We start from the raw sequence: 55,967 nt of genomic DNA on the forward strand, positions 1-55,967 counted from the left end.
CGGGACGGGTGGTTGATGCACCTCGAGATGGCCATCCGAATCGACCGGGAGACCCAACTCGTCCCCGATCGTCTCGTGGCCACCTCCGCAGCAGGGATCGTCCCGGAGCGGGAGTGGTTCTGGCCGATCGAGGTCGCACTGGCGGTGGAAATCGAATCGCCCGATTCGATGCGCCGGGATCGGGTGGTCAAACACGACAGATACGCCCGCGCCGGTATCCCGAACTACTGGCGAATCGAGGACGACGGCGGCGTGCCGACCGTTCACGTGCACGAGCTCGACACCGGGCAGGGGAGCTATGTCGAAACGGCCGTCGAGCGTCGGAGGTTGACGCTCAAACGGCCGTTCCCGATGAAGATCGACGTCGACGAGCTCTACTACTAAAGGGGAGTCACGTAGGCGCCGCTGATGCCGCCGTCCACCAGGAACTCGCTCGCGGTGATGAACGACGAATCGTCCGACGCCAGGAACGCCACCGCGGCCGCGATCTCGGTCGCATCGGCGAAGCGTCCCATCGGGATGTGAACCATCCGCCGCGCCGCCCGTTCGGGATCCGACGCGAACAACTCGCGCAGCAGCGGGGTGTCGACCGGCCCGGGCGAGACCGAGTTCACCCGGATGCCCTCGCGCGCGAACTGCACACCGAGTTCACGCGTCATCGCCAGCACCCCGCCCTTGGAGGCGGTGTACGAGATCTGCGAGGTCGCGGCACCCATCTTCGCCACGAACGACGCGGTGTTGATGATCGAGCCCTTGCCCTGCCGCTGCATCACCGGGATCTGCGCCTTGCAGCACAGGTACACCGACGTCAGGTTCACTTCCTGCACCCGGCGCCAGGCGTCCAGGCCGGTGGTGAGGATCGAGTCGTCGTCCGGCGGGGAGATGCCCGCGTTGTTGAACGCGATGTCCAGCCGCCCGTACGTGTCCACCGCCGCCGCGACCATCGCCGCCACGTCGGCCTCGGACGTCACGTCGGTCTGCACGAACGTGCCCCCGACCTCCTCGGCCGCGGCCTTGCCCGCGGCCGGGTCCACGTCCGCCACCACGACACGCGCCCCCTCGGACGCGAACCGCCGCACGGTCGCCAGCCCGATGCCGCTTCCCCCTCCGGTGACGATCGCCACGCGGTCAAGCAGTCGTTCCATTCAGTCCTCCGTCGCGATGAACACGTTCTTGACCTCGGTGAACGCGGTGAGCGCGTCCGGCCCGAGCTCGCGCCCGAGCCCGGAGCGCTTGAAGCCGCCGAACGGCGTCGAGTAGCGCACCGAGGAGTTGGAGTTGACACTCAGGTTGCCCGCCTCGACGCCACGGGCGACACGCAGAGCCCGGCCGACGTCCCGGGTCCAGATCGAGCCGGACAGGCCGTAGAGCGTGTCGTTCGCGATGCGCACGGCGTCGGCCTCGTCGTCGAACGGGAGCACGGCCACGACCGGGCCGAACACCTCCTCGGTCACGATCCGGTCGTTCGGAGAAGCCGGCAGGACCACCGTCGGCGGGAACCAGAAGCCCGGCCCGGAGGGTGCGTCACCGGCGAACGCCACCGAGGCCTCGGCCACGTACCCCGAGACCCGGGCGAGCTGCGCCGCGCTGACCAGCGGCCCCATGTCGGTGTCCGGCGCGAGCGGGTCGCCGACCCGGAACGCCCGCACCGCGGGCTCGAGCAGCGAGAGGAACGTGTCGAACACCGAGCGCTGCACCAGGATCCGCGACCGCGCGCAGCAGTCCTGCCCGGCGTTGTCGAACACCCCGCCCGGCGCCGCGGCCGCGGCCCGCTCCAGGTCCGCATCGGCGAACACGATGTTCGCGGACTTCCCGCCGAGCTCGAGCGTCACCCGCTTCACCGACGCCGCGCACGTGGCCATCACGTGCTGCCCCACCGCGGTGGAGCCGGTGAACACGATCTTTGCGACGTCGGGGTGCGTCAGCAGCCGCTCCCCCACCACCCGACCCGCGCCGGGCAGCACCGTGAACACCCCCTCGGGGAGCCCGGCCTCCAGGGCCAGTTCGCCGAGGCGGATCGCGGTCAGCGGCGTCAGCTCCGCGGGTTTGAGCACCACGGTGTTCCCGGCCGCCAGCGCGGGCGCGAACCCCCAGCCCGCGATCGGCATCGGGAAGTTCCACGGCACGATGATGCCCACCACACCGAGCGGCTCGGCGAACGTAACGTTCACGCCGCCGGCCACCGGGATCTGCTTGCCGAAGTTCCGTTCCGGCGCGCCGGAGTAGTACTCGAGAACGTCGCGGACGTTCCCGGCCTCCCAGCGCGCCGACCCGATCGGATGGCCCGCGTTCCGCACCTCGAGCGCAGCCAGTTCCTCGAGGTGCGTGTCCACGACCGCGGCGAACCGGCGCAGCAACCGGGCCCGGTCGGCCGGGGTCACGTCCCGCCAGGCCGGCCAGGCCGCGCGGGCCCGGGCGACCGCGGCGTCGGTGTCCGCGACCGACGCCAGCGCGACGGTCGTGACGATCTCCTCCGTGGCCGGATTGACGACCTCGTGCGCGCCGACGGAGTCCAACGTGTTCGTGCTCAAGCAACGCTCCTAGAGACGCTCGAAGCCGCGGCGCAGCTCCCAGTCGGTGACCGCGGCGTCGAACGCGGCCAGCTCGACGTCCGCGGCGTTCAGGTAGTGATCGACGACGTCGTCGCCGAACGCGTTCCGGGCCAACGCCGACGCGGCGAACAGCTCGCGTGCCTCACGCAGCGTCTTCGGCACCCGGGGCGCGTCGGAGGTGTACGCGTTGCCGACGAGTTCGGGCTCGAGTTCCAGCTCCTCCTCGACGCCGGCCAGCCCGGCGGCGACGATCGCGGCCGACGCCAGGTACGGGTTCACGTCCGCGCCCGGCACCCGGTTCTCGAACCGCAGCCCGTGCCCGTGCCCGACCACCCGCAGCGAACACGTACGGTTGTCGTGCCCCCAGGCCACGGCCGTCGGCGCGAACGACCCGTCCGCGTACCGCTTGTACGAGTTGACGTTCGGCGCGAACATCAGCGTCAGCTCACGCATGTACTTCAGCTGCCCGGCGAGGAAGCGCTGGAACAGCACGTCGTCGTCGGCGAAGACCGGCGAGCCGTCGAGGCCGCGCAGCGACAGGTGGATGTGGCACGAGTTGCCCTCGCGCTCGTTCACCTTCGCCATGAACGTCAGGCTGACGTTCTCCTGCGCCGCGATCTCCTTCGCACCGTTCTTGTAGATCACGTGGTGGTCGCACGCGGCGGTGACCTCGTCGTACTTGAACGCGATCTCGTGCTGACCGGGGTTGCACTCGCCCTTCGCCGACTCGACGGTCAGCCCGGCGCCGGTCATCGCGAGCCGGATCCGGCGCAGTAACGGCTCGATGCGCGCCGTACCGAGCAGCGAGTAGTCGACGTTGTACTGGTTGGCCGGGGTGAGGTTCCGGTAGCCGGCGTTCCAGGCCTGCTCGTAGGAGTCCTTGAACACGATGAACTCGAGCTCGGTGCCGGCGTAGGCCTTCCAGCCGCGCTCGGCCAGGCGCGCGGTCTGGCGCCCCAGGATCTGCCGGGGCGAGGCCACGACCGGTTTCCCGTCGAGCCACTCCAGGTCGGCGAGGAGGCCGACGCTGCCCGGGTGCCAGGGGATGCGGTGCAGCGTCGACAGGTCGGGCTGCAGGACGAAGTCGCCGTAGCCGGACGACCACGAGCTCATCGCGTACCCGTCGACCGTGTTCATGTCGACGTCGACCGCGAGCAGGTAGTTGCACCCCTCGGCGGCGTGGCCCAGCACGTCGCTCAGGAAGTACCCGGCGTCGAGCCGTTTGCCCTGCAGGCGACCCTGCATGTCGGTGAAGCCGAGAACCACGGTGTCGACGTTTCCGGCGGCGATCTCGCTGCGGAGCTGCTCCAGGTCCATGCTGCGCAACGTAGGACTTGTGTGCCGTCCGCGCAATGGTCCACGTTCAGACCTTTACGTCGACGCAACACCGGCACCCTCCACGGGCCGGAATCTGCCTGCCGTTCAGCGGAGGAACCCCCGCAGCAGGGCGGCGGTGGCGTCGCAATGTTCACGCATGATCGCTTCCGCCCGGGCGGGGTCGCCCGCGGCGATCGCGGCGACGACGCCGGCATGCTGGGTGTCGGAGTGGGCGATGTTGGTGCGGAGCACCGGGATCAGCTCCAGCAGGCCGGAGATCCGCGCCTGCACGTCGGCGACCGCCGTGATCACGGGTTCGTTTCCGGTGACACTCGCGATCGCGAGATGGAAGCGGGAGTCGGCGCGGCGCCGCAGCCCGTCGTCGGGGGCGTCGGTGACGTCGGCGAGGCATGCCCGCAGATGGTCGTGCGCGGCGGCGGAGAGCTCGGCGGAGGCAGCGAGCGCGGCGGCGCCGGGCTCGATGATCCGGCGGTAGTCCAACGCGTGAACGAGCGCCTCGCCCATCGAACGCGCCACCGTGTGGGCGTCCCCGTCGCGGGGCAGGTGGGAGCAGACGAAAGTCCCACCCCCGCGGCCCCGGCGCGAGGTCACGAAACCCGCGTCGGCCAGCGCGGCCAGCGCGTCCCGCAGCGTCATCCGGCTGACCCCGAGCGTCGCGGCCAGCTCCCGCTCCGGCGGGAGCCGCTCGGCCACCGCCCCGAGCCGGATGGCGGTGGCCAGGCGCTCCACCGTCACCTCGAACGGGTTGCCGTCCCGAACCGGCCGGAACAGGGTGCGCGCGAGCACCGCCTCCGCCCCGGACACGGCCGGGGGACGATCCGGGGGCGGCGCGGTGGCGGAGATGGTCAGCCCCCGTCCACGCCCGGGATGCGGCCGTTGCGGAACGCGTCGACGAAGTGCCGGTGGTCGTCACGCACCTGGCGGGCGTACCCCAGGCCGAACGCGACCAGGTCGGCGGTGAACTCGGGGTCCCGGTCGGCGACCGCGGCCACGATCGCGTCCTCGGTCTGGAACTTCACCAGGCTCTGCTCGCTGTCGGCGTCGGACACGCAGTGCACCTTCGCGACGGCCTGCCCGAGCTGGTCGAGCAACGGCATGATGTCGTCGGGCTCGTTCACGTCGGCCCAGTCGATGTCGTTCTCGTACGGCGACAACTCCTGCACGACCTGCCCGACGCCGTTGATCTCGGTCCACCCGAGCCACGGGTCGGCGTGTGCCTGCAGCGCCCGCTGCGACACCACCGTGCGGTGCCCGTGGTGCTGGAAGTACCCCTTGATATCCGGGTCGTCGATCACCCGGCTCGGCGCGGCGACGTTGCCCTGCTTCATCGACAGCACGACGTCGTTCTCCAACGCCTGCGTCGCACCCTCGACGAGCAGGTTGTAGGCGGGCAGCCCGGCCGACCCGATGCCGAACCCGGACCGCCCCACGATGTCCTTCACGACGTAACTGGAGACGTCCTTGCGCTTGCCCTCCGGGATCGTCTCCAGGTACTGACGGAACGCGGACTCCACCAGCGACTTCTCCGCCGACTCGAGCAACCGGACACCCGGCCCCTCCCGGAACACCCGGTCGGCGTCGCGGATCGTCGTGGTGCGCTGCAGGAGCGCGATCCGCGTCTGCATCCGCGAGTCGAGCAGCACGTCGCGCAGGACACCGCTGGCGCTGTCGAGCGTCAGGCGGAACTCCTCGTCGCCCGCGTGCTCGTGGAAGCGCCGCACGGTACGCAGGTACGCGTCGGAGACCGTGCGGATCATCCGTTCGATCGTGGCGTCCGACAACGCCTTCCCGAAACCGAGCAGCGCGAGGCTGGCCGCCAGCCGCTGCAGGTCCCAGGTGTAGTGGCCGACGTAGGCCTCGTCGTAGTCGTTGACGTCGAACACCAGCACGCCGGACGAGTCCATGTACGTGCCGAAGTTCTGGCAGTGCAGGTCACCCTGGATCCAGACGCGACGCGTTCGCTCGTCGGTCCAGGGGTCCTCGAGGTCGATCCGGGGATCGGTGACGTCGGCGTAGAAGATGCACGCGCTGCCGCGGTAGAAGGCGAACGGGTCGGCGGCCATCTTCCGGAACTTGGTCCGGAAGGCGGCCGGCGCGGCCTCGATCAGCGGCTCGAACGTGTCGACCAGGATCTTGATCAGCTGGTCGGACCGCTCGTCCGCGGGACGGGCCGCGATGGCTTCGACCAGCGCCGTAGCCGGTGTGTCGCTCATGCGCGCAGAGTAGACCGCACGGGCCAACCTTTACAGCCGCGTGATCCAGCCGTGCGTGTCCTCGGTGCGGCCGTGCTGGAGGTCGAGGAGGGCGCCGCGCAGCTTCATCGTGACCTCGCCGGGGCCGCCGTCGGCGACCTGGAACTCGCCGTCGGTGCCCTTCACGGTGCCCACCGGCGTGATCACGGCCGCGGTGCCGCACGCGAACGCCTCGGACATCCGCCCGTTCGCCGCGGTCTCGCGCCACTCGTCGGTGGAGATCCGCCGCACCTCGGTGTTCAGGCCGAGTTCACCGGCCAACTGCAGAATGCTGTCACGCGTGACGCCCGGCAGCAGCGAACCGTTGAGCTCGGGCGTGACCAGCGTGGTGCCGTCGAGGATGAAGTACAGGTTCATCCCGCCCATCTCCTCGATGTACTTGTGCTCGATCGCGTCGAGCCAGACCACCTGGTCGCAGCCCTGCGCGGCGGCCTGGGCCTGCGCGACCAGGCTCGCGGCGTAGTTGCCCGCGCACTTGGCCTCGCCGGTGCCACCGGGGGCGGCCCGGGTGTAGTCGGTGGAGAGCCAGACGCTCACCGGCTGCACACCACGCGGGAAGTACGCGCCGACCGGCGAGGCGATCAGCACGTAGAGGTACTCCAGCGCCGGGCGGACACCCAGGTACGGGTCGGTGGAGAACATGAACGGCCGCAGGTAGAGGCTGGTCTCGGGCGCGCTGGGCACCCACTTCTGGTCGTGCTCGACGAGCACCTTGATCGACTCGAGGAAGAGCTCCTCGGGAAGCTGCGGCATCGCCAGGCGCGCGGCCGACCGGTTGAACCGGCGGGCGTTCTCCTCCGGCCGGAACAGCCCGAGCTCGCCGTCGGGGTGGCGGTAGACCTTGAGGCCCTCGAAGATCTCCTGGCCGTAGTGCAGCGCGGAGGTGGCCGGGTCGAGGCTGATCGGGCCGTACGGCTGGAGCTGGGCGTCGTACCAGCCCTTACCGTCCGCGTACTTGATCGTCACCATGTGGTCGGTGAAGATCCGGCCGAATCCCGGGTCGGCCATCAGCGCGGCGCGCTCGTCGTCGGTACGCGGGTTCGTGGCCGGGACGATCTCGAAATCCAGGGTGCTGCTCATGAGGGTCCTTCCGCATCGCTGGGGTCAGCCCGACCACGGGTGGGGCCGACCTCCGAATTTACCGCCCGTTCGAGCGGCTCGGTTGGTCGGGAACGACGAAGACCCGGTTGCCGCGTGGGCGGCAACCGGGTCTTCGGTTCGGTTACTGGCTAGCTCACGCGCTCGGCGATCCGGTCGCCCACCTCGGAGGTGCGTACCGGTACGCCCGGCTCACGCGCGGCCAGGTCGTCGGCGACGGCGCTCTCCACGCGGGCAGCGGCGTCGGCGTGGCCCAGGTGGTCGAGCAGCAGCGCCACCGACAGGATCGTCGCGGTGGGGTCGGCGACGCCCTGGCCGGTGATGTCGGGCGCGGAGCCGTGCACCGGCTCGAACATCGACGGGAATTCCTTGGTCGGGTTGATGTTGCCGCTGGCGGCCAGCCCGATGCCACCGCTGATCGCGGCGGCGATGTCGGTGAGGATGTCGCCGAACAGGTTGTCGGTGACGACCACGTCGAAGCGCTGCGGCTGGGTCACGAAGAACATGCTCGCGGCGTCGACGTGCTGGTAGTCGGTGGCGACGTCGGGGAACTCCTTGCCGACCTCGGCGAACGTCCGCGACCAGAGGTTGCCCGCGTTGACCAGCACGTTCTGCTTGTGGACGAGCGTGAGGTGACGCCGCGGGCGGCTCTGGGCCCGGGTGTAGGCGTCCCGGATGACCCGCTCGACCCCGCTGCGCGAGTTCAGGCTCTCCTCGGTGGCGACCTCACGCGGGGTGCCCTTCGCGAGCACGCCGCCGGCGCCGACGTAGAGCCCCTCGGTGCCCTCGCGCACCACCACGAAGTCGATGTCGCCGGGCTTCACGCCGGCCAGCGGGCTCGAGACGCCCTCGTAGAGCCGCGCGGGACGCAGGTTCACGTAGTGGTCGAACGCGAAGCGCAGCTTGAGCAGCAGGCCCCGCTCGAGCACGCCCGGCGGCACACCCGGGTCGCCGACGGCGCCGAGCAGGATCGCGTCGTGCCGGGAGAGTTCGTCCTGCACCGAGTCGGGCAGGACCTCACCGCTCGCGTGGTAGCGACGGGCACCGAGGTCGTAATCGGTGGTGTTCACGCCGGGGAGGACGGCGCTGAGCACCTTCAACCCCTCGGCCACCACCTCGGGCCCGATACCGTCTCCGCCGATCACCGCGAGGTTCGTGCTCATGGTCGTCACCCTAGCCGAGTGTTCCCACGGGTCGGTACCCGCGTCTCAGACTCCGGACAGGTCGACGGTGTTCGCGGCGTGCGCCCCGATCGCGGCGGCGAGCCGCTGCAGGAGGTCGGCGGGCACCGCCTGGTCGACGGCGAGCGCCATCAGCGACTCCGCCCCCGACAGCGCGCGGGCCACCTGCATGCCGGCGATGTTGACGCCGGCGTCGCCGAGCAGCACCCCGAGCGTCCCGACCACGCCCGGCCGGTCGCTGTACCGCAGGAACAGCAGGTTGCCGTTGGGCACGAGGTCGATGTCGAACGTGTCGATGTTCGTGATCTTCTGGGCGCCGCGCGGACCGGCCAGCGTCCCCGACACCGACAGCGTCCGCCCGTCGGCCAGCACCCCCGACACCGTGACGAGGTTGCGGTACTCCGCGCTCTCCTCCGACGTGGTGAGCCCCACCTCGACCCCGCGCTCCTTGGCCAGCAGCGGCGCGTTCACGAACGTCACCGACTCCTCGACGATGTCGGCGAACACGCCCTTGAGCGCGGCCAGCTCCAGCACGCTGACGTCGTACCCGGCGATGTCACCACGCACGTCGACGGTGATCGACTGGGCCAGACCGCTGGCCAGCGCCGTGAACACGCGCCCGAGCTTCTCGACGAGCGGCAGCGAGGGCCGCACCTCCTCGGCCACCACGCCGCCGGCCTGCACGTTCACCGCGTCCGGGACGAACTCGCCGTGCAGTGCCAGCCGGACGCTCCGCGCGACCGCGAGGCCCGCTTTGTCCTGGGCTTCCACCGTGGACGCCCCGAGGTGCGGCGTCGCGACGACGTTCTCCAGGCCGAACAACGGGGAGTCGGTGCAGGGTTCCTTCGTGTACACGTCGAGGCCGGCGCCGGCGACGCGGCCCTCGACCAGTGCGTCGTACAGGGCTTTCTCGTCGACCAACCCGCCCCGGGCGGCGTTCACGATGCGCACCGACGGTTTGACGAGCCGCAGCTCCTTCTCGCCGATCAGGCCGAGCGTCTCCGCGGTCCGGGGCAGGTGGATCGAGACGAAGTCGCTCTCGGCGAGCAGCTCCTCCAGGCTCACCAGGCGGACGCCGATCTGGGCCGCGCGGGCCGGCTGCACGTACGGGTCGTAGGCGATCAACCGGGTGCCGAACGCGGCCATCCGCTGGGCGAACAGCACGCCGATGCGGCCCAGCCCGACGATGCCGACGGTCTTGTCGGCCACCTCGACGCCGGTGTACCGGGACCGCTTCCACTCGCCGTCGCGCAGCGCCGCGTGCGCCGGGGCGACGTTGCGTGCGCTCGCCAGCAGCAGCGCGATCGCCTGCTCGGCGGCGGAGACGATGTTCGACGTGGGCGCGTTGACGACCATCACGCCGCGGGCGGTCGCGGCCGGCACGTCGACGTTGTCGAGGCCGACACCGGCCCGGGCGACGACCTTGAGCCGCGGCGCGGCGCCCAGCGCGGTCGCGTCGATCTGGGTGGCGCTGCGCACCAGGACCGCGTCGGCCTCGGCGAGCGCGGGGATCAGCGCGGCCCGGTCGGCGCCGTCCACATGGCGTACTTCGAAGTCCCGGGCGAGCACGTCGAGCGCGGACGGTGCGAGTTCCTCGGCGACGAGGACGACAGGCTGGGGCACGTCACGGTCCTCCCGGGCATCGGTGCGCGATCCCGATAGTAGGTGTCCCGGCTGGCCTCACATCGCTTCGTGACGACGGTCACCAGCGCACGTCGAACAGACGTCAGATCAGCAACAGCAGTTCAACCCGCCGCCCGGAACGCGGGGGTTCGTCGCGTGCGGCAGGCACAATCGGGGGGTGACCCAGGACAGCATGCGCCGCGAGACCACCAACCGGGGGTGGGCGGCCGCCGGGCTGCTCGGCACCGCACTGTCGCTGGGCTGGGTCGGGGTCGCGGTGGCGTTCGTGCTGCCGGCGTTCACCGACTCGCCGCCGTCCACGTGGGGCGACGGTGTCGCGCTCGGCATCGTGGTGTTCGGCGTTCTGCTGTTGGCGGCGATCGCCGCGGTGGGCGCGCGTGCGGCCTGGAAGCACGCGTTCTACGGCGAGGACGAGCAGCCGCGTCGCCTGATGACGGCCGGTCTCTGTACGGTCGTGATCGCGGGCTGGCCCGCCGTGGGCGCCCTGACCCGAGGCGTCGACGGCATCCTCGACCCCACCGGCGGCGGTGCTCTCGCTCTCACCGCGCTGGGTGGCGCCACGCTGGTCGTTCTGCACCGCGCCCGACAGCAAACCGGGGCCTAGCTGTTCAGCTAGACCCCGGTTCGACGGTGACTCAGGCAGTTTCCGTGATCGGGCGGTCGACCCAGCTCATCAGGCCGCGGAGCTTCTGGCCGGTGACCTCGATCGGGTCGGCGGCGTTCTCCTCGCGGAGCTTGAGGAAGTTGGCCCGGCCGTTCTCGTCCTCGGCGATCCAGTTGCGGGCGAACGTCCCGTCCTGGATCTCGGTGAGGATCTGCTTCATGGCCTTCTTCGTCTCGTCGGTGACGACACGCGGGCCGGACACGTAACCGCCGTACTCGGCGGTGTCGCTGACCGAGTAGTTCATCCGCGCGATGCCGCCCTCGTACATGAGGTCGACGATCAGCTTCAGCTCGTGCAGGCACTCGAAGTACGCGACCTCCGGCTGGTAACCGGCCTGGGTCAGCGTCGAGAACCCGGCCTTGACCAGCTCCTCCACGCCACCGCAGAGGACGGCCTGCTCACCGAACAGGTCGGTCTCGGTCTCCTCGGTGAACGTGGTCTTGATCGCGCCGGCGCGCGTGCCGCCGATGCCCTTGGCGTAGGAGAGCGCGAGCGCGAGCGCGTTGCCCGACGCGTCCTGCTCGACCGCGACCAGCACCGGAACGCCCTTGCCGTCGACGAACTGGCGACGGACCAGGTGACCGGGGCCCTTCGGCGCGATCAGCGCGACGTCGACGCCGGCCGGGGGCTTGATCAGCTCGTACCGGATGTTCAGGCCGTGCCCGAACAGCAGCGCGTCGCCGTCCTTGAGGTTGGGCGCGATGTCGTTGGCGTAGATCGTGCGCTGCGCGGTGTCGGGCGCGAGCACCATGATCACGTCGGCCTCGGCGCTGGCCTCGGCCGGGGTGACGACGCGCAGGCCGGCCTCCTCCGCCTTCGGGCGGCTCTTGGAGCCCTCCGGCAGACCGACGCGCACGTCGACGCCGGAGTCACGCAGGCTCAGGGCGTGGGCGTGCCCCTGGCTGCCGTAGCCGAGCACGGCGACCTTGCGGCCCTGGATGATCGACAGGTCCGCGTCGTCGTCGTAGAAGAGCTCGGCGCGGAGGTTTTCAGAGGCCATGACTAGTACTTCGTCCTTCCGTAGTTAATTCAGATCAAGCGCTGACGCTACGCAATGCGACGGCGGGCGCCGCGATCGACCGGGGTCCCCGACCGATCGCCACCATGCCGGACTGCACCAGTTCCTTGATGCCGTACGGCTCCAACACGCGGACGAGAGCCTCGAGCTTCTCGGCCGTGCCGGTCGCCTCGACCGTGACGGAGTCGGTGGAGACGTCCACCACGTGCGCGCGGAACAGCTCGACGGTTTCGAGCACGTGCGAGCGCGTCTGCGGGTCGGTGCGGACCTTGCAGAGCATCAGCTCGCGCTGGACCGAGACCGACGTGTCGAGCTCAACGATCTTGATGACGTTGACCAGCTTGTTCAACTGCTTGGTGACCTGCTCGAGGGCCAGGCCCTCCACCGTGACGACCACGGTCATCCGGGAGATGTCGGGGTGCTCGGTGGGCCCGACCGCCAGCGAGTGGATGTTGAACCCGCGGCGGCTGAACAGGCCGGACACCCGGGCGAGGACACCCGGCTTGTTCTCGACCAGCACCGAGAGAGTGTGCTTGCTCATGTTTCTGGGGCTCCTCAGGTCTGGTCCTCGCCCCAGACGGGGCGGACGTCACGGGCGGCCTGGATGTCGTCGTTGCTGGCGCCGGCCGCGACCATCGGCCACACCATCGCGTCCTTGCCGACCACGAAGTCGATGACGACCGGCTGGTCGTCGACCTCCATCGCCTTCTCGATCGTGGCGTCGACGTCACCGGCGGTCTCGCAGCGCAGCCCGACGCAGCCGAGCGCGTCGGCCAGCTTCACGAAGTCGGGCACGCGCTGCTTGTGGGTCTTCAGGTCGGTGTTGGAGTAACGCTGGTCGTAGAACAGCGTCTGCCACTGCCGCACCATGCCCAGGTTGCCGTTGTTGATGACGGCGACCTTGATCGGGATGCCCTCCAGGGCGCAGGTGGCCAGTTCCTGATTGGTCATCTGGAAGCAGCCGTCGCCGTCGATCGCCCACACGGTGGTGTCGGGCTTACCGACCTTGGCGCCCATGGCGGCGGGGACGGCGTATCCCATCGTCCCGGCGCCGCCGGAGTTCAGCCAGGTGTACGGGTTCTCGTACGAGATGAACTGGCTGGCCCACATCTGGTGCTGGCCCACGCCGGCGGCGAAGATCGTCTCCGGTCCGGAGATCTTCCCCAGCCGCTCGATGACGTACTGGGGTGCCAGCGTGCCATCGGGGTGGTCGTCGTAGCCCAGCGGGTAGGTCTCGCGGGTCTTGTTCAGTAGGGCCCACCAGGGGTCCAGGTCCGCGCGGTGACCGGCCTGGTGCTCGGCCTGCAGCGCGACGACCAGTTCGGCGATCACCTCACGGGCGTCACCGACGATCGGCACGTCCGCGGTGCGGTTCTTGCTGATCTCGGCCGGGTCGATGTCGGCGTGGACGATCGTCGCGTACGGCGCGAAGCTGTCCAGGTTGCCGGTGACCCGGTCGTCGAAGCGGGCACCCAGCGCGACGATCAGGTCGGCCTTCTGCAGCGACGTGACCGCGGCGACCGTGCCGTGCATGCCGGGCATGCCCAGGTGCTGGGGGTGACTGTCGGGAAACGCGCCGCGGGCCATCAGCGTCGTGATGACCGGGGCCCCGGACAGTTCGGCCAGCACCTTCAGCTCCGCGGACGCGCGGGCCTTCAACACGCCGCCGCCGACGTAGAGCACCGGGCGCTTCGACGTGGTCAGCAGCCGCGCGGCCTCGCGGACCTGCTTGCCGTGCGGGTGCACGGTGGGCCGGTAGCCGGGCAGGTTCAGCTGCGGCGGCCAGCTGAACCGCGTCATCGCCTGCTGGACGTCCTTCGGCACGTCGACCAGGACCGGGCCGGGGCGGCCGGTGCTGGCCAGGTGGAACGCCTCGGCGATCGTCTGCGGGATCTCCTCCGGGTGCTTGACCAGGAAGTTGTGCTTGGTGATCGGCAGCGTGATGCCGCAGATGTCGGCTTCCTGGAAGGCGTCGGTGCCGATCATCGGGGTGCTGACCTGGCCGGTGATCGCGACCAGCGGCACCGAGTCCATGTACGCGTCGGCGATCGGGGTCACCAGGTTCGTCGCGCCCGGGCCGGAGGTGGCCATGCAGACGCCGACCTTGCCGGTGGCCTGCGCGTAGCCCTCGGCCGCGTGGCCGGCGCCCTGCTCGTGCCGGACCAGGATGTGCCGGACGCCCGGGGCGTCGTAGAGCGGGTCGTACGTCGGAAGAATGGTGCCGCCCGGGATACCGAAGACCACCTCGGCGCCCACCGCCTCCAGGGAGCGGACGAGCGACTGGGCACCCGTGACCGTTTCATGGGCCGGCGGGGTGGCTGGTGCGTTCATGGCATTGGCCTCTTCGTGTAGCGGTGACGCGGGTCCGGGTTCTCGGGCAACAAAAAACCCCTCGTGCCTGCGGCACGGGGGGTGAGCGCGTCGACGTGGTGCGGTGTCGACGCGCTAGCTGAGTACGAGAATTCGGGTGGATCGCACGTTCGCCACGGTAGGCCGCTTCCCACCCAACGTCAAACCCATCCCACTCTGTGGTCCCGCGCGTCGACGCGGGACCACAGCGCGACGGATCAGCTGCAGACGGCGCCGGTGGCGGCGGAGCCGACGAGCTTGGCGTACTTGGACAGGACGCCGGTTTCGTAGGTGGGCGGGAGGGGCTTCCAGGACGAGCGGCGGCGCTCGAGTTCGGCCTCGTCGACCAGGAGGTCGAGCGTCTGGGCGTTCAGGTCCAGCCGGATCCGGTCGCCCTCCTGCACCAGCGCGATCGGGCCGCCGTGGGCCGCTTCGGGGGCCACGTGACCGATGCACGGCCCGGTCGTGCCGCCGGAGAAGCGGCCGTCGGTGAGCAGCAGCACGTCCTTGCCGAGGCCGGCACCCTTGATCGCGCCGGTGACCGCGAGCATCTCGCGCATGCCGGGGCCGCCCTTCGGGCCCTCGTTGCGGATCACGATCACGTCGCCCTTGTTCAGCGTGTTGTGGGTGACCGCGTCCATCGCGCCCTGCTCGCCCTCGAACACCCGCGCGGTGCCCTCGAAGACGTCGTACTCGATGCCGGCCGACTTCAGCACGGCACCGTCGGGGGCCAGCGAGCCACGCAGCACGGTGATGCCGCCGACCGGGTGGATCGGGTTCTGCACCGCGTGGATGATCTTGCCGTCCGGGTCGGGCGGCGCGATGTCGGCCAGGTTCTCGGCCAGCGTCTTGCCGGTCACGGTCAGGCAGTCGCCGTGCAGCAGCCCGGCGTCGAGAAGCGCCTTCATGACGACCGGCACGCCGCCGATCTCATCGACGTCGGTCATCACGTACTGGCCGAACGGCTTCACGTCGGCCAGGTGCGGGGTGCGACGGCCGATCTCGTTGAAGTCCTCGAGCGTGATGTCGACCTTCGCCTCGTGGGCGATCGCCATCAGGTGCAGCACCGCGTTGGTGGAGCCGCCCAGCGCCTGCACCAGCGTGATCGCGTTCTCGAACGCCTCGCGGGTCATGATCTGACGCGCGGTGATGCCGTTCTTGATCAGGTTGATGACGGCCTCGCCGGACTTCACCGCGTAGTTGTCGCGGCGGCGGTCGGGCGCGGGCGGCGCGGCCGAACCCGGCAGCGACATGCCCAGCGCCTCGGCCGCGCTGGCCATCGTGTTGGCGGTGTACATGCCGCCGCAGGCGCCCTCACCCGGACAGATCGCCCGCTCGACGCGGTCGACCTCCTCGCGGCTGATCAGCCCGCGCGCGCAGGCCCCGACGGCCTCGAACGCGTCGATGACGGTGACCGTGCGGCCGTCGATCTTGCCCGGCAGCGTCGAGCCGGCGTAGAGGAACACCGACGCCAGGTCCAGGCGCGCCGCGGCCATCAGCATGCCGGGCAGCGACTTGTCACAGCCGGCCAGCAGGACGCTGCCGTCGAGCCGCTCCGCCTGCATCACGACCTCGACCGAGTCCGCGATGATCTCGCGGCTGACCAGCGAGTAGTGCATGCCGACATGGCCCATCGAGATGCCGTCGGACACCGAGATCGTGCCGAACTCCATCGGGAAGCCACCGGCGGCGCGCACGCCCTCCTTCGAGGCCTTCGCGAGCCGGTCGAGCGAGAGGTTGCACGGCGTGATCTCGTTCCACGAGGACGCGACGCCGATCTGCGGCTTGGCGAAGTCCTCGTCCTTCATGCCGACGGCACGGAGCATGCCGCGGGCCGCGGCCTTCTCGAGACCGTCGGTCACGTCGGTGCTGCGTGGTTTCAGCGGATGCGTCATTCGGATTCCTCGGCAGGGCCTTCGGGCAGAAGGCGCGGTGAGCGGGCAGGCGGCGCGGGCCGGCCGACCGCCGGTGGGGAGCGTCCCGTGGCCGGGGCCGCGGGTGGCGGCGGAAATCACGACGACCGGGACGAGGGCAGCGCGGTGCCACGAGCCTACGCCGCCTCGCGCACCCGCGACCTGCGACACTGGAACGGTGAGCACCCAGACCTCGGCCAAGCCGATCCGCGTCCGGTTCCGGCAGAGTTTCGCCACGGTCGCCGCGATCCTGCTGATGGCGATCGGGGCGTTCACGATCGCCGGTCAGAGCTGGGCGTACGCGCCGGTGATGGTGGTTCCGCTGGCCGCGCTGTGGTGGGTGGTCCGCACCGGCGTCGACGTCGACGCCGAGCACCTCACGGTCCGGCGCGCGTTCGGGCGCCGGACGCTGCGCTGGGACGAGATCGAGGGCTTCCTGTCGTCCCGGGGCCGGGTCTCGGTGCAGCTGGTCGGCGGTGGCACCCTGCGGCTACCCGCGGTGACGCCCGCGACCCTCCCCCGGCTGATCGAGTCGGTCGGACTCACGACGCCCGAAGCGAAGCCCGAACCGGCGCCCGAACCGGCGCCCGAACCGGCGCCCGAACCAGCGCCCGCGCCGAAGCCCGCCACGGAGACCGTCACCGAGGCGTGACCGTCGCGCTGGGAGGTGCCGGTTAGGCTCGGTGGCATGTCCGCGCCCACCCGGCAACGAGCCTTGCGTCCGCTGGTCGTCGCGGCGACGACCCTGGTACTGGCGCTGGCCGGCTGCTCACTCGGCGCTCCCGACGAGACGGAGAGCGGCGAGTCGCCGAACCTGCCGACGCCCAGCGCGTCGCCCACCGCGCCCGGTGGGTCCGAGGAGGACGACGGGGTCGGCGTCCAGGTGCTGGTGAAGAACCTCCAGGTGCCCTGGGGTCTGGCCTTCCTCCCCGACGGGAACGCGCTCGTCACCGAACGCGACACGCGCCGGATCCTGTCGATCACGCCCGGCGGCCGCGCCACCCCGGTGCAGACCATCCAGGACGCCTACTCCGGCGGCGAGGGCGGCCTGCTCGGCATCGCGGTCTCGCCGAAGTACGCGACCGACAAGACGGTCTTCATCTACTACACGACACGCACCGACAACCGGATCGCGTCGCTGGTGCTGGGTCAGCAGCCGCAGCCGATCGTCACCGGCATCCCGGTGTCGGGCATCCACAACGGCGGCCGGCTCGCGTTCGGCCCCGACGGCTACCTCTACGCCGGCACCGGCGACGCATCCGAGCGCGGGCGGGCACAGGACCTGACGAGCCTCGGCGGCAAGATCCTGCGGATGACCGGGGCGGGCAAGCCGGCGCCGGGCAACCCGTACCCGAACTCGCTGGTGTGGTCCCGGGGCCACCGCAACGTCCAGGGCCTCACCTGGGATTCGCGGAAGCGGCTCTGGGCCACCGAGTTCGGCCAGAACCAGTGGGACGAGGTCAACCTCATCACCAAGGGCGGCAACTACGGCTGGCCGACGGTGGAGGGCATGAGCGAGGACAAGCGGTTCACCAAGCCGCTCGTCGCCTGGAAGCCCGATGTGGCCTCGCCGAGCGGCGCGGTCGTCGTCGGCTCGAACCTGCTGGTCGCCGCGTTGAAGGGCGAGCGGCTCTGGGTGGTGACGCTGGACGTGGAGAAGGGCACGGTCGACGGCACACCACGGGCGATGCTGCAGAACCGGTACGGTCGGTTGCGGACGGTGGTCTCCGCGCCGGACGGCTCGGTCTGGGTCGCGACGTCCAACCGGGACGGGCGCGGTGACCCCACCGTGGACGACGATCGCATCCTGCGGATCATCCCGCCCGGTTCGAGCGGCGTGGACGTGCTCTAGCGGGTTAGCGAACCGAGAAATTCGGTAAAGAGAAGACATCGTGGGTTCTGACTCGATTCCGACGCCGCCCGAAGACGCCGACGCCACTCCGGTGACGTCAGACGGCAACGCAGTGACGGAGAGCGACGCGCCGGCGCATGGGAGGCACCGGCTGGCCCGGCTGCGTTCCGTGCGTGGGCCCCAGTGGCTGCGCACGGGTGTGCTCGCGTTCCTGATCGCGCTGGTCGGGACGGTGCTCGGGTTGCAGCTCGGCGGGCGGGCCGAGGTGGAGATCGGTCCGTTCCAGATGCAGCTGGCCGCGCAGCCGTCGCTGACCGGCGGCTCGCAGCTGCGCATCCCGCCGCTCGGTGCGATCTCGGTCCAGAGCCACCGCGGCCCGATCCGGCTGGTCGCCCGCGTCGACGGGCTGAACGAGTCGGAGACCAGGCAGCTGATCGCCGACCCGGCACGCATCGAGGAAGCCACCGACCTCACCACCGGGGACGTCCGCTCGGCGATCCAGACGCTCGCGCTGCGCGCGGCCGGGGCGGCGCTGCTGGGCGCGGTCCTGCTCGGCGCCATCGCGTTCCGCGACGTGCGGCGCACGGCGCTCACCGGCGGCATGGCGGTCGTGCTGCTGGCGGGCGGCAGCGGTATCGCGGCCGCGACGCTCAACCCCAACAGCCTGAGCCAGCCCCGCTACGAGGGGCTGCTGACGAACATCCCGGCGCTGATCGGTGACGCGCGTTCGATCTACGACAACTACGGCCAGTACCGGGGTCAGCTCGTCTCGATCCTCACCAACATGAGCAAGGTCTACGAGGCCGTCTCGACGCTGCCGAACTACCAGCCCGACCCGAACACGATCCGCGTGATGCACGTCAGCGACCTGCACAACAACCCCACCGCGTGGCAGGTGATCGGCACGATCGGCAACCAGTTCCAGGTCAACGCGGTGTTCGACACCGGTGACCTCACCGACTGGGGCAGCGCCACCGAGGCCAACCTCTACGCCAGCAACATCGCCGCGTTGAAGGTCCCGTACGTGTTCATCCGCGGCAACCACGACTCGGCCGACGTCGCCCGTGCGGTCGCGACGAACCCGAACGCGGTGGTGCTCGACGACACCGTGCGCGAGGTGGCGGGCCTGACCGTGGCCGGCGTGGGCAGCAGCCGGTTCACGCCGGACAAGACCACCGGCGACGACAACGCGGGCAAGGACGTCGAGGCGCAGTCCGGCGACGCGCTCGCGGAGACCGTGCAGCGGTACAACCGGGAGAACGAGAAGTCCGTCGACGTCATGATGGTGCACGAGCCGGCGGCGGCCGAACCGCTCAAGGACCGTGGGCCGCTGATCCTGGCCGGGCACACCCACGAGCGGAAGGTCGAGGCGCTCGACAAGGACACGCTGCTGATGATCGAGGGGTCGACGGGCGCCGCCGGCCTGCGTGGCCTCCAGGGCGACACGCCGAAGTCGTTCGAGATGACCGTGCTCTACTTCGCGCAGGACGGCGCGCTCAAGGCGTACGACGAGATCACGGTGAGCGGGTCGGGGCAGTCGCAGGTGGAGCTGCGCCGGGTGATCATCGGCCAGCGCAACGCCACCCCGACGGCGACGGTCACGGCGTCGCCGAGCGGCACCGTCACCGTGAGTCCGTCTCCGTCCGCGCCGAACACTCAGCCGGTGATCCCGTCGCCGACCGGCGCAGCCACGCCTAGCGCGACACCCTGACCATGTCGCCGTCCTGATAACGCCACCGCCAGACACCGGGCTCGCCGTCGGCCGGATGTTCGATCGTGACCGTGTCCCCGTCGATCTCCATCGTCGGCCGCGTGTAACGCTGTTCGCCCTCGATCACCGCGTCACCGTGTATCCCCGCGATCGCGGTGAAGTCGCCGGTCGTGGGGTCGCCCCGGAGCACGAAGATCTGATCCACCGGACGCGAAGTCGCCGCGCAGCGAATTGTCACGAGGTACTCCCGATTGCCGTCACCGTCGAGGTCGGCGGTCAAGCCTCCCCCGCGGTCCGGAGGAAATTCGTAGCGCGTCGGCGCGCCCTGGTACAGGCCGACGGCGTGGCCGTCGTGGAACTGCAGTTGCGGTCCCGAGCAGGTGGAGAACGTCTTGGTGCGCAGGTCGATCCGCGCGTCGGGTAAGGCGGCTCCGTCGTCGGAGAGGTAGCGGCGCGGGTCGTCGGTCGGAGGCGGTGCCGGGGACGACGGGGACGGGGACGACGGGGCCTCGGCCGGAACCAGGCGTTGGGGCTCGTGGCCGATTCCCGCGATGGCGGCGCCGGCGCCGAGGATCACGAGCACCAGGGCGGCCGCGCCGACGACGACAGCGCGGCGGCGCTGCCTGCGGACGGTGGCGCGCGCTTCCGGGGCGCCGGGACCGCTCAGGGTCGTGGTGGCGCGGAAGGCGGCGAACTTCGTCTCGAGCGGATCAGTGCTCACGCAGCACCCCCGTCCGGTCGGTGTGGGCGATCTCGTCCGGACCGAGTTCGACGGCCAGGCGACCGCGGGCCCGGTGTAACCACGATTTGACCGTCCCGGCGGGGACGCCTTCACGGTCGGCGATCTCGTCGATGCTCAGATCACCCAGGTAGAAGAGGACGACGGCCCGGCGCTGCTGCGCCGGCAGCGTGCCGAGCGCGGCGACCAGGTCGAGCCACTCCGGGTCGGGCGGCGGCGCCGGCTCCGCGCGTTGCTGGCGACGATGGGCGAACGCGACCCGGATCCGGCGCCAGCGGCTCACCGCCAGCCGGTACGCGACCGTACGCACCCAGGCCACCGGATCGCCGTAGCCGGACACCCGCGACCAGCGCCGCCAGGCCCGGCAGAACGCTTCCTGCGTGATGTCCTCGGCTTCCGCCCGGTCGCCGAGGTACGCCGCGATCTGCGTTCCTATCGCCGCGAAGTTCGCGGTGTAGAACTCGTCGAACTCGTGTTCCGCAGTCGCCACGTCGTTCCGATCGGTCGGTTGCCCGGACGTCTCCTTGTCACGCGGTGGTCGGGCGGCCGGTTGCGGTCGCACCCGGATTTCCTCCGCCCGGTCGTCGGCGGGCCGGAGTTCCCGACCAGTTGAGGCTCGGTTGGCCCGGTTCGGTGGCGGCGTCGCGGGTTAGCGTCGATCACGTGACTACCAGCGTGCTGAGCCTTGACGCCGTCCGTGACCAGTTCACGCCCGACCCGGGTTTCTTCAACACCGCGAGCCTGGGCGCTCCGCCGCGCGTGACCGTCGACGCGGTCCACGCCGCGATCGACGCCTGGTCGCGCGGGCGGGCCACCGCCGGCGACTTCGACGTCTCGGTCGTAGGTGCGCGGGAGGCGTTCGCCCGGATCGCCGGCGTGCCCTCGTCGTCGGTGGCGGCGGGCTCGACGGTGTCGCCGCTGGTCGGGCTGGTCGCGGCGTCGCTGCCGCCCGGCTCGGAGGTGCTGGTCGCCGACGACGATTTCACGTCGCTGCTGTTCCCGTTCGCCGCGCAGTCCGGGCTGTCCCTCCGCTCGGTGCCGCTGGCGTCGCTGGCGTCCGCCGTGCGTGAGACGACCGCGCTGGTCGCGGTGTCGATGGTGCAGTCGGCCGACGGTTCGCTGGTGGACCTGGACGCGTTGCGCGCCACCGGAGTGCCGGTGCTGCTGGACACGACCCAGTCGACGGGGTGGCTGCCGCTGGACGTCTCGTGGGTCGACTACGTGGTGTGCGGCGCGTACAAGTGGCTGCTGTCGCCGCGGGGCAGCGCGTTCCTGATCGTGCGGCCCGACCGGTTGGAGTCGCTGACGCCGCACGCGGCGAACTGGTACGCCGGGGCCGACATCTGGGCCTCGATCTACGGGTTGCCGCTGCGGCTGGCCGCCGACGCCCGGCGGTTCGACACCTCGCCGGCCTGGTTCTCCTGGGTGGGGACGGCCACGTCGCTGGGGCTGCTGGCCGACCTCGACCCGCACGAGGTGCACAAACACGACGTCGGGCTGGCGAACGCGCTGCGTGCCGGGCTCGGGCTACCGGCCGGCGACTCGGCGATCGTCTCGGTGCCGATGGACGAGGCCGGCCAGGAGCGCCTGCGTGCGGCCGGCATCCGCACCGCGATCCGCGCCGGGGCCGTGCGCTTCTCGTGCCACCTCTACACGACGCAGGCCGACGTCGACCTGGCGTTGAACGCGCTGTCCTGACGACGGCGCCCCGCCCGTTCCCCGGGCGGGGCACCGTCGCTGGTCAGGACAGCTTCTGGATGATCAGTTCGCGGACGGTCTTCGCGTCGGCCTGGCCCTTGGTGGCCTTCATGACCGCGCCGACGAGCGCGCCGGCCGCCGCGACCTTGCCGCTGCGGATCTTGTCCGCGACGTCGGGGTTGGCCGCGATCGCCTCGTCCACCGCGGCGCCGAGCGCCCCGGTGTCGCTGACGACCTCGAGCCCCCGCGCCGCGACGACCTCTTCCGGCGAACCCTCGCCCGCGAGCACCCCGTCGAGCACCTGACGCGCGAGCTTGTCGTTGATGCGCCCGGCGTCGACCAGCGCCTGGACCCCCGCCACCTGCGACGGGGTGATCGGCAGCGCGTCGAGCTCGGTGCCGGTCTCGTTGGCCCGGCGGGCCAGCTCACCCATCCACCACTTGCGGGCCGCCTCGGCCGAGGCACCCGCGGTGATCGTGGCCTCGATGAGCTCCACCGCGCCGGCGTTCACCACCGACGCCCAGTCGTGGTCGGACACGCCCCACGCCTGCTGGATACGCTTGCGACGCTCGGCCGGGGGCTCGGGCAGCGTGCCGCGCAGCTCCTCCACCCACGCCGGGTCGGGCGCGAGCGGCACCAGGTCGGGCTCGGGGAAGTACCGGTAGTCGGTGGCCTCTTCCTTGCTCCGGCCGGACGTGGTCTCCCCGGTGTCCTCGTGGAAGTGGCGCGTCTCCTGCCGGATCTTGCCGCCGCCGTCGAGAATGCCGGCCTGCCGGATCATCTCCGAGCGCACCGCGCGCTCCACCGAACGCAGCGAGTTGACGTTCTTCGTCTCGGTGCGGGTGCCCCAGGGCTCGCCGTGCCGGTTGAGCGACGTGTTGACGTCGCAGCGCATCGAGCCCTGCTCCATCCGCACGTCGGACACGTCCAGCCCACGGATGACGTCACGCAGCGCGGTGACGTACGCCCGGGCGACCTCGGGAGCCTTGCCCCCGGTGCCGACGACCGGCTTGGTCACGATCTCGACCAGCGGGATACCGGCCCGGTTGTAGTCGACCAGCGAGTGGGTGGCGCCGTGGATGCGACCGGTGGAGCCGCCGACGTGCAGCGTCTTACCGGTGTCCTCCTCCATGTGGACGCGCTCGATCTCGATCCGGATCGTCTCGCCGTCCACCTCGACGTCGAGGTAACCGTCGGTGCAGATCGGCTCGTCGTACTGGCTGATCTGGTAATTCTTCGGCATGTCCGGATAGAAGTAGTTCTTCCGCGCGAACCGGCACCAGGTGGCGATCGAGCAGTTGAGCGCGAGTCCGATCCGGATCGTCGCCTCCACCGCCGCCGCGTTGACGACCGGCAGCGAACCCGGCAGGCCCAGGCACACCGGGCACACCTGGGTGTTCGGCTCGGCCCCGAACGCGGTGGCGCAGCCGCACCACATCTTGGTGTTCGTGCCCAGCTCGACGTGGGTCTCGAGCCCGATGACCGGCTCGTACCGCTCGATGACGTCTACCGTCACTTCGATCCCTCCAGAGCGGGAGCGCGGTCGGCGAGCACACCCAGCGCGGCCTCGACCGCCGCGGCCACCCGGTAACACCGGTCGTCGGCCAGGGCCGGGGCCATGATCTGCAGCCCGACCGGCAGGTCGCGGTCGCCGCCGGGGGCCTTCGCCGTGCCGGCCGGAACGGAGATGGCCGGCAGCCCGGCCAGCGACGCGGGCAGCGTGCACAGGTCGGCCGCGTACATCGCCATCGGGTCGTTGACGCGCTCGCCGAGCTTGAACGCCGTCGTCGGCGTCGGCGGGCTGACCAGCACGTCGCACGTCTCGAACGCGGCCGCGAAGTCACGGCTGATCAGCGTGCGGACCTTCTGCGCCTGCCCGTAGTAGGCGTCGTAGTAGCCGGAGCTCAGCGCGTAGGTGCCGATCATGATGCGGCGCTTGACCTCGGGCCCGAACCCGGCTTCCCGGGTGAGCGACATGACCTCTTCGAGGCTGTGGACGCCGTCGTCGCCGACCCGCAGGCCGTAGCGGACCGCGTCGAAGCGGGCCAGGTTGGACGACGCCTCGCTCGGCGCGATGAGGTAGTACGCCGCCAGCGCGTAGCCGAAGTTCGGGCAGGAGACCTCGACGACCTTCGCGCCCATCTCCTCGAGCTTCGTGTACGCGTTCCGGGCCGCGGCCTCGACGCCGGGCTCGTACCCGTCACCGCCGAGTTCCTTGACCACACCGACGGTGAGGCCGGACAGGTCGCCGTGGGCGCCCTCCCTGGCCGCCGCCACGACCGGCGGAACCGGCACGTTCAGGCTGGTGGAGTCGCACGCGTCGTACCCGGCGATGACCTCGTGGAGCAGCGCGGTGTCGAGCACCGTGCGGCCGAACGGACCGGCCTGGTCGAGCGAGGAGGAGAACGCGATCAGGCCGTAGCGCGACACGCCGCCGTACGTCGGCTTGTGCCCGACGATGCCGGTGACCGCGGCGGGCTGACGGATCGAGCCGCCGGTGTCGGTGCCGATCGCGAGCGGCGCCTCGAACGCGGCGACCGCGGCGCTGGACCCGCCGGACGAGCCACCCGGCGTGCGGGTGAGGTCCCACGGGTTGTGGCTGGCGCCGAACGCGGAGTTCTCGGTGGACGAGCCCATCGCGAACTCGTCCATGTTGGCCTTGCCCAGGATGACGATGCCGGCCTCGCGCATCTTGCGCGTGATCGTCGCGTCGTAGGGCGGGATCCACCCCTCGAGGATCTTCGAACCCGAGGTGGTCTGCAGGCCGCGGGTGACGACCACGTCCTTCAGCGCCAGCGGGACGCCGGCCAGCGGGCCGAGCGGTTCGCCGTTCGTGCGCTGCTCGTCGACGGCCTCGGCGGTCGCGATCGCGCCGTCCTCGTCGAGGACCAGGAAGGCGTGGACGTCGGCGTCGACCGCTTTGATCCGGTCGAGGTGGGCGCGGGTGACCTCGACCGCGGTGACGTCACCGGCCGCGATCTTCGCGGCGAGGTCGGTGGCAGTGAGATGCGTGAGTTCCGTGTCGGGCACCCTCACTCCTCCTCGGTCAGGATGCGCGGAACGCGGAATCGTCCGTCCTCGGCCGCGGGGGCGGCGAGCAGCACCATCTCCCGGTCGATGGACGGCCGGACCTCGTCGGCCCGGAGGACGTTCGTGAGCGGCACCGCGTGGCTGGTCGGCGGGATGTCGTCGGCGGCGACCTCACCGACGCGGGCGACCGCGCCGAGGATCACGTCGAGCTGACCCGCGAACGTGTCCAACTCGTCGTCGGTAACCGCGAGCCGGGCGAGCCGGGCGAGGTGCGCTACCTCCTCGCGGGAGATGGCGGGCATGGGAAAGCTTCCCCTCGTATAGAGCAATTCTTTGCGGCATCCTACGGCGCGGGCGGGTGCGGCTCACACCGCGTAACCCGCGCCGCGCGGGTCTCGGTACCGCGCGGGTGCGGGTGTTACGCCGCGCAGGTGCGGGTGTTACGCCGCGCAGGTGCGGGTGTTACGCCGCGCAGGTGCGGGTGTTGCTAGGAGCGGTCGCCGGCCGCGTCGGTGAGTGCGGGGACGATCGGGACGGTGCCCTCGACCACTTCGAGGGCGAGCCCGGCGGTGAACGGGCGGCGCAGCGAGGCCAGCAGCACCTCGGCCACGTCGTCACGGGAGATGCTTCCGCGCTCCACTTCGACGTCGAGCGCGACCCGGCCGGTGCCGGGCCCGTCGGTGAGCGCGCCGGGCCGGATGATCGTCCAGGCGAGCTCGCGCTTCATCAGATCGTGGTCGGCGGCCCGCTTGGCCTGGTGGTAGGCCACGTAGACCTCGTCGGTACCGGCCGGAAGGTCTTTCTCGACGCCGATCGCCGACACCATCAGGTACCGGCTCACCCCGGCGGCCTCGGCGGCGTCGGCGAGCAGGGCCGCGGCGCCCCGGTCGACGGTGTCCTTGCGTGCGGCGCCGCTGCCCGGGCCGGCCCCGGCGGCGAACACGACCGCGTCCGCTCCGCGCACGACCGCGGCGACCTCCTCCACCGAGGCCTTCTCCAGGTCGAGGACGACGGCCTCGGCACCGGCGGCCTCGACGTCGGCGACGTGGTCGGGATTGCGGACGAGCGCGACCGGCTGATCGCCGTCGGCGCTCAGCAGCCGCTCCAGCCGCAGGGCGATCTTCCCGTGTCCACCAGCGATGACTACGCGCATGGCCCAACCGTATCCCCGCGCCGATAAATCCGTCGCTGGTGCGTGGCAGGCTGTGGATATGCCCGGGCCGCTGCGGATTCGAGGCTCGGTCGTCGTTCCGGAGGCCGAGCTCTACTGGCGTTTCTCCCGGTCCAGCGGGCCCGGCGGGCAGTCGGTGAACACGGCCGATTCGCGCGTGGAGCTCTCCTGGGATCTGGAGGGCAGCTCGGCGCTGAGCCCGGTGTTGAAGGACCGCGCCCGGGAGCGGCTGGCCGGCCGGCTCGTGGAGGGCGTCGTCACGGTCGCGGCGTCCGAGCACCGCTCGCAGTACCGCAACCGCCTGGCCGCCGAGGAACGGCTCGCCGCGCTGCTGGCCGAGGCGATCGCGCCGCCGCCGCGGCCGCGCCGCCCCACCCGCCCGAGCCGCGGTTCGGTCGAACGGCGCCTGAGCGAGAAGGCCCGTCGTTCGCAGACCAAGCGCCTGCGCCGCAATACCGACGACTGATCCATTTCTTATCGGCGGGACAGCTGCCGCTGAATTTCGGAACCCTATTGTTCGTGGTGTCGCCGCACGAGGCGGCAAACAATAGAAACCGAAAGGACGTCCCACCATGAGTTTCCGTCAGCTCCCGGTTCCCACCGCCAAGCCGGCCTCCGCCCCCAAGGCCGACCGCAAGGACAAGAAGCGCGGCAAGCAGCAGTCCCCGACGCAGCGCGACTGCGACTGACCCGAGCGTCCCGCGCCGCTGTCCGGCGGCGCGGGACGCCCTCGAGAATCGATCGCACAAATGTTCCGTCGTTATTGGCCACTCATGCGGCCGGACTTGATGAAATTGATCGGTGCGACAATTCTCGGCCTCGTCGTCACCGGTTGCGAACTCGCCGGCGTCTGGCTTTTCGGCCGAATAACCGACGACGTGCTCACCACCGGAATACTGTCCGCGCTGATTCTGCCGGCGGCTTTCTGGCTCGGGGCCGCGGTGCTCGGCGGAGCCGCCCAGTTCGCCGCCACCTGGCTGTCGGCGTCGGCGGCCGAGCGGTTCGTCGCCCGCCTGCGCGACCACGCGTTCGGGCACGTGGTCACGCTCTCGCCCGGCACCGTCGACCGGATGGAGCACGGCGATCTGGTCGCCCGCCTCACCGATGACGTCGAGGAGGTGGAGGAGATCGTCGGGTCGGGGCCGGTGCGTGCGGTGTCGTCGGTGCTGGGCATCGTCGTGTTCGGCGCGGCCGCGCTGATCCTGCGCTGGGAGCTCGCGCTGCTCACGTTCGCGGCGGCGCCGATGCTCTGGTTCGCGGCGCGCCGGTTCTCCCGGCGGATCAGCGCGGTCGCCGACGAGGAACGCCGGGTCAACGGCCGGGTGACCGCGGTCGTCGAGGAGAGCGTGTCGGCGGTCGCGCTCGTGCAGGCCTACAACCGCGCCGACCTGGTCACCGGCCGGGTCGCGGCGGCGGGTGCGCGCTGGGCCCGGATCCGCGTCGCCCAGGCCCGGCTGTCCGGCGCGTACGGGCCGCTGGTCAGCGTCGTCGAGACGCTGTGCGTTCTGACGATCGTCGGCGTGGGCGCCTGGGAGATCGGCACCGGCCGGCTCACGCTCGGTGGCCTGCTGACGTTCGCGGGCTTCGTCAGCTACCTCTACCCGCCGGTGCAGAGCCTCGGGCACCTGGCGCTCGGCCTGGCCGCGGCCCGCGCCGCCGGCGAGCGGGTGGCCGAACTGCTGGACACCGCTCCGTCGGTGACCGACCGCCCGGCGCGCGCGCACCCGGCCGTGGTCCGGGGCGACCTCGAACTGCGCGGCGTCGGCTACCGCTACCCGGACGCGGTCCGCCCCGCCCTCCGCTCGGTGACGCTGCGCGTTCCGGCCGGTCGCACCGTCGCCGTGGTCGGGGCCAGCGGAGCCGGCAAGTCGACGCTCACCAAGCTGCTGCTGCGCTACGCCGACCCGGCGTCGGGACAGCTGCTGCTCGACGGCGTCGACCTGCGTGACCTCCCGCTCGAGGCGCTGCGCGCCAACGTCACGCTGCTTCCGCAGGAGACGACGATCCTGCACGGGACCGTGCGCGAGAACATCGCGTTCGGGCGGGCCGGCGCGACCGACGCGGAGATCGTCGCGGCCGCGACCGCCGCCGACGCGGACGTGTTCGTCCGCAGCCTGCCCGACGGGTACGACACCGTGCTCGGCGACCGCGGCCGCTTCCTGTCCGGCGGCCAGCGCCAGCGGATCGCGATCGCCCGTGCGCTGGTGCGCGACGCACCGGTGCTGGTGCTCGACGAGCCCACCACCGGCCTGGACGGCGAGGCGGTCCGGCGCCTGCTCGGCCCGCTGCGGCGCCTGATGGCCGGACGGACGACCGTGCTGATCACGCACGACCTCCGGTTGGCGACCGAGGCGGACCACGTCGTCGAACTCGCCGACGGGAAAATTTGTTCTAGACCGATCGTTCCAGAATCGGCATGATGGGCCGCGTACACGTTGGACGATCAAAGGAACGGGTATGCGGTTCACCGACAAGGTCGTGCTGGTCACCGGAGCGAGCTCGGGCATCGGGCGCGCCACCGCGCTCGCGTTCGCCCGGGAGGGCGCCACCGTCGTCGTCGCCGGCCGCCGTGCCGCCGCCCTCGACGACACCGTGGAGGAGATCGCCGCGTCCGGCGGCAAAGCGTCCGCCGTCGTGGCGGACGTCTCCCAGGGCGACGCCGTGCGCGCGGCCGTGTCGACCACCGTGGAGCGGCACGGCGGCCTGCACGTCGCGGTGAACAACGCCGGGATGCTCGGGCGGGTGGCGCCGCTGGCCGACCTGGACGAGGACGACTGGTCGCAGGTGCTGGCCACGAACCTCACCGGCCTGTGGCTCGCGCTCAAACACGAGGTCACGCACATGCGCGCGAACGGCGGCGGCGCGATCGTGAACGTCGCGTCGAACCTCGGGGCCCACGAGCGACGGGCCGGGTTCGGCGCGTATGCCACCACGAAGGCCGGGGTGAGCGTGCTGACCCGCACCGCGGCCCGCGAGTACCTCGCCGACAACATCCGTATCAACGCGGTGAGCCCGGGGCCGATCGACACCCCGATGTCGTTCGGCCCCGGCGAGTCGGTCGCGGACCGGGACGCACGATTGGCCGGTGCGGTGCCGGTGGGCCGGGCGGGGCGCCCGGAGGAGGTAGCGGCGGCGGTGTTGTACCTGGCGTCGGAGGAGGCGGGGTTCACGGTTGGTCACGATCTGGTGCTGGACGGAGGCGTGACCGCCTGATTCGTCGTAGTTGGGGTGTCACAAGCGGCCGGCGTCGTTGGCCGGGCCGGGCGTGGTTCGTGGCCCTTTGCGTGCCCGGCTCTGGATGAGCGGTCCCGTTCGGGCGGGTCCTGGCTACCTGGAATGGTGCCGCTTGGGAGTGCAGCGCCGGGTGGTGCGCGTCGCCGTAACGAGTGCCCTCGATCGCGCGGGTTTTGGCGCGTTCGCAGCGCTGTTCAGGGGGCCAGGGCCGCCTGAAGAGGGCCGCTTCTAGGCACGGTGCCGGGTGGGTACTGCCGGGTCGTTCGGGCGTGGTCTGACCCGCCGAAATGCGCCCGCTTGGGGACACTGCGCCGGGCGAGCGCCGCTATCCAAAGGGGGTTGCTCGCGCGGGCTTCCTACGTTCGCAGGGCACCGATCTCGCCCCTCCCTGGAGCGGTCCCGTTCGGACATGTCCTGCCCTGTCGGAAAGGGACCGCTTCCCGGCGCGGCGCCGGGTGAGGCCGCCACCCAGGCGGCCCCGCCTACGCAGATCCCAGCGCGTTCAAAAGGGGGGACCACCACCCTGCCTCTTCCCTCCGAAGCGGTCCCCTTCGAGCGCGCCCTAGCCCGCCGAAAGGGGACCGCTTCCACGCACGACACCGCACGCACCCCATCGGGGCCTAATCGGACGTGTCCTCCTGCCGGAAAGGAGCCGCTTTCCGAACGGCACTGGGTGAAGCCGCCACCCAGGCGGCCACGTCTACGCAGATCCCAGCGCGTTCAAAACGGCACCACCCTGCCTCCTCCATCCGAAGCGGTCCCCTTCGAGCGTGCACTAGCCCGCCGAAATGGGACCGCTTCCACGCACGACACCGCACATGCTCCGACGCGGGCCCACTCAGGCGTGTCCTGGCCCGCCAAAAAGGGACCGCTTCACGGCACGGCACCGGGCGTGCACCACCGCGGGCCCACTCGGGCATGTTCTGACCCCCTAAAACGGGACCGCTTCAGGGCACAGCGCCGCACGTGCACCACCGCGGGCCCACTCGGACGCGTTCTGGCCCGCCAAAAAGGGACCGCTTAGGGCACAGCGCCGGGTGCACACCGCCGCCTAGAGCGGACCGATCGCGCGGATCCCGCCTGTACCGGACCAACAGTGCGGATTCCAACCCCCTCGAACGCGATAACCTCGCTCTCCCGGAGCGGCCCCATAAAGGCGCGCCCAAGCCTGCCGATAGGGACCCGCTCCCACGCACACGAATGGACGGGCACCACCGCACGAGCGGTCCCGATCGGGCGCGCTCCAGCCCGTTCACAAGGGACCACTTCCGGGAGAACGGTCGGCGGGATAGCGGGCGGCTACGGGCGTGGGGTGGCGGGAGCCGATTGGGAGCGGCGTGGAGTGGCGGGGGCCGATCGGGTGGATCGGCGGTGGACGGCTTGGATGGTCAGGGCCGTCGCGGCGGCGGCGGCGGCCACGGCCAGGAACCCACCGGTGAGGAACCCACCGGCCAGGAACCCACCGGCCAGGAACCCATCGGTGAGGAACCCGCCGGTGGTGGTCACCGGCAGGGCGCTGGCCAGGCCGGCCCCTACCAAAACCCGGAACACCGCTGCGGGAAAGCGGATCGCTCGGGGCGACAAACCCAGCGTGACGGCGAGCACCACGGGGACGCTCGTCACCGCCACGACGGCGGCCAGCAGGGCCGCTCCGCCCGGCCACACGACTGCTCCGACCCCCAGCGCCGCGGTCACGGTGACGGCGATGGCGGCCCGGTGTTGCGCCGTCGAGCGGAGCAGTGCACCTTCCGCACCCGCGCCCGGTACGCAGCAGAGCAGCGCCAAGCCGAGCGGCGCCAAGCCGAGCGGCGCCAAGCCGAGCGGCGCGGTGCCGGGTCCGCCTACCGCGGCCGACACCGCGAGCACGAGACCCACCAGCACGGCGGCCGACGCGGCGGCGGCCAGCAGCGGGCGGGTTCGTCGCGCCCCGGTTTGCGTCATGGCACCACCCTGCCGGAACTCGACCACGGGCACAGTGGAGCCCCGTGCCGACCCGGGGGTAGACCTAGCTCTACCCCCGGCTATTCCGCGGCGGGCTCGGGCTCGGCGTTCGGGTCGCCGATGGTGGCTACTGCTCGCGCGGCGTCGGGGCCGTCGGCCAGCAACACCTTGAAGCCGGCCTCGTCGAGCACGGGCACCTTCAGCTGCACGGCCTTGTCGTGCTTGGAGCCGGGCGACTCCCCCACCACCACGAAGCCGGTCTTCTTCGAGACCGAGCCCGACACCTTGCCGCCGCGGTTCTGGATCTCCTCCTTGGCCGAGTCGCGGCTGAAGTCCTCCAGGGACCCGGTGACCACCACCGTGACGCCCTCGAGCGGGCGCGGGCCCTCCTCGACCGCCTCCTCTTCGAGCCGGACGCCGGCCGCGCGCCACTTCTCGACGATCTCGCGGTGCCAGTCGACCTCGAACCACTCGTGCACGGCGGTGGCGATCGTCGGGCCGACGCCCTCGGCGGTGACCAGTTCCTCGGCGCTCGCCTCGGCGATGCGGTCGATCGAGCGGAACGAGCGGGCCAGCGCCTGCGCGGCCGTGGGGCCCACGTGGCGGATCGACAACGCGACCAGCACCCGCCAGAGCGGGCGCTCCTTCGCCGCCGCGATCTCCGCGAACAGCCGCTCGGTGTTCTTGGTGGGCACGGACGGCACCTTCGGCGTGCCCTTCGTGTAGAAGAACGACACGAGTTCCTCGTCGCCGGTCTTCTTGTTCACGCGCTTGATCGCGACGTCGGCGAGCTGTTCGGGCGTCAGCGCGAAAAGGTCGCCCTCGTCGGCCAGCGGCGGCGTCTCCGGGGCGTCCGGGTGGGTGAGCGCGATGGCCGCCTCGTAACCGAGCGCCTCGATGTCCAGCGCGGACCGGCTGGCCAGGAAGAAGATCCGTTCACGCAGCTGCGCCGGGCAGGACCGCGAGTTGGGGCACCGGATGTCGACGTCGGCTTCCTTCATCGGCCGCAGCTCGGTGCCGCACTCGGGGCAGTGCGTCGGCATCACGAACTCGCGCTCGTCGCCGTCGCGCAGGTCGACGACCGGCCCGACGATCTCCGGGATCACGTCACCGGCCTTGCGCAGCACGACCGTGTCGCCGATCAGCACACCCTTGCGCTTGACCTCGTTCGCGTTGTGCAGCGTCGCCATCTCCACGGTGGAGCCGGACACCAGGACCGGTTCCATCACGCCGTACGGGGTGACCCGGCCGGTGCGCCCGACGTTGACGCGGATGTCGAGCAGCTTGGTGTTGACCTCTTCCGGCGGGTACTTGAACGCGATCGCCCAGCGCGGCGCACGCGAGGTGGAGCCGAGGCGGCGCTGCGCGGTGACCTCGTCGACCTTGACCACGACGCCGTCGATCTCGTGCTCGACCGAGTGCCGGTTCTCGCCGAAGTTCGCGATGTACGCCTGCACCTCGTCGAGCGTGTCGAGCACCTGGTAGTGCGAGGAGACCGGGAGGCCCCACGCTTTGAGCCGGTCGTAGGCCTGCGACTGCCGGGTGAGCGTGAAGCCCTCGCGGGCGCCGATGCCGTGCACAAGCATCCGCAGCGGCCGCGACGCGGTGACCCGCGGATCTTTCTGGCGCAGCGAACCGGCCGCCGCGTTGCGCGGGTTGGCGAACGGCGCCTTGCCCGCCTCGACCAGGCTCGCGTTCAGATCGCCGAAGGCCTCGACCGGGAAGAAGATCTCGCCACGCACCTCGACCAGCGCCGGGACGTCGTGGCCGCCGTCGTCGGAGAGCACCGTCGGCACGTCGGCGATCGTGCGGACGTTGAGCGTCACGTCCTCCCCGGTGACGCCGTTGCCTCGGGTCAGCGCCCTGGTCAGGCGGCCGTTCTCGTAGAGCAGGTTGATCGCGAGCCCGTCGATCTTGAGCTCGCAGAGGTAGTGGATCCCGGTGCCGACCTCGCGGTGGACACGCTCGGCCCACTCGGTGAGCTCCTCCTGGCTGAACGCGTTGTCGAGGCTGAGCATCCGCTCCAGGTGATCGACCGCGGTGAAGTCGGTGGAGAACGTGCCCCCGACCCGCTGCGTCGGCGACTCGGGCGTCCGCAGGTCGGGGTGCGCCTCCTCGATGGCCTCGAGCTCGCGCATCATGCGGTCGTAGTCGGCGTCGGACACCGTGGGTGCGTCGGAGACGTAGTACGCGAACTGGTGGCCCAGGATCTCCTCGGCCAACGCGTCGTGCTGCTTGCGCACCTCGGACGGTGCTGCGGTCTCGTCCACGCTCATGCCTCCGGATCCTTGACCAGGCTGCGACCGGCCTCGCGTACCTGTGTCAGCACAGCTCGCGCACGGTCGTCGGTGGCGCCGGCGAGCCCGCAGGTGGGCGTGACGACCACCTGGCTCGCCAGCGACGCGGGATCGAACCCGAGCCGCTGCCACAACGTCCGTACCGGCACCACGCTAGTGGCCGGGTCCGACAGTTTCCGTTCCCGCGCGCGGGCGGCAACGCGCTGATCAGCGGTGCTGACCGCGGCCACCGGGAGAACCGCGGGAACCATGCCGGCGAACAGCCCGAGCCCGGCGTCGAGCTCCTCGCCGATCGTGTCGATGGTGCGGGCACTCCACCGATCGGAGGGGCCGAGCAACGTCAGGTCGGCCGACACGGCGACGGCTCCGGAGCGCCGGAACAGCCCCCACGGCACCTCGGCGGCGCAGCAGTGGAACACGACCGGGGCGCCGACCTTCTCGACGAGCGTCGCCAGCGCCGACTCCACCGTCGACTCCTCCGGGCGCCGCAGCATTCCGTACCCGCTCGGCGTCTTGATGCGCCCGGCCAGCACCGCGGGCAGCGTCGGCTCGTCCAGCTGCAGCAGCAGTTCGGCCCCCGGTACCCGCCTGCGGACGTCGGCCAGGTGCGCGATCAGCCCGTCGAGCAGCGACTCGGCGAGGTCACGGACGGCGCCGGGATCGGACACGGCCGCGACCCCGTTGTGCAGCTCGAGCGACGCGGCCAGCGTCCAGACGCCGGCCGCCTGGACCTTCAGCGGCCCGGAGTAGCCCTCGGCGTGCTCGGTCAGCGCGTCGAGATCGCGCTCCATCAGGTCGAGCGCGCGGCGCAGGTCGCGACCGGGCCGGTCGACCAGGCGCCACCCGGACGGCTGCAGATCGACCGGCAGCTCCACCAGGAACGAGGCGCCCCGGCCGATCAGGTCCGCACCGGGGCCGCGGTTCGGCAGCTCCGGTAGATGCGGCAGGTCGGGCAGCTCGCCCAGCACCGTGCGGACACTTTCGATCACGTCGGTGCCCGGCATCGATCCGACGCCGGTCGCCGCACCCTCGGGCCACGGATAATCCACGCGGAAACCTTATGCGAGCAGGTGCTCGACGGCGCGCGCGAGCGCCTGGTCGGCCGGGACCGCGATGTGCGGCGTCACGCCGGTGCCCTCCCAGTTGCCGCCGGTGCGCGGGCTCACCGACCGGGCCACCGGGATCGTCACCCGTAGATGCGGGTGGATCTGGATGCGGTCGACGGGGTGCGCCCCGCCCCGGGTGGGCTCGCCGATCAGCGTCGCGCGCCCGAGCTCCCGCAGGCTCCAGGCCAGGTCCTCGCCGCCGGAGAACGTGAACGCGCTGGTGAGCACCGCGACCGGCAGATCGGGACCCAGCCGGCCCCCCGGCACGTACGACTGCGTCCAGAACTGCCTGGTCTCGTCGGACGCCCGGAAGTAGATGTCGTTGAGGTGCACGGGTTCGGGCACGAAGAGGTAGCTGCACACGAACGCGACCATGTACGGCGACCCGCCGCGGCAGCGCCGAAGATCGATGATCAGGCCGTCGGCGCCGTGCGCGAGCGTCATCGCCGCCGCCATCGCCGGTGCCGCGATCTCCGGCGGCCACAGCAATTCGATCCCGACGTAGGCCAGGTTGCCCTCGAGCCGCTCGACCTTCAGCACGCCGCCCGCGCTCCGGGCCGCCTCGCGCGCCTCCGCCTCGTGCTCGGCCGCGTCGTCGGTGGCCTTCTCGCCGGTGCTCAGCGGTAACGCCTCCGCGGTGAACTGGAGGCGCAGATGCTTGTCGCCGTTTATCGACTGCAGATCCTCGGTGACGCGTTCGGCCAGCTCGGCCGGCGCGAGCCCTTCGCCGTAGCGGCCCCGGGCGGCTCGCACCGCCTCGGCGGCCTGCCGGCCCACGTCGGGGAACACGTACTGGTCGAGTAACTCGATGGTCCGGTCGACGATCTCCGCGTTGCTCATGTCCACAGTGAAGCAGCGCGCTTGACAAAGCGTCAAGAGTTCTTGACGCTTGTGGAATGGACGAGCACCTGGAGATCTCGGACGTCGCCCAGCACAAGGCGCTGGGGCATCCGCTCCGGCACCGGTTGCTGCTGGCGCTGGGCCGGCAGCCGGCGACGATCAGCCAGCTCGCCCGTACGCTCGAGCAGCGCAAGGGCAACATCGCCCATCACCTGGACGTGCTCCACACCGCGGAGCTGGTCGAGATCGCGGAGACCCGCACGGTGCGCGGCGGCACCGAGCACTACTACCGGCGGGCGGCGCGGAAGATGACGCTCGGCCCGGACGCCACCCCGCTCATGCTGCGTGCGGTGGCGGACGAGCTCGCACGCTCCGACGAACTCGGCGGGCGCCTGCGCACCGTGCGGCTCACCGCCGAGCAGGCGCGCGCCGTCACGCGCACGCTCGAGGAGTTGCTCGACGGCCTCGACGACGCCGATGAGGACGCCGATGAGGACGCCGATGAGGACGCCGAGCCGTACGGCCTGCTGGCCACGGTCTGGAAACCGCGGCCAGCCGGCACGTACTGATCAGGACGTGAGGTCGTACACGGTCGTTCCGCCCACCGTCGTCGCGGTGTAGTTCGCCTCCACCCAGGTGGTGATCCGGCTCAGCACGGAGTCGCTGCCGCCGCCGCCCTGCCCGCCCGCGATGAAGTAGCCGATCCGGCCGGCCTTCACCAGCGCCTGGAACCGGGCCAGGGTCGTCGACTCGTCGCTGCCGCTCCAGCCGCCGATCGACATCACCGCCTTGCCGGTGGTCAGCTCCAGGGAAGCCGCGGACTGGGAGGTTCCGACCGCGGCGGCCCAGGTCGCGTCGGACTTCGTCAGCAACGCGGTCAACTCCGCGCTCGTCGTGGCTCCACCCCCACCGCCGGGCCGGTTCCCCGCCGCCGGCACCCCACCCGCGGAAGAGCCCGCCGCGGAAGATCCACCCGCCGAGGAAGCACCGGACGACGAACTGCCCGCGGACGAACCGCCCGAAGACGAACTGCCCGAAGACGAACTGCCCGAAGACGAACTGCCCGGCGACGAACCCGACGGCATCGCGCCGGACGGCGGCGTACCGCCGCGCCCTCCCCCGGGCCCACCCGTCGTCGCGGTCGAGACCGGTCCGGCCGTCGGCGTACTGCCGGAATGGGCCGTGCCCGCCGTCTGCACGGCGTAGGCGCCGCTCCCGGCCAACCCGGTCAGCACCCCCACGACCAGCGCGACCGTCGCGACCTTCCGCCAGCGGCCGACGAACACCAGCGCCACCGCCGCCACCAGCGCACCGGTCACCACCACGTAACGCAGCGGCGAGTACCAGTCGGCGGTGCGGTTCAGCAGCACGTAGCTCCAGACCCCCGTCGCCGCGACCATCGCCGCGAGCAACACCCGGGCCACCACCGAGCGACGCTCGTGCCACAGCAGCCGCCCGGTGATCACGATCGTCGCGACCACACCCGGTGCCATCGCCACCGTGTAGTACTCGTGCACCGTGCCCTCCATGAACGAGAGCACCAGGCCGGTCACCAGCATCCAGCCGCCCCAGAGGATCAGCCCGGCCCGGGTGCGGTCGGTCCGCGGCCGCCGGGCCGTCCAGATCACGCCCACCACCAGCGCGATCAGCGCAGCGGGCAGCAGCCACGAGAGCTGACCACCCATCTGCGAGTTGAACAGCCGGAACAACCCGGCGGTGCCGCTGAAGCCGTTCCCGTTGTTGCCCTCGCCGCCGGTCAGGCGGCTCAGCCCGTTGTAGCCGAGCGCGAGCTCCAGCGCGCTGTTGCCCTCCGAGCCACCGATGTAGGGACGCGACGAAGCCGGCCACAGTTCGACGAGCGCGATCCACCAGCCCGCCGACACCACCATCGCGACGCCGGCGAGCAGCAGCTGCCCGATGCGGCGACGCCACCGCGGCGTTCCGGCCACCAGGTAGACCAGCGCGAACGCCGGGAGCACGAGGAACGCCTGGAGCATCTTGGTGAGGAAGCCGAAGCCCAGCGCCGACCCGGCGAGGAGCAGCCAGCCCGTCCGGCCGGACTCCACCGCACGCACCATGAAGTACCCGCCGGCCACCAGCAGCAGCGTCAGCAGGGCGTCGGGGTTGTTGAAGCGGAACATGAGCACGGCGACCGGCGTGAGCGCCAGCGCGGCACCGGCGAGGAGGCCGGCCGCATGGCCGAACCACCGCTTCACCGCGGCGTACAGCAGCCCGACCGCGGCGACGCCCATCAGGGCCTGCGGCACGAGCATGCTCCAGCTGTTGAAGCCGAACAGGCGCCCGGACAGGCCCATCACCCAGAGGGACGCGGGTGGCTTGTCGACGGTGATGTAGTTCGCGCTGTCCAGCGAGCCGAAGAGCAGCGCCTTCCAGCTCTGGGTGCCGGCCTGCACGGCGGCGGCGTAGAACTCGTTGGCGTAACCGGAGGCCGAGAGGTTCCAGAGGTACAGCACAGCCGTGCCGAGCAGCAGCGCGAGCACCGAGAGCCGGCGGCCGGGGAACGATCGGCCCGGCGGCCGGACCGGAGAGAGAACCTCGGGGCGGGAAAGGGTGGCGGTCATGCCTCGACGATCGGCGGGCCGCCTGATGCGCTCCGGTGAATCCGCTGAGCGATTCCTGTGAACGTCGGAACCGGTCAAGCCGGGGTGGCGACGGCCTTCCTGGCGGCGTCGATCGTGGCCGAGCCGACCACCACGTCGCCCTCGTACAGCACGACGGCCTGACCCGCGGCGACGCCACGGGCCGGCTCGTGCAGCCGCACCACCCAGCGGTCGTCGGCGGGGATCGCGGTGGCCGGGAACGTCTGGCCGTGGGCACGCAGCTGCGCGACGCACTCGAACGGCTCGGTGCGGACGCCGTTCGTCCAGACCGGGCGCACACCGACGATTTCGTCGACGTCGAGCGCCTCGGCCGGGCCGACGCGCACCGTGTTCTCGACCGGCGAGATGTCCAGGACGTAGCGGGGCTTGCCGTCGGCGGCCGGCCGGCCGAGCTTGAGGCCACGGCGCTGGCCGATCGTGTACGCGTAGGCACCCTCGTGGCTGCCGAGCACCTCGCCGGTCTCGGCGTCGACGATGTCGCCCGGCGCCTCGCCCAGCGACTTGCGCAGGAAACCGGCCGTGTCGCCGTCGGGGATGAAGCAGATGTCGTGCGAGTCGGGCTTCTCCGCGACACCGAGCCCGCGGCGGGCGGCCTCGAGCCGGACCTCGGCCTTCGTGGAGTCGCCGAGCGGGAACATCGCGTGGGCGAGCTGGTCGGGCCGCAGCACCGCGAGGACGTACGACTGGTCCTTGCCGAGGTCCACCGAGCGGCGCAGCTCGAGCCCGCTCAACCGGGCGTGGTGGCCGGTCACCACGGCGTCGAAGCCGAGGGCCAGCGCCCGGTCGAGCACGGCTTCGAACTTGATCTTCTCGTTGCACCGCAGGCACGGGTTCGGCGTGCGCCCGGCCGCGTACTCGGCCACGAAGTCGTCGACGACGTCGCGGCCGAACTCGTCGGCCATCGCCCAGACGTAGAACGGGATGCCGATGACGTCGGCCGCGCGGGCGGCGTCCCGGGAGTCCTCGACCGTGCAGCAGCCGCGTGCGCCGAGGCGGTGCTGCTGCGGGGACGGCGAGAGCGCCAGATGGACGCCGGTGACGTCGTGACCGGCGTCGGCCGCGCGGGCAGCCGCCACCGCGGAGTCGACTCCTCCGGACATCGCCGCCAGGACACGCATCGCTACCGCTCCTCCGATTTGGTTGCTCGACACGAGCGTACCGGGGGCGGCGGGCCGCTCAGTCGGGCCGGACCGACCGGGGACGCACCTCGGTGACGAGGCCGTACTCCACCGCGTCGGCCACGGTGAGGAAACGGCCCCGGCGGAAGTCGTCGACGACCTCCTCCAGCGGCTTGCCGGTGAGTTCGGCCACCCGGGCGTGGAACGAGTCGATCAGCTTCTGGTTGGCCGCGGCCTCACCGGCCAGCTCCCCCGCGGTGCCGGTGATGGTCGGCAGCGACGGGTCGGCGAGGCGGAACCGCGCGTGCGGGTGGGCGTAGCGCTCGGCCACCGCGGTGAGCAGCGCCAGGCTGCCGCCGCCGAGCTCGCCGACCACCAGCGCGTGTACCGGGACGACGAGTGCGTCCAGCGTGTCCACCAGTGTCCATACCGCGGCGAGGTCGGCGTTTCCGCTGTTCAGGCGCAGGGTCACCGGTCGGTGGGTGCCTGCGTCGAGCAGGAGCAGGCGGCTGGCGACCCGGCTGGCGACGTCGGCGTCGATCGGGCCGTTGATCTGCACGATCCGTTGATCGAGGAGCCGGTCCTCCCAGAGCTCGCGCACGTCCTCGGCCGGTGGCTGCGGCGGGGTGGGCGGAGGCGTCGGCGGGAAGTACGGCCGCGGCGGCTCGGGGGACGCCGGCGGCGGCTGCGGCGGCTGCCACCCGGGCGGACGCCACTCGGGCGGACGCGGGCCCCAGGGCTGGGGTCGTTCGGGCGGGAACCAGGTTGCGGAAGACATTCGAATCACCACCGTCGAGGAGGACGTGCGGGCCGGTCGCCCCCGGGCGGAGGCGACGGTGTCGCGTACGGACGCGTAGCGGGCGAGGTCGGCGCGGGGTCGTCGGGCTCCGAGCCGAGCCGGGCGGCCGGGCGCAGCGGCACGGCCGGCCCCGGCCGACCCGGCGCGACCGGCTCGGCCGCCGGGCGCAGGTACGGCAGCCCCGGCGCGTCGAAGCGGAGCGAGACGTCCAAGCGGCCACCGAGGGCCTCGGCGTAGCGCTCGAGCGTGGACATCCGGGGGTCGACGTCGCCCGCTTCGAGCCGCGCGACCGTCGACTGGGAGGTGCCCATGCGTGCCGCGAGCTCGGTCTGCGAGAGCCCGACCGCGCGCCGGTGGTCGGCGAGCGCGCTCACCGTCTCGCGCCGGCGCCGCAGCGCCGCCTCCCGGACCCCCGGCAGCCGGGGCAACTCGTCGCTCATATCAAGAACGGTATCTCTCATATGAGATAAGCGCACTCCGCCGACAGCGAACGGCGACGCCGTGAGAGTCAGGCCTTGCGGACGGCGCCGGCCCGGCGGGCGCGTTCCACGACCCCACCGATCGCGCTCACCAGCGCGTCCACGTCCTCGATCGTCGACGTGTGCCCCAGCGAGAAGCGCAGGGAGCCGCGGGCCCGCTCGACCCCGGACCCCATCGCGACGAGCACGTGGCTGGGCTGCGCCACCCCGGCCGAGCAGGCCGAGCCGGTCGAGCACTCGATGCCGCGGGCGTCGAGCAGCATCAGCAGCGCGTCACCCTCGCAGCCGGGGAACGAGAAGTGCGCGTTGCCCGGCAGGCGCGCGGCCCCCGACGCCGGCCCGTTCAGCACCGCGTCCGGCACCTCCTCGAGCAGCCGGGACACCAGCGCGTCACGCAGCGAGGCGACCCGCGCCGCGTAGGACTCCTGCGCCCTCATCACGGTCTCCACCGCCACCGAGAACGCCACGATCGCCGGGGTGTCGAGCGTCCCGGACCGCACGTCGCGCTCCTGACCCCCGCCGTGCAGCAGCGGCACGCACGGCACCTCCCGGCCGAGCAGCAGCGCACCCACGCCGAGCGGCCCACCGACCTTGTGCCCGGTGAGCGTCAGCGCGTCCACACCGGACTCGCCGAACGCGACCGGCACCTGGCCGACGGCCTGCACCGCGTCGCTGTGGAACGGCACCCCGGCCGCGCGGCAGAGCGCGGCCAGCTCGGCGATCGGCTGCACGGTGCCGACCTCGTTGTTAGCCCACATGACGCTGACCAGCGCGACCGTGTCGCCGTGCCGCTCCAGCGCCTCGGCCAGCACCGACGGCGCCACCCGACCGGCGCCGTCCACCGCGAGGAACTCGACCGTGGCACCCTCGCGCCGGGCCAGCCACTCGACGGCGTCCAGCACCGCGTGGTGTTCGACCGCGGACGTGAGGACGACGGTTCGACGCGGATCCGCGTCCCGGCGCGCCCAGAAGATGCCCTTGACTGCCAGATTGTCACTTTCGGTGCCGCCACCGGTGAACAACACCTCGGACGGGCGGGCCCCCAGCGCGGCCGCGAGCCGCTCCCGGGCCTCCTCGACCGCACGACGGGCCCGGCGCCCCGCCGCGTGCAGCGAGGAAGGGTTGCCGACAGCGCCCAGCGCACCGGTGAGCGCGGCCACCGCCTCCGGCAGCATCGGCGTGGTCGCCGCGTGATCGAGGTACACCATGACGGCGTTCAGCCTATCCGTCGCGCCGGGCTCACGGCGCGGCCCGGCGGCGCAGGCGCGGTGCCACCAGGACGCCGACGACGGCGATGCCCACCATCGCGACGTCGATCACGCCGATCGCCGTCGACATCCCGAACGCACCCGCGGTCGCGGCGGCCACCAGCACACCGCCGAACCCGATCGTCAGCGAACTGGTCAGCGCGTCGGAGATCTGCAGGCTGGCGCTGTTGCGGCCGCGGTCGGCGTCGGTGGAGTTCTCCAGCAGCAGCACCGAGAGCGACGGCATGACCAGCCCCATCCCGATCCCGCCGAAGATCCAGGCCGGGAACGCCACCCAGGCCGTGCCCGGCACCCAGGCCACGACCGCCATCGACGCGCTCGCGATGCCGACGGCGACCATGCCGGTGCTCACCGCCACCGAGCGCGGCAGGTTCGGGTAGCGGCCCTGCACCCAGGACGCGCCCGACCAGCCGAGCGCGCCGAACGTCAGCGGAAGACCGGCGGCGACCGCGCTCCAGCCGTGCACCGAGCTGAGCGTCAGCGGCACCAGCGTGTCGACGGCGAAGAACGAACCGGCGGCCAGCCCACGCATCAGCACGACCGCGGGCAGCCCGGCGGCCGCGGACGCCACGCCCACCGGCAGCAGCCGACGCACGGCCACCACCACCGACACCAGGCCGACCAGCGCGACCGGGATCGCGACCGGGTCCAGCCGCTCGCCGGCCACCTGCAACAGCACCACACCGACGCCGGCCAGCAGCGCGTAGGGCCAGCGGGGCGCCGTGCCGCCGCGGTAGGCGTTGGAGGTCACCACCGGCCCCGGCGCTGCGGCCGCGGACGGCGCCCGCCGCAGCCCCGGAACGATCAGCAGCGTGCCCAGCACGACCAGCGGCAACAGCCCGAGGAACACCAGCCGCCAGTGCGCGTGCTGGGCCAGCGAACCGGCCACGACCGGGCCGAGCAGGCCGGGCATCACCCAGCCGATCGCGGTCAGCCCGAACACCCGCGGGTGCAACGAAGGCGGGAAGCTGACGCCGATCAGCACGTACATGACGACGATCAGGATCCCGCCGCCGAGGCCCTGCACCAGGCGCCCGACGATCAGCTGCACCATCGTCGTCGCGGTGCCGGCGACCAGCAGGCCGAGCGCGAACGCGACCAGGCCGACCAGCATGGGCTTGGTGGGGCCGAGCTTGTCGGCCAGCTCACCGGCGAGCACCATGCCGAGCAGGTTCGCGACCATGAACGCGGAGAACGGCCACGCGTAGTACGCCAGGCCGTCCAGCGACTCGACGACGATCGGCATCGCGGTGACGACCGACATCGCCTCGAAGGCCACGATCGAGACGATCAGCAGCAGGCCGATGCTGGTGCCGCGGTACTGCTTTCCGAAGACGGAGACCGGCTCAGGTCGTGCGTCAGTAATCGAGTCGGTCACCCGGTGAACGTTACGGCGTGGAAACGATGAATTTTCCGAACTGTTCGCACGATCACTCGACAAACCCTCGACCACGTTGCTCATGACCAGACGCTAAAACCTCAACCGCGCTTCACCTCAAGACGGCCGGGTCCCCCGTGGGGAACCCGGCCGTCCGAGTGCGCGAGGCTCAGCCCTTGCGCTTGCGTACCTCTTCGGCGGCCTGCGGGGCCACCGCGAACAGGTCACCGACGACGCCGTAGTCGGCGAGCTCGAAGATCGGCGCCTCGGCGTCCTTGTTGACCGCGACGATCGTCTTCGACGTCTGCATGCCGGCCCGGTGCTGGATCGCGCCGGAGATGCCGAGCGCGACGTAGAGCTGCGGCGACACGGTCTTGCCGGTCTGCCCCACCTGGAACTGGTGCGGGTAGAAACCGGAGTCGACCGCGGCCCGGGACGCACCCACCGCGGCGCCCAGCGAGTCGGCCAGGTCCTCGACGACCTTGAAGTTGTCGGCGGACCCGACGCCCCGGCCGCCCGACACGACGATGTTCGCGTCGGTGAGCTCCGGGCGGGAGCCGCTGGACTCCACGACCCGGTCCAGGATCTTCGCCTTGGTGGCGGCCTCGTCCAGCGAGACGTCCACCGCGACCAGCTCACCGGCCGCCGGAGCGGCGGCCGCGTCGACCGCGCCGCCCTTCAGCACGAGGATCGGAGTCCCCGACGTGACCTGCGACTTCACGATCCACTGACCGGCGAAGATCGCCTGCGTCGCGACACCGTCCGACGAGAGGTCGACGACGTCGTAGAGCAGCCCGGACTCGAGCTTGACGGCCAGCCGGCCGGCGATCTCCTTGCCCTCCGCGGTGGCCGCGATCAGGATCGCCGCCGGCGACGCCGAGCCCGCGAGCGAGGCCAGGATCGACGCCTTCGGGGCCACCAGGTACGACAGCACGTCGTCGGACTCGGCCGCGTAGATCTTGGCCGCGCCGTACTCCTTCAGCGTGTCCGCGTAACCGGCCGCGGTGCCCGGCGTGCCGACCACGACGGCCGACGGCTCGCCGAGGGCGCGCGCCGCGGTGAGCAGCTCGAGCGAGATCTTCTTGACGGCGCCGTCGACGTGCTCGACGAGAACCAGAACTTCAGCCATGAGTTGGGTCCTCCTCAGACGATCTTCTCGGCGGCCAGGTACGCGACGAGCTTCTGCCCGGCGTCGCCCTCGTCGGTGACCTTCTCACCGGCGGCGCGGGGCGGACGCGGAGCGGCGTCCACGACCTTCGACGTCGCCGCGCCGAGGCCCACCTCGGAGGCGTCCACACCGAGGTCCGCGAGGGACTTCGTGTCGACCGGCTTCTTCTTCGCGGCCATGATGCCCTTGAACGACGGGTAACGCGGCTCGTTGATCGTGTCCCAGACGCTCACGATCGCCGGGGTCTGCGCCTCGACGACCTGGTAACCGTCCTCCAGCTGACGCTCGATCGTGAGCTTCGTGCCGTCGACGGTGAGCTTGCGGGCACCGGTGAGACCGGCGACACCGAGACGCTCGGAGAGCATCGAGGCCATCGCGGCGGCCCGGCCGTCGGTCGACTCGGCCCCGGCGATGACCAGGTCCCACTCCAGGCCCTGGAGCGCGGACGCGAGCACCTTGGAGGTGGCGAGGGAGTCCGACCCGTGCAGCGCGGGGTCGTTGACGTGCACCGCGCCGTCGGGACCCATCGAGAGCGCCTTGCGGATCGACTCGGTGGCCTTGTCCGGCCCCATCGTGAGGATGGTGACGGTGCCGCCGACGGCTTCCTTGACCTTGAGCGCCTCTTCGATCGCGTACTCGTCCATCTCGTTGATGACGAGGTTGGCCGAGTCGCGTTCCACGGTCTTGTCGTCTGCGCGCAGCGACCGTTCGGTACCGGAGTCCGGAACCTGCTTGACCAGTACGACGATGTTCATGGGTCTGTTCAGACCTCCTGCTCAGATCGTCCTCGGACTCGTGCGTCGGCGCGCACGCTGGGTAAAACAGTCACCCTTGATGTTACCCACCGGTAGCATCGTCTGCATCCGCCGTTCACGACGGAGCTTGTTAGCCATATCACCACGTCTGGGGACATCAGTCAGCATGGCGCCGGTCACGGAAGGCGGTCGCAGCGCGTGCACTAATGTCCGCGCGGTGGAGTTGACGCTGACGCGGCCCGCTAATTCGGTCGAGAACTACTGGTTCCGGCGGCACGAAGTCGCCTACCTCGCGGCCCGCCCGTGGCTCCGCGGAGCCACCGTGCTGGAGACGGCGGGCGAGGGACACGGCGCCGACATCCTGGCCGCGGTCGCGCGCGAGGTGATCACGACCGGGACGGACGTGCCCGACCACAGCGTCGACGTGGTCGTCAGCCTGCAACTGCGGCCGGACGTCACCGAGTGCGCGCGGGTGCTGCGGCCGGCCGGCACGCTGATCGTGAGCACGCCGACCCGTCCGGGTGGCGCCGACGAGCTCACCGCGTTCCTCGAACCGCACTTCCGCGTCGACCGCCTGTACGGCGTCCGCCACCGGGGCCGGCTGCGCCGCCTCGACCGCAAGTTCGCCGACGGCTTCGCCGCCGAGGTCGCCGCTCCACCGGCCACCTGGCACCCGGCCCTGCGCCGCGAGGTCACCCGGGTGACCCACCGCGACTTCACGTTCACCGAGGACGACGTGGACACCAGCCTCGACCTGTTCGCCGTCGCGATCGCCCGCTGACGTGGACGCCCGGCTACGCGCGCTCGCGGACCTGGACGTGGCCGGCACCCGGGAGGGCGCCGGCCGGCACGAGTACGACGGGATCGCCCAGGACCTCTCCCCCGACGCGATCCGGCGCGCCCTGCACCGGATCGGGGCCGGCCCGGCCTACGACGACCCGCACGACGAGGCCCACGTGGCCGCGTTCGAGCGGAACGCGCACGTGCGCTTCGGGGAGCTGGAGCTGCACCGCCGCAACCCGGTGCCGCACATCAACAACCTCGACCTGGCCTGCTACGACCGCGACTACGCCCCGGCCGGGGAGCGGGCCGACGCGAAGGCACGTCACCTCGCGGCCTGGCCCGACGCGATCGACGCGAGCATCTCCGCGCTGGACGCGGTGCCCGCCGACGTCGCCGACGCGTGCCTGAGCGGCGCGATCGGGCTGGCGGCCGGGCTCGACCCCGACCAGCACGCCGACGCGTACCGCGCCCACGCACGGTTCGTCGACCATCTGCGCACGAAGACCGACGCACCGGTCGAGCTCGGCGCGCCCGCCCTCACCGCTCTCCTGAGCAGCGCCGAGGCGCTCGACGTCGACCTGAGCGCGCTCGCCGACGACGGCGAACGCGAGCTGACCCGCGTCCGCGCCCTGCTCGACGACGCCTGCGCGCGCATCGCCCCCGGGCAGCCGACGGCCACCACGGTCGCCGAACTGCTCGCCGACCACCCCGACGCCACCGGCGTGCTCGCCGAGGCCCAGACGCTCACCCACGAGGTGATCGCCTGGAGCAACGCGTCCGGGTTGATGCCCGACACCGACGGCGAGTGCCTGGTCGGCCCGGCGCCGGAGTCGCGGCAGTGGGCGATGGCCATGATGGACTGGGCCGCACCCTACGAGCGCGACGCGCCCTCCTGGTACCACGTGACGCCGCCGGACCCGTCGTGGCCGCGCTCGGAGCAGGAGGAGTGGCTCTCGGTGTTCAACCGGTCGAGCCTGCCCGCGATCACCGTGCACGAGGTCGCCCCCGGCCACTACACCCACGGCCGGGCGCTGCGCCGCCTCGACTCCGACGTCCGCCGCCTGCTGCTCTCCGGCGCGTTCGTCGAGGGCTGGGCCCACTACGTCGAGGAACTCGCGCTGGAGGAGGGGTTCCGGGCCGGTGACCCCCGCTTCCAGGCCGGCGTCGCGCTCGAGGCGCTGGTGCGCGTCGTGCGCCTGCTCTGCGCGATCGGTCTGCACAGCGGCGCGATGAGCGTCGCGGAGGCCACCGCGCGCTTCACCGAGCACGCGTTCCTGTCCGGGCCGGCCGCGGTCTCCGAGGCCCGGCGCGGCACGTTCGACCCCACCTACGGCCGCTACACCTGGGGAAAGCTCGTGCTGCGCGACCTCCGCGAACGCGCGGGCACCACCCCGCGACGGTTCCACGAGGACCTGCTCGCCCTCGGCGCGCCGCCGCTCGGCCTCGCTTGCGCGGTCGTGCCAGGCTCCTGACCATGGGGTACATCAAGACCGGCCAGTTCATCTCCCTCGACGGCGTCATCGAGGCACCCGAGACCTGGCATTTCCCGTACTTCGACGACGAGATGGGCGCCGCGGTCGGCGCGCTGATGGACAACGACGCGATGCTGCTCGGCCGCCGCACCTACGACGGTTTCGCCGAGTACTGGCCGAAGGCCGACGCCAACGACCCGATGACCGCGCAGATGAACAGCGCGCGCAAGTACGTCGTCTCGAACACGCTCACCACGGCGTCGTGGGAGAACTCGACGATCGTCAGCGGCGACGAGGCGGCCGTCGTGGCCGAGCTGACGAAGCTGAAGGCCGACAACCGGCTCGGCATCACCGGCAGCGCGGGCCTGGTGCAGTGGCTGCTGCAGCACTCGCTGATCGACGAGCTGCACCTGCTGGTGCACCCGATCGTCGTCGGCACCGGCCAGAAGCTGTTCTCCGACGGCGGCACGGTGCCCCTGAAACTGCTCTCGTCCACCACGTTCGCCACCGGCGTCGTGCACTCGGTCTACGGCCCGGCCGAGTAGAGCAGATCGGACCGGTAGACCTCGTACCCGTTACGGCCACGGCGCTTGGCCGCGTACATCGCGGCATCGGCCCGCCGGAGCAGCGCCCTGGCGTCCACCGCGCCCGGTTCGGCGACGGCCACACCGATGCTGCACCCGACCGCCGGCACGTCGTCGCCCTGGTCCGCCGCGATCCGGGCGATGATCGTCGCCGCCAGACGTTCCGCCTCGGCGCGGCCGGCCACGCCGTTGAGCACGACGACGAACTCGTCGCCGCCCATCCGCCCCACCACGTCACGCTCGCGGCAGCACTGACGCAGGGCCGCGCTCACCAGCCGGAGCTTCTCGTCGCCGGCGGCGTGACCGAGCGTGTCGTTGACCGCCTTGAAGCCGTCGAGGTCGAGGAAGAGCACGCCGACCGGGTAGCCGCCGCGGGCGCCGTCCGCGAGCGACTCCTCCAGCGCCAGCAGGTACGCGGACGCGTTGACCAGCCCGGTCAGCGCGTCGTGCGTCGCGGCGTAGGCGATGCGGTCCTGGGCGGTCCGCCGGTCGTGCACGTCGCGCTGGTGACCGACGAGCGCCTCGATGTCCGGGTGGGCGAGCGAGTTGCGCACGACGAACTCGTGCCACCGCCAGACACCGTCGGCCCGCCGGACCCGCACCTCCACCGAGTACTCGGCGTCCGGGCGCGCGCGCACCCGCGTGTTGAGCTCGTAGAGCACGCCACGGTCGTCGCGGTGGACGAGGTTCAGCAGGCCGTAGCCGAGCAGGTCGGCCGGCGCGTAGCCGAGCAGCCGCTCGGCGTTCGGGCTGACGTAGCGCACGGCACCGTCGGCATCGCTGAACGTCACCACGTCGAAGCCGTCCTGCACCACGGCGCGGAAACGCGACTCGCTGACCCCCAGCGCCGCCCGGGCGCTCTCCTGGTGGCGGACCGCGTTGCCGAACATCCGGATGCTGATCGCCGAGAACAGCGCGACCAGCGCGGCGATGCCGTGCACCGGCGGGCTCGGGAGGTAGCTGAACAGGCCGAACGCCACCGCGAGCTGCCCCAGCGCGATCGTGCCGACGCTACAGACGGCCGCCGGACGCCACGCCCGTGAACCGGAGCGCGCGAGGAAGTCCGACACCAGGATGAAGTGGGTCGCGGCGAGGACCGCGCCCCAGCCGAGCGCGTAGCTGATCGACGTGTTCACCGCGAACCGGATCATCGCCCGCGGCCACAACCACCGGGTCGGGTCGTCGCCGAGGACCGCGGCGTTCAGCCCCGGGCTGTGCAGCACCGTGCCCGAGAGCACCAGGATCGCGAAGACCCAGAGCGGCGTGGTGCCGGCCATGTCGAGTCCGCGCAGGACCAGGACGATGCTCATCAGGACGATCGGCACCCCGACCGTGCGGGCGGCTTGTGCCCGCCGCGCGCGGACGTCCGCCGTCGAGACCACGGAGGTCCCATCGGCGGCGGCGCCGGTCGATCAAGATTTCTGCAGCGCGGCCCTCCGGGCGCCGAGGAAATCGCGCTCGGCGGGGTTGTCGGCCAGGGCGATCGCTGCCTCGTAGGCGCTCGCGGCCTCGGCCGGGCGGTTCAAGCGTCGCAGCAGGTCGGCCCGGGTGGCGTGCCAGGCGTGGTAGGGCAGGAGGTCGAGCGCGTCGACCTCGGCCAGCGCCGCGGCCGGGCCGTCGACCTCGGCCAGCGCGACCGCCCGGTTCAGGGCCACGACCTTCGACGGCGCGACGACCATCAGCTGGTCGTAGAGCGCGAGCACCTGAGGCCAGTCGGTCGTCGGCCCGTCGGTGTGGACGGCGTTGATCGCGGCCAGGATCTGGTAGTGCCCCGGGCGCTGCCGGCGCAGGCACTCGCGGACCAGCTCGTGCCCCTCCTCGATCAGCGACCGGGTCCACCGGCCGCGGTCCTGCTCGGCGAGCGGCACGAGCGTGTCCCCGTCGAACCGGGCCGGGCGCCGCGCGTCGGTGAGCAGCAGCAGCGCGAGCAGCCCGAGCACCTCCGGCTCGTCCGGCAGCAGCCGGCGCAGCAGCCGGGCGAGCCGGATCGCCTCGTCGCAGAGCTCCCCGCGCAGCGGCACGTCACCGGAGGTGGCGAAGTAACCCTGGTTGAAGACCAGGTAGATCACCGCGGCCACGGAGCTCACCCGCGCCGGGAGGTCGTGCGCGAACGGCACGCCGAACGGGATGCGCGCGGCCTTGATCTTGCGCTTGGCCCGGGTCAGGCGCTGCGCCATCGTCGTCTCCGGCGTGACGAACGCGGCCGCGATCTCGGCCATCGACAGCCCGGCGACCAGCCGCAGCGTGAGCGCGACCCGGGCCTCCACGGCCAGCGCCGGGTGGGCGCACATGAAGATCAGGCGCAGCCGGTCGTCGTCGACCGCGCCCAGCGGATCGCCTGCTTCCGGCGTCAGCACGAGGGCCTCCTTCTGCCGGGCGTCGCGGACCGACTCGCGCCGGATCCGGTCGATGGCCCGGTTGCCCGCGGTCGTGACGAGCCAGCCGCCGGGGTTCGGCGGCAGCCCGTCACGACGCCAGTTCTGCACGGCGACGAGGAGCGCCTCACCGGCCGCCTCCTCGGCCAAGTCGAGGTCGCCGAACCGCCGGACGAGCGTGGCGACGACGCGCCCGTACTCGGCCCGGACGATCCGGTCGACCTCGGCGTCAGTGACCGTCATTCGCCCTGGAACGGCCGGACCTCGACCGGGGCGGCGCACGCCTTGGACGCCTTCGACGCCCAGTTCAGGGCCTCGTCGAGGTTCTCGGCCTCGATCACCCAGAACCCGCCGAGCACCTCTTTGGTCTCCGCGTACGGGCCGTCGACCAGCACGGTCTCCGGGCCGGTGCCGTCGACCATCGTCGCGGTGTCCCGCGGCATCAGACCACCGCCGAACACCCACTTCCCGGCTCCGGTGATCTCCTTGTTGAACGCGTCGACGGCGGCGAACTGCGCCTGCATCGTCTCCGGGTCCACCTCCGGGTACCCGCCGGTGTGGTGGACCGAAATCATGTACTGGGTCATCGTGCTCGCTCCTCGATCTGCTCTTTGCCGTCCACCACGGTGAATCCGGCGGTGGCGTACGGTACCGGCTCCAGCGTCAGCGCGGTGACCCCGGCGGACGTGGTCTCGGTGCTCACCGTGCGGAACCCGGTCGCGGGCCCGTCCGGCCCGAACAGCCGTTTGCCGTCGCCGACGACCACCGGAAAGACCATGATCCGGTAGACGTCGATCAAGCCGGCCTCGTGCAGCGTGCGCGCCAGCCGGGCGCAGCCGTGCAACTGGAGCTCCTTGCCCGGCTGCTTCTTCAGGTCGCGGATCGCGGCCAGGAAGTCGCCGCTGATGATCGTCGAGTTGTTCCAGGTGGCCTCGGTGAGCGTGTTCGTCACGACGTACTTCGGCAACGTGTTCAGTGGCGTCGCGACGCCGTCCCCGGGGTCGGTGACCTGCGGCCAGAACGCGGCCATGATCTCGTAGGTGAGGCGCCCGTAGAGCAGCGCCTCGGTCTGCTGGAAGTAGCCGTCGACGAACCGGCCGAGGTCGTCGTCGAACAGGGGCGCCACCCAGCCACCGCGGGTGAACCCGCCGGACGTGTCCTCGTCGGGGGCGCCGGGGCCCTGGACGACCCCGTCGAGGGTCATGAACATGTTGACGCTGAGCTTCACCGCGCGCTCCGTTCGTAGGGTGCCTTCACCCTCCCCACGAAGCGCGCGGCCTCCCTACGACAGCACGCCGGAAAAACTTTTCAAGCCAGGTTCGACGACCGGGGGTAGGCGTCGGCCGGGTCGGTGAGCACGTTGACGAGGTAGGGCACGCCGGCGTCGAAGGCCCGGCGGAGGGCGGGGCCGAGGTCACCCGGCTTCTCCACGGTCTCGCCCGCGCCGCCGAGCGCGCGGACCACGTCGTCGTAACGCAGCCCCGGCTGGAGGTCGGCCGCGACGTCGTAACCGTAGACGGCCTGCATCGGGTGCTTCTCCAGGCCCCACACCCCGTTGTTCCCGACGACCATCACCACCGGCAGCTTCTGGCGCACCAGCGATTCGACGTCCATCAGCGAGAACCCGGCCGCCCCGTCGCCGAACAGCACGCAGATCTGCGCGTCCGGCCGCGCCACCCGGGCCCCGATCGCGTACCCGGCGCCGGTGCCGAGGCAGCCGTAGGGCCCCGGGTCGAGCCAGCAGCCCGGCGTGTACGAGTCGAGGTACCGGCCGCCGTAGGAGACGAAGTCACCGCCGTCGCAGATCACCACCGCGTCCCGGTCGAGCACCTGGCGCAGCTCGCCGTAGATCCGCGCCGGCTTGATCGGATCGGTGTCGGCGCGGAGAGTCTCGGCATCGGAAGCCCGGGCGGCGTTCTCGCGGTCACGCAGCGACGTGATCCAGTCCTCGTGGTCGGTCCGCGGACCGGTGTGGTTCGCGAACGCGGTGAGGATCGTGGCGAGGTCACCGACCGGCGCGGCGGCGGTCGCGACGTGCCCGGCACGCTGCGTCGGCGAGTCGACGACGTGCACGACCCGCGCGTCGCCGAACGTGCCGAACCCGAGCCGGAAGTCCAGCGGCGTGCCGACCACGACGACGACGTCGGCGGCCTTGAACGCGGCGCCGCGGGCCCGCGCGAACGCCAGCGGGTGGTCGGCCGGGATGCAGCCGCGACCCTGGCCGTTGCTGATCACCGGCACCCGCAGCGCCTCGGCCGCCGCCACCAGCGCGAGCTCGGCCGAGCCGGCGTAGACGTCGGAGCCGGCGACCAGCACCGGGCGCGCCGCCGACGCGATCAGCTCGGCCGCGCGGGCGACCTCGGCCGGGTCGGCCTCCAGCAGTGCCGGCACCGCGGGCGGCTCGATCCGGGACGTCGCCCGGTCGAACACCACGTCCATCGGCAGGTCGAGGAAGACCGGGCCGCGATGCGGGCGCAGCGCCAGGTCGGCGGCGGCGCCCACGTCGGCGGCGAGCGCGTTGATGTCGGTGACCGTGGCCGCGTGCTTGGTGATCGGGGCCAGCACCGGGACGTGGTCGAACTCCTGGAGCGAGCCGGCACCCCAGCGCATCTGCGGGGCCCGGCCACCGAGCACGACGACCGGCGACCCGTTGAACTTCGCCGACGTGATCCCGGAGACGCCGTTCGTGACGCCGGGCCCCGCGGTCAGCACCGCGAGGCCGGGGCGGCGGGTGAGCTTGGCGGTGGCCTCGGCGGCGAACACCGCGCTCTGCTCGTGCCGGACGTCGATGAGCGGGAAGCCGGTCGTGTGCGCCGCGTCGTAGAGCGGGAACACGTGCCCGCCGGAGAGCGTGAACATCGCACTGACCCCGCGGGCCCGCAGCGCGGCCAGGGCGAGTTCGCCGCCGTGGCCCTCCAACTCCGTACCGGTTTCGCTCATGGTTGCCGACCCTACTTGTCGGTAACCGCGGGCGTCAGCGAATCGTCCGCCAGAACTGCTCGATCGCCGCGGCGTCGCTGCTGGTCGCGTAGACCTCGCCGGAGACCGGCTTCCCGGGGACGTCCCAGTACGTGTAGCGGTTGTTGTCGCTGGTGTTGTGCCCGGTGATGTAGTTGCCCTGGCGTACCTGCTTGTCGTCGGTCCAGAACGTGTCGCCGTCGACGACGAGCGAGTCGTCGGAGAAGCCGGTGCGCGCCGACTGGGCGTACGAGTCGCGGTCGGTGAGCGTCTTGTAGCGCAGGAAGTAGACCTGATAGTTCGTGCTGTAGATGCACTTCACCGCCTCGGCCGCGTTGTTGCCGGCCGGGATCGTCGACGTGATCACCTCGCAGCGGTCGGACTCGCCGGCCGCGCGCCGGGCGAACTCACGCAGGTCGGGGTCTTTGAACTGGGCGAGCTGTGCGGGGTCGGTCGGTGGGGCCGACGGGGACGGCGGTTGGCTCGTCGGGGCCGCCGTCGGGGTGGGGGTCGGCTCGGGCTCGTCGGAGAGCAGCGCCCAGGCACCGATCGACCCGGCGATGACGAGCAGCACGACGACCCCGGCCACGATGCCGAGGATCAGGCCGGTGCGGCTCTTCTTCGGCGGCGGCACCGGCGGATAACCCCCGTAGCCACCGGCCGGGTACCCGGCCGCCGGATACCCGGAGGTCGGCGCACCCGGGTAACCAGAAGTGGGCACGCCCGGGTACCCAGAGGTCGGCGCGCCCGGATACCCGGAGGTGGGCGCGCCCGGGTAACCGGACGTGGGCGCGCCGGGGTAACCCGACGTCGGGGCGCCCGGCGGGTAGCCCGACGTGGGGGCGTTCGGGTAGCCGGGCGGTAACGGCCCTGGTTGCGCGGGCTGACCGGTGGTGGGGTCGTAGGCGGGCGGATGGGTACCCGGCTGTGCGTAGGGGTCGCCGTAACCGCCGCCGTTGGGGTCGTAGCCGCCTGGTTGCTGCTGCCACCCTTGCGGGTCCTGTGGGTACGTCATCCCGCTCTCCTCCACCGGTACCGTGCGCACACGCTCGGCGCCGTCAGGGTAGGCGACACCTGTGAATCGGGGCACTGGGGGTCGGAAAACCGACCGCTCTGCGTTCACTCATAGGATTCGCTGGATACCTGGGAGCGGTGAGCTCGACATCCCTCGCCGAATCACGGCCACGCCCCGGAACCACGTTCCCGTCCGCCGCGCGCCGGTTCCGGCGCTGCTCCGAACTCGACGTCCTCCGGTTGCTCGCCGCGGTCGCGGTCGTCGGGTTCCACTGGATGTTCCGCTCGGCCACCGGGTCCGACCCGCTGGCCACCACCGGCTTCGAGGGCGTCGCGGAGTACTTCCGCTACGGCTACCTCGGCGTCGACGTGTTCTTCGTGATCAGCGGGTTCGTGATCCTGCGCAGCGCGTGGGGCCGCTCCCCCGGCGTGTTCCTGCTCAACCGGGCCGGGCGTCTCTACCCGGCGTTCTGGGCGGCGTGCACGCTCACCGCGCTGGTGGTCACCGTGCTGCCCGGTGACCGGCACGCGGTGACGTTCGGCCAGTGGGCCGCCAACCTCACGATGGGCAGCGAGGCGTTCGGCGTGACGTACGTCGACGGGGTGTACTGGACGCTGCTGGTCGAGCTGGCGTTCTACGGGCTGGTCGCGGTCGGCACCGCGTTCGGCCTGACCGCGAACCGGGTGCTGGCCGGCGCCGGGATCTGGCTCGCGATCTCGGTCGGGCACCACTACGCGCCGATGTCGGCCGGGTGGGGCCGGCTGTTCGTGCCGGAGTGGGCGCCGTACTTCGTCGCCGGCGTCGGGTTCGCGCTGCTGGCCACCGACGGGCCCGGCACCGACCTCTCCCGTCGCCAGCGGTGGGCCGCCCTGGCGCTGACCGTGCTCTCCTGCGCGTGGGCGCTGCGGCTCGGGGTGTCGTTCGCCGGGTCGCTGACCGAGAAGTACGACGTCGAGTTCTCCGGCGTGGTCGTCGTGTCGGTGCTGCTGGCGACGTTCGCGGTGTTCGTCCTGCTGGTCAACGGCGTGAGCGTGCCGGGCGCGGCGCGGGTGGCGTTCCTCGGTGCGCTGACCTACCCGCTGTACCTGGTGCACGAGAACATCGGCTACACGCTGCTGACGATCGGCACCGCGCGGCTGGGCCTCAACCGGTGGGTGGTGCTGGCGATCGTCGCGACCGTGGTCGCGGCGCTGTCCTGGGCGCTGCACCACTACGTCGAGGACCCGGCGAGCCGCCGGGTCTCCGGCTGGACGAAACAGCTCGCCCGGCGCCGGCGCAGCCACACCCGGCGCCCCAGCCTCGTGCAGCTCTGGCGACGCACCTGGCCGGTCGCGCCGTCGGCCGCTCCGGTCAGCCCGGCGCCGACCGGCTCGGCCGCCGCGGGGTCGGCGGCCCTCCGACCGGCGCCCGACGGCACGCTCGCGACCGAGGCGAACGAGCCGCGCGAACTCGCGGCCTACGCCGGGTTCACCTCGGTGGGCCGCACGCTCTAGGTGTACTCGGTCATGAGGTTGGTGTCAGGCGGCTGGTGGGTGGCCGGCCGCCGAGGGCGGTGTGGCGGCGTTG

The 55,967-nt window shown here is 71.6% G+C and carries 49 protein-coding genes and 1 pseudogene (1 of these 50 cut by a window edge); 14 read left to right on the forward strand and 36 right to left on the reverse strand.

The features are described 5' to 3' along the window. A protein-coding gene (locus ABD437_RS39780) for a Uma2 family endonuclease (RefSeq protein WP_344654159.1) crosses the window boundary here: on the forward strand, positions 1-384 show its 3' portion. It extends 78 nt beyond the left edge of the window; 384 of the gene's 462 nt are visible here — the last part of the coding sequence; its start codon lies off the left edge, out of view; the stop codon is at positions 382-384. Here ABD437_RS39780 and ABD437_RS39785 read toward each other — a convergent pair. The 8 genes from ABD437_RS39785 to serA all read right to left on the reverse strand — a co-directional run bounded on the left by ABD437_RS39785 (position 381) and on the right by serA (position 10,044). Next, positions 381-1,145 carry a 3-oxoacyl-ACP reductase gene (locus ABD437_RS39785; RefSeq protein ID WP_344654160.1) on the reverse strand — a complete coding sequence of 255 codons (765 nt, stop codon included), beginning with the start codon at positions 1,143-1,145 and terminating at the stop codon, positions 381-383. The two genes, ABD437_RS39780 and ABD437_RS39785, sit on opposite strands and share 4 nt — an antisense overlap. After that, positions 1,146-2,531, reverse strand: a complete 1,386-nt coding sequence (locus ABD437_RS39790; RefSeq protein ID WP_344654161.1) for an aldehyde dehydrogenase family protein — start codon at positions 2,529-2,531, stop codon at positions 1,146-1,148. A gap of 9 nt (positions 2,532-2,540) precedes the next feature. After that, entirely contained in the window at positions 2,541-3,869 is a 1,329-nt protein-coding gene (locus tag ABD437_RS39795) for a glutamine synthetase family protein (RefSeq protein WP_344654162.1), read from the reverse strand. Positions 3,870-3,974: 105 nt separating this feature from the next. Then, complete coding sequence (locus tag ABD437_RS39800) at positions 3,975-4,694, reverse strand: FadR/GntR family transcriptional regulator (RefSeq protein WP_344654163.1); 720 nt, start codon at positions 4,692-4,694, stop codon at positions 3,975-3,977. Between the two features lie 41 nt (positions 4,695-4,735). Next, positions 4,736-6,103, reverse strand: a complete 1,368-nt coding sequence (locus tag ABD437_RS39805) for a DUF2252 domain-containing protein (RefSeq protein ID WP_344654164.1) — start codon at positions 6,101-6,103, stop codon at positions 4,736-4,738. A gap of 30 nt (positions 6,104-6,133) precedes the next feature. After that, positions 6,134-7,222: a branched-chain amino acid aminotransferase gene (locus ABD437_RS39810; RefSeq protein WP_344654165.1), complete on the reverse strand. Its 1,089-nt coding sequence runs from the start codon at positions 7,220-7,222 to the stop codon at positions 6,134-6,136. A gap of 149 nt (positions 7,223-7,371) precedes the next feature. Further along, positions 7,372-8,403, reverse strand: a complete 1,032-nt coding sequence (locus tag ABD437_RS39815) for a 3-isopropylmalate dehydrogenase (protein ID WP_344654166.1) — start codon at positions 8,401-8,403, stop codon at positions 7,372-7,374. A gap of 45 nt (positions 8,404-8,448) precedes the next feature. Beyond that, positions 8,449-10,044 (reverse strand): phosphoglycerate dehydrogenase, encoded by a 1,596-nt coding sequence (gene serA / locus ABD437_RS39820; protein WP_344654167.1) that lies wholly within the window; start codon positions 10,042-10,044, stop codon positions 8,449-8,451. 178 nt (positions 10,045-10,222) lie between these two features. Here serA and ABD437_RS39825 point away from each other — a divergent pair, with 178 nt between their 5' ends. After that, positions 10,223-10,669, forward strand: a complete 447-nt coding sequence (locus ABD437_RS39825; RefSeq protein WP_344654168.1) for a hypothetical protein — start codon at positions 10,223-10,225, stop codon at positions 10,667-10,669. Positions 10,670-10,700: 31 nt separating this feature from the next. On the opposite strand, the gene ilvC is transcribed toward ABD437_RS39825, so the two are convergent. From ilvC to ilvD, 4 genes and pseudogenes are all read right to left on the reverse strand, one after another. Then, positions 10,701-11,729 carry a ketol-acid reductoisomerase gene (gene ilvC / locus ABD437_RS39830; protein ID WP_344654169.1) on the reverse strand — a complete coding sequence of 343 codons (1,029 nt, stop codon included), beginning with the start codon at positions 11,727-11,729 and terminating at the stop codon, positions 10,701-10,703. A 34-nt stretch (positions 11,730-11,763) separates the two neighbouring features. Beyond that, positions 11,764-12,288 carry an acetolactate synthase small subunit gene (gene ilvN, locus ABD437_RS39835; protein ID WP_344654170.1) on the reverse strand — a complete coding sequence of 175 codons (525 nt, stop codon included), beginning with the start codon at positions 12,286-12,288 and terminating at the stop codon, positions 11,764-11,766. A gap of 14 nt (positions 12,289-12,302) precedes the next feature. Further along, a pseudogene (locus ABD437_RS39840) lies at positions 12,303-14,081 on the reverse strand (acetolactate synthase large subunit); the annotation flags it as partial. A 233-nt stretch (positions 14,082-14,314) separates the two neighbouring features. Beyond that, entirely contained in the window at positions 14,315-15,991 is a 1,677-nt protein-coding gene (ilvD, locus tag ABD437_RS39845) for a dihydroxy-acid dehydratase (protein WP_344654171.1), read from the reverse strand. A gap of 196 nt (positions 15,992-16,187) precedes the next feature. Here ilvD and ABD437_RS39850 point away from each other — a divergent pair, with 196 nt between their 5' ends. The 3 genes from ABD437_RS39850 to ABD437_RS39860 are packed head-to-tail and all read left to right on the forward strand — an operon-like array spanning position 16,188 to position 19,572. After that, a complete protein-coding gene (locus tag ABD437_RS39850) occupies positions 16,188-16,661 on the forward strand; it encodes a PH domain-containing protein (RefSeq protein ID WP_344654172.1) in 474 nt (157 codons plus the stop codon). 36 nt (positions 16,662-16,697) lie between these two features. Then, positions 16,698-17,861 (forward strand): PQQ-dependent sugar dehydrogenase, encoded by a 1,164-nt coding sequence (locus ABD437_RS39855; protein WP_344654173.1) that lies wholly within the window; start codon positions 16,698-16,700, stop codon positions 17,859-17,861. Positions 17,862-17,901: 40 nt separating this feature from the next. Next, complete coding sequence (locus ABD437_RS39860) at positions 17,902-19,572, forward strand: metallophosphoesterase family protein (protein ID WP_344654174.1); 1,671 nt, start codon at positions 17,902-17,904, stop codon at positions 19,570-19,572. Here ABD437_RS39860 and ABD437_RS39865 read toward each other — a convergent pair. Further along, positions 19,556-20,293: a hypothetical protein gene (locus ABD437_RS39865; protein WP_344654175.1), complete on the reverse strand. Its 738-nt coding sequence runs from the start codon at positions 20,291-20,293 to the stop codon at positions 19,556-19,558. The two genes, ABD437_RS39860 and ABD437_RS39865, sit on opposite strands and share 17 nt — an antisense overlap. Beyond that, complete coding sequence (locus tag ABD437_RS39870; RefSeq protein ID WP_344654176.1) at positions 20,283-20,801, reverse strand: SigE family RNA polymerase sigma factor; 519 nt, start codon at positions 20,799-20,801, stop codon at positions 20,283-20,285. The genes ABD437_RS39865 and ABD437_RS39870 overlap by 11 nt, the downstream gene beginning before the upstream one ends. Before the next feature lie 173 nt (positions 20,802-20,974). Between ABD437_RS39870 and ABD437_RS39875 the strand changes: the two genes are divergently transcribed. Next, a complete protein-coding gene (locus ABD437_RS39875) occupies positions 20,975-22,009 on the forward strand; it encodes an aminotransferase class V-fold PLP-dependent enzyme (protein ID WP_344654177.1) in 1,035 nt (344 codons plus the stop codon). Positions 22,010-22,052: 43 nt separating this feature from the next. Here the strand turns inward: ABD437_RS39875 and gatB are convergent, their stop codons facing one another. From gatB to ABD437_RS39895, 4 genes are all read right to left on the reverse strand, one after another. Further along, positions 22,053-23,525: an Asp-tRNA(Asn)/Glu-tRNA(Gln) amidotransferase subunit GatB gene (gene gatB, locus ABD437_RS39880; protein ID WP_344654178.1), complete on the reverse strand. Its 1,473-nt coding sequence runs from the start codon at positions 23,523-23,525 to the stop codon at positions 22,053-22,055. Further along, the gene (gatA, locus tag ABD437_RS39885; protein ID WP_344654179.1) at positions 23,522-25,039 is read right to left on the reverse strand and encodes an Asp-tRNA(Asn)/Glu-tRNA(Gln) amidotransferase subunit GatA; all 1,518 of its coding nucleotides are present in this window, start codon (positions 25,037-25,039) and stop codon (positions 23,522-23,524) included. The genes gatB and gatA overlap by 4 nt, the downstream gene beginning before the upstream one ends. Positions 25,040-25,041: 2 nt before the next feature. Further along, complete coding sequence (gene gatC, locus ABD437_RS39890) at positions 25,042-25,341, reverse strand: Asp-tRNA(Asn)/Glu-tRNA(Gln) amidotransferase subunit GatC (RefSeq protein WP_344654180.1); 300 nt, start codon at positions 25,339-25,341, stop codon at positions 25,042-25,044. A 185-nt stretch (positions 25,342-25,526) separates the two neighbouring features. After that, positions 25,527-26,192 (reverse strand): SDR family oxidoreductase, encoded by a 666-nt coding sequence (locus ABD437_RS39895; protein WP_344654181.1) that lies wholly within the window; start codon positions 26,190-26,192, stop codon positions 25,527-25,529. A gap of 58 nt (positions 26,193-26,250) precedes the next feature. Between ABD437_RS39895 and arfB the strand changes: the two genes are divergently transcribed. The 3 genes from arfB (at position 26,251) to ABD437_RS39910 (ending at position 29,423) form a co-directional block, all read left to right on the forward strand. Further along, entirely contained in the window at positions 26,251-26,676 is a 426-nt protein-coding gene (gene arfB / locus ABD437_RS39900) for an alternative ribosome rescue aminoacyl-tRNA hydrolase ArfB (RefSeq protein ID WP_344654182.1), read from the forward strand. 322 nt (positions 26,677-26,998) lie between these two features. Continuing rightward, positions 26,999-28,630, forward strand: a complete 1,632-nt coding sequence (locus ABD437_RS39905; RefSeq protein WP_344654183.1) for an ABC transporter ATP-binding protein — start codon at positions 26,999-27,001, stop codon at positions 28,628-28,630. A gap of 37 nt (positions 28,631-28,667) precedes the next feature. Continuing rightward, positions 28,668-29,423: an SDR family NAD(P)-dependent oxidoreductase gene (locus ABD437_RS39910; protein WP_344654184.1), complete on the forward strand. Its 756-nt coding sequence runs from the start codon at positions 28,668-28,670 to the stop codon at positions 29,421-29,423. Between the two features lie 1,320 nt (positions 29,424-30,743). Here ABD437_RS39910 and ABD437_RS39915 read toward each other — a convergent pair. The 4 genes from ABD437_RS39915 to ABD437_RS39930 form a co-directional block, all read right to left on the reverse strand. After that, positions 30,744-31,385 carry a hypothetical protein gene (locus ABD437_RS39915; RefSeq protein WP_344654185.1) on the reverse strand — a complete coding sequence of 214 codons (642 nt, stop codon included), beginning with the start codon at positions 31,383-31,385 and terminating at the stop codon, positions 30,744-30,746. Between the two features lie 80 nt (positions 31,386-31,465). After that, positions 31,466-33,661, reverse strand: coding sequence for an NAD-dependent DNA ligase LigA (gene ligA / locus ABD437_RS39920; protein WP_344654186.1), 2,196 nt, complete (start codon positions 33,659-33,661; stop codon positions 31,466-31,468). Further along, the gene (locus ABD437_RS39925) at positions 33,658-34,686 is read right to left on the reverse strand and encodes a methionine synthase (RefSeq protein ID WP_344654213.1); all 1,029 of its coding nucleotides are present in this window, start codon (positions 34,684-34,686) and stop codon (positions 33,658-33,660) included. Before ABD437_RS39925 ends, ligA begins: the two co-directional genes overlap by 4 nt. Positions 34,687-34,740: 54 nt before the next feature. Further along, positions 34,741-35,628, reverse strand: coding sequence for a S41 family peptidase (locus tag ABD437_RS39930; RefSeq protein WP_344654187.1), 888 nt, complete (start codon positions 35,626-35,628; stop codon positions 34,741-34,743). A 56-nt stretch (positions 35,629-35,684) separates the two neighbouring features. On the opposite strand from ABD437_RS39930, the gene ABD437_RS39935 reads away from it, so the two are divergent. Continuing rightward, positions 35,685-36,197, forward strand: coding sequence for an ArsR/SmtB family transcription factor (locus ABD437_RS39935; RefSeq protein WP_344654188.1), 513 nt, complete (start codon positions 35,685-35,687; stop codon positions 36,195-36,197). Here the strand turns inward: ABD437_RS39935 and ABD437_RS39940 are convergent, their stop codons facing one another. The 8 genes from ABD437_RS39940 to ABD437_RS39975 all read right to left on the reverse strand — a co-directional run bounded on the left by ABD437_RS39940 (position 36,198) and on the right by ABD437_RS39975 (position 45,214). After that, the gene (locus tag ABD437_RS39940; RefSeq protein WP_344654189.1) at positions 36,198-38,210 is read right to left on the reverse strand and encodes an ArnT family glycosyltransferase; all 2,013 of its coding nucleotides are present in this window, start codon (positions 38,208-38,210) and stop codon (positions 36,198-36,200) included. It lies immediately after the preceding gene. Between the two features lie 74 nt (positions 38,211-38,284). Beyond that, positions 38,285-39,367 (reverse strand): tRNA 2-thiouridine(34) synthase MnmA, encoded by a 1,083-nt coding sequence (mnmA, locus tag ABD437_RS39945; protein WP_344654190.1) that lies wholly within the window; start codon positions 39,365-39,367, stop codon positions 38,285-38,287. 58 nt (positions 39,368-39,425) lie between these two features. Beyond that, positions 39,426-40,145, reverse strand: coding sequence for an ATP-dependent Clp protease proteolytic subunit (locus ABD437_RS39950; protein WP_344654191.1), 720 nt, complete (start codon positions 40,143-40,145; stop codon positions 39,426-39,428). Positions 40,146-40,150: 5 nt separating this feature from the next. After that, positions 40,151-40,606, reverse strand: a complete 456-nt coding sequence (locus ABD437_RS39955; RefSeq protein WP_344654192.1) for a helix-turn-helix domain-containing protein — start codon at positions 40,604-40,606, stop codon at positions 40,151-40,153. A 68-nt stretch (positions 40,607-40,674) separates the two neighbouring features. Further along, positions 40,675-41,853 carry a cysteine desulfurase family protein gene (locus ABD437_RS39960; protein WP_344654193.1) on the reverse strand — a complete coding sequence of 393 codons (1,179 nt, stop codon included), beginning with the start codon at positions 41,851-41,853 and terminating at the stop codon, positions 40,675-40,677. 31 nt (positions 41,854-41,884) lie between these two features. Then, a complete protein-coding gene (locus ABD437_RS39965) occupies positions 41,885-43,291 on the reverse strand; it encodes an MFS transporter (protein WP_344654194.1) in 1,407 nt (468 codons plus the stop codon). Positions 43,292-43,460: 169 nt separating this feature from the next. Next, a complete protein-coding gene (locus ABD437_RS39970; protein ID WP_344654195.1) occupies positions 43,461-44,420 on the reverse strand; it encodes an electron transfer flavoprotein subunit alpha/FixB family protein in 960 nt (319 codons plus the stop codon). A 14-nt stretch (positions 44,421-44,434) separates the two neighbouring features. After that, the gene (locus tag ABD437_RS39975) at positions 44,435-45,214 is read right to left on the reverse strand and encodes an electron transfer flavoprotein subunit beta/FixA family protein (protein ID WP_344654196.1); all 780 of its coding nucleotides are present in this window, start codon (positions 45,212-45,214) and stop codon (positions 44,435-44,437) included. Positions 45,215-45,431: 217 nt separating this feature from the next. Between ABD437_RS39975 and ABD437_RS39980 the strand changes: the two genes are divergently transcribed. The 3 genes from ABD437_RS39980 to ABD437_RS39990 are packed head-to-tail and all read left to right on the forward strand — an operon-like array spanning position 45,432 to position 48,014. Then, positions 45,432-45,995 (forward strand): class I SAM-dependent methyltransferase, encoded by a 564-nt coding sequence (locus ABD437_RS39980; protein ID WP_344654197.1) that lies wholly within the window; start codon positions 45,432-45,434, stop codon positions 45,993-45,995. A 1-nt stretch (position 45,996) separates the two neighbouring features. After that, entirely contained in the window at positions 45,997-47,469 is a 1,473-nt protein-coding gene (locus ABD437_RS39985; RefSeq protein ID WP_344654198.1) for a DUF885 family protein, read from the forward strand. A 2-nt stretch (positions 47,470-47,471) separates the two neighbouring features. Further along, positions 47,472-48,014, forward strand: coding sequence for a dihydrofolate reductase family protein (locus ABD437_RS39990; RefSeq protein ID WP_344654199.1), 543 nt, complete (start codon positions 47,472-47,474; stop codon positions 48,012-48,014). Here the strand turns inward: ABD437_RS39990 and ABD437_RS39995 are convergent. The 6 genes from ABD437_RS39995 to ABD437_RS40020 all read right to left on the reverse strand — a co-directional run bounded on the left by ABD437_RS39995 (position 47,996) and on the right by ABD437_RS40020 (position 54,401). Next, complete coding sequence (locus ABD437_RS39995; RefSeq protein WP_344654200.1) at positions 47,996-49,435, reverse strand: diguanylate cyclase domain-containing protein; 1,440 nt, start codon at positions 49,433-49,435, stop codon at positions 47,996-47,998. The two genes, ABD437_RS39990 and ABD437_RS39995, sit on opposite strands and share 19 nt — an antisense overlap. 30 nt (positions 49,436-49,465) lie before the next feature. After that, the gene (locus ABD437_RS40000; RefSeq protein WP_344654201.1) at positions 49,466-50,671 is read right to left on the reverse strand and encodes an RNA polymerase sigma factor; all 1,206 of its coding nucleotides are present in this window, start codon (positions 50,669-50,671) and stop codon (positions 49,466-49,468) included. After that, positions 50,668-51,015 carry a YciI family protein gene (locus tag ABD437_RS40005; RefSeq protein ID WP_344654202.1) on the reverse strand — a complete coding sequence of 116 codons (348 nt, stop codon included), beginning with the start codon at positions 51,013-51,015 and terminating at the stop codon, positions 50,668-50,670. The genes ABD437_RS40000 and ABD437_RS40005 overlap by 4 nt, the downstream gene beginning before the upstream one ends. Next, positions 51,012-51,656: a dihydrofolate reductase family protein gene (locus tag ABD437_RS40010; RefSeq protein ID WP_344654203.1), complete on the reverse strand. Its 645-nt coding sequence runs from the start codon at positions 51,654-51,656 to the stop codon at positions 51,012-51,014. Before ABD437_RS40010 ends, ABD437_RS40005 begins: the two co-directional genes overlap by 4 nt. An 80-nt stretch (positions 51,657-51,736) precedes the next feature. Continuing rightward, a complete protein-coding gene (locus ABD437_RS40015; RefSeq protein WP_344654204.1) occupies positions 51,737-53,368 on the reverse strand; it encodes an acetolactate synthase in 1,632 nt (543 codons plus the stop codon). 34 nt (positions 53,369-53,402) lie between these two features. Further along, on the reverse strand, positions 53,403-54,401 hold the full coding sequence (locus ABD437_RS40020) for a hypothetical protein (protein ID WP_344654205.1): 999 nt from the start codon (positions 54,399-54,401) through the stop codon (positions 53,403-53,405). A gap of 137 nt (positions 54,402-54,538) precedes the next feature. Between ABD437_RS40020 and ABD437_RS40025 the strand changes: the two genes are divergently transcribed. Continuing rightward, positions 54,539-55,894 (forward strand): acyltransferase family protein, encoded by a 1,356-nt coding sequence (locus tag ABD437_RS40025; RefSeq protein WP_344654206.1) that lies wholly within the window; start codon positions 54,539-54,541, stop codon positions 55,892-55,894. Positions 55,895-55,967 lie beyond the last annotated feature (73 nt).

This window comes from Cryptosporangium japonicum (genome assembly GCF_039524755.1).
Taxonomy (GTDB): Bacteria; Actinomycetota; Actinomycetes; order Mycobacteriales; family Cryptosporangiaceae; genus Cryptosporangium; species Cryptosporangium japonicum.

What these genes read in the sequence shown, in the direction of transcription:
- ABD437_RS39785 (WP_344654160.1), bottom strand. Translation starts at nt 1,145, where the DNA reads ATGGAACGACTGCTTGACCGCGTGGCGATCGTCACCGGAGGGGGAAGC.
- ABD437_RS39795 (WP_344654162.1), bottom strand. Translation starts at nt 3,869, where the DNA reads ATGGACCTGGAGCAGCTCCGCAGCGAGATCGCCGCCGGAAACGTCGAC.
- ABD437_RS39805 (WP_344654164.1), bottom strand. Translation starts at nt 6,103, where the DNA reads ATGAGCGACACACCGGCTACGGCGCTGGTCGAAGCCATCGCGGCCCGT.
- ABD437_RS39810 (WP_344654165.1), bottom strand. Translation starts at nt 7,222, where the DNA reads ATGAGCAGCACCCTGGATTTCGAGATCGTCCCGGCCACGAACCCGCGT.
- ABD437_RS39815 (WP_344654166.1), bottom strand. Translation starts at nt 8,403, where the DNA reads ATGAGCACGAACCTCGCGGTGATCGGCGGAGACGGTATCGGGCCCGAG.
- ilvC (WP_344654169.1), bottom strand. Translation starts at nt 11,729, where the DNA reads ATGGCCTCTGAAAACCTCCGCGCCGAGCTCTTCTACGACGACGACGCG.
- ilvN (WP_344654170.1), bottom strand. Translation starts at nt 12,288, where the DNA reads ATGAGCAAGCACACTCTCTCGGTGCTGGTCGAGAACAAGCCGGGTGTC.
- ilvD (WP_344654171.1), bottom strand. Translation starts at nt 15,991, where the DNA reads ATGACGCATCCGCTGAAACCACGCAGCACCGACGTGACCGACGGTCTC.
- ABD437_RS39855 (WP_344654173.1), top strand. Translation starts at nt 16,698, where the DNA reads ATGTCCGCGCCCACCCGGCAACGAGCCTTGCGTCCGCTGGTCGTCGCG.
- gatC (WP_344654180.1), bottom strand. Translation starts at nt 25,341, where the DNA reads ATGCCCGCCATCTCCCGCGAGGAGGTAGCGCACCTCGCCCGGCTCGCC.
- ABD437_RS39895 (WP_344654181.1), bottom strand. Translation starts at nt 26,192, where the DNA reads ATGCGCGTAGTCATCGCTGGTGGACACGGGAAGATCGCCCTGCGGCTG.
- arfB (WP_344654182.1), top strand. Translation starts at nt 26,251, where the DNA reads ATGCCCGGGCCGCTGCGGATTCGAGGCTCGGTCGTCGTTCCGGAGGCC.
- ABD437_RS39905 (WP_344654183.1), top strand. Translation starts at nt 26,999, where the DNA reads ATGAAATTGATCGGTGCGACAATTCTCGGCCTCGTCGTCACCGGTTGC.
- ABD437_RS39910 (WP_344654184.1), top strand. Translation starts at nt 28,668, where the DNA reads ATGCGGTTCACCGACAAGGTCGTGCTGGTCACCGGAGCGAGCTCGGGC.
- ABD437_RS39915 (WP_344654185.1), bottom strand. Translation starts at nt 31,385, where the DNA reads ATGACGCAAACCGGGGCGCGACGAACCCGCCCGCTGCTGGCCGCCGCC.
- ligA (WP_344654186.1), bottom strand. Translation starts at nt 33,661, where the DNA reads ATGAGCGTGGACGAGACCGCAGCACCGTCCGAGGTGCGCAAGCAGCAC.
- ABD437_RS39925 (WP_344654213.1), bottom strand. Translation starts at nt 34,686, where the DNA reads ATGCCGGGCACCGACGTGATCGAAAGTGTCCGCACGGTGCTGGGCGAG.
- ABD437_RS39930 (WP_344654187.1), bottom strand. Translation starts at nt 35,628, where the DNA reads ATGAGCAACGCGGAGATCGTCGACCGGACCATCGAGTTACTCGACCAG.
- ABD437_RS39935 (WP_344654188.1), top strand. Translation starts at nt 35,685, where the DNA reads ATGGACGAGCACCTGGAGATCTCGGACGTCGCCCAGCACAAGGCGCTG.
- ABD437_RS39940 (WP_344654189.1), bottom strand. Translation starts at nt 38,210, where the DNA reads ATGACCGCCACCCTTTCCCGCCCCGAGGTTCTCTCTCCGGTCCGGCCG.
- mnmA (WP_344654190.1), bottom strand. Translation starts at nt 39,367, where the DNA reads ATGCGTGTCCTGGCGGCGATGTCCGGAGGAGTCGACTCCGCGGTGGCG.
- ABD437_RS39950 (WP_344654191.1), bottom strand. Translation starts at nt 40,145, where the DNA reads ATGTCTTCCGCAACCTGGTTCCCGCCCGAACGACCCCAGCCCTGGGGC.
- ABD437_RS39955 (WP_344654192.1), bottom strand. Translation starts at nt 40,606, where the DNA reads ATGAGCGACGAGTTGCCCCGGCTGCCGGGGGTCCGGGAGGCGGCGCTG.
- ABD437_RS39960 (WP_344654193.1), bottom strand. Translation starts at nt 41,853, where the DNA reads ATGGTGTACCTCGATCACGCGGCGACCACGCCGATGCTGCCGGAGGCG.
- ABD437_RS39970 (WP_344654195.1), bottom strand. Translation starts at nt 44,420, where the DNA reads ATGGCTGAAGTTCTGGTTCTCGTCGAGCACGTCGACGGCGCCGTCAAG.
- ABD437_RS39975 (WP_344654196.1), bottom strand. Translation starts at nt 45,214, where the DNA reads ATGAACATCGTCGTACTGGTCAAGCAGGTTCCGGACTCCGGTACCGAA.
- ABD437_RS39990 (WP_344654199.1), top strand. Translation starts at nt 47,472, where the DNA reads ATGGGGTACATCAAGACCGGCCAGTTCATCTCCCTCGACGGCGTCATC.
- ABD437_RS40000 (WP_344654201.1), bottom strand. Translation starts at nt 50,671, where the DNA reads ATGACGGTCACTGACGCCGAGGTCGACCGGATCGTCCGGGCCGAGTAC.
- ABD437_RS40005 (WP_344654202.1), bottom strand. Translation starts at nt 51,015, where the DNA reads ATGACCCAGTACATGATTTCGGTCCACCACACCGGCGGGTACCCGGAG.
- ABD437_RS40015 (WP_344654204.1), bottom strand. Translation starts at nt 53,368, where the DNA reads ATGAGCGAAACCGGTACGGAGTTGGAGGGCCACGGCGGCGAACTCGCC.
- ABD437_RS40020 (WP_344654205.1), bottom strand. Translation starts at nt 54,401, where the DNA reads ATGACGTACCCACAGGACCCGCAAGGGTGGCAGCAGCAACCAGGCGGC.